Annotated in this window: 49 protein-coding genes (2 of these 49 running past the window's edge); 17 read left to right on the top strand and 32 right to left on the bottom strand. The window is 67.9% G+C overall.

The window, feature by feature from the left end; genetic code table 11:
* Positions 1 to 219, top strand: the final stretch of a protein-coding gene (locus tag NQ204_RS06335; protein ID WP_256643367.1) for a DUF4349 domain-containing protein. The gene continues 594 nt to the left of window position 1, outside the view; 219 of the gene's 813 nt are visible here — the last part of the coding sequence; its start codon lies off the left edge, out of view; its stop codon occupies positions 217 to 219.
* Positions 220 to 299: 80 nt separating this feature from the next.
* Here NQ204_RS06335 and NQ204_RS06330 read toward each other — a convergent pair whose 3' ends face one another.
* Entirely contained in the window at positions 300 to 593 is a 294-nt protein-coding gene (locus NQ204_RS06330) for a hypothetical protein (protein ID WP_005408721.1), read from the bottom strand.
* 68 nt (positions 594 to 661) lie between these two features.
* Complete coding sequence (locus tag NQ204_RS06325) at positions 662 to 1606, bottom strand: LysR substrate-binding domain-containing protein (protein WP_256643366.1); 945 nt, start codon at positions 1604 to 1606, stop codon at positions 662 to 664.
* Between the two features lie 115 nt (positions 1607 to 1721).
* Between NQ204_RS06325 and NQ204_RS06320 the strand changes: the two genes are divergently transcribed.
* Complete coding sequence (locus NQ204_RS06320) at positions 1722 to 2594, top strand: DMT family transporter (RefSeq protein ID WP_256643365.1); 873 nt, start codon at positions 1722 to 1724, stop codon at positions 2592 to 2594.
* Positions 2595 to 2920: 326 nt separating this feature from the next.
* Here NQ204_RS06320 and NQ204_RS06315 read toward each other — a convergent pair whose 3' ends face one another.
* Positions 2921 to 3823 (bottom strand): peptidylprolyl isomerase, encoded by a 903-nt coding sequence (locus NQ204_RS06315; RefSeq protein WP_256643364.1) that lies wholly within the window; start codon positions 3821 to 3823, stop codon positions 2921 to 2923.
* A 136-nt stretch (positions 3824 to 3959) separates the two neighbouring features.
* Here NQ204_RS06315 and NQ204_RS06310 point away from each other — a divergent pair, with 136 nt between their 5' ends.
* Positions 3960 to 4325, top strand: coding sequence for a PadR family transcriptional regulator (locus NQ204_RS06310; RefSeq protein WP_116864361.1), 366 nt, complete (start codon positions 3960 to 3962; stop codon positions 4323 to 4325).
* A complete protein-coding gene (locus NQ204_RS06305) occupies positions 4322 to 5299 on the top strand; it encodes a sensor domain-containing protein (protein ID WP_116864360.1) in 978 nt (325 codons plus the stop codon). Before NQ204_RS06310 ends, NQ204_RS06305 begins: the two co-directional genes overlap by 4 nt.
* A 78-nt stretch (positions 5300 to 5377) precedes the next feature.
* Here NQ204_RS06305 and NQ204_RS06300 read toward each other — a convergent pair whose 3' ends face one another.
* Together NQ204_RS06300 and NQ204_RS06295 are read right to left on the bottom strand one after the other, a co-directional pair.
* Positions 5378 to 6685, bottom strand: a complete 1308-nt coding sequence (locus NQ204_RS06300) for a polyhydroxyalkanoate depolymerase (protein WP_116864359.1) — start codon at positions 6683 to 6685, stop codon at positions 5378 to 5380.
* Positions 6686 to 6778: 93 nt separating this feature from the next.
* Positions 6779 to 7369 (bottom strand): class I SAM-dependent DNA methyltransferase, encoded by a 591-nt coding sequence (locus NQ204_RS06295; RefSeq protein ID WP_256643363.1) that lies wholly within the window; start codon positions 7367 to 7369, stop codon positions 6779 to 6781.
* A 143-nt stretch (positions 7370 to 7512) separates the two neighbouring features.
* Here NQ204_RS06295 and NQ204_RS06290 point away from each other — a divergent pair, with 143 nt between their 5' ends.
* On the top strand, positions 7513 to 7968 hold the full coding sequence (locus tag NQ204_RS06290) for a CopD family protein (RefSeq protein WP_108764551.1): 456 nt from the start codon (positions 7513 to 7515) through the stop codon (positions 7966 to 7968).
* A gap of 104 nt (positions 7969 to 8072) precedes the next feature.
* On the opposite strand, the gene NQ204_RS06285 is transcribed toward NQ204_RS06290, so the two are convergent.
* The 24 genes from NQ204_RS06285 to NQ204_RS06170 form a co-directional block, all read right to left on the bottom strand.
* The gene (locus tag NQ204_RS06285) at positions 8073 to 9032 is read right to left on the bottom strand and encodes an acetyl-CoA carboxylase carboxyltransferase subunit alpha (RefSeq protein ID WP_256643362.1); all 960 of its coding nucleotides are present in this window, start codon (positions 9030 to 9032) and stop codon (positions 8073 to 8075) included.
* A 114-nt stretch (positions 9033 to 9146) separates the two neighbouring features.
* Positions 9147 to 10010, bottom strand: a complete 864-nt coding sequence (locus tag NQ204_RS06280) for a hypothetical protein (RefSeq protein ID WP_488192346.1) — start codon at positions 10008 to 10010, stop codon at positions 9147 to 9149.
* A gap of 55 nt (positions 10011 to 10065) precedes the next feature.
* Complete coding sequence (gene dnaE, locus NQ204_RS06275) at positions 10066 to 13665, bottom strand: DNA polymerase III subunit alpha (protein ID WP_116864355.1); 3600 nt, start codon at positions 13663 to 13665, stop codon at positions 10066 to 10068.
* Between the two features lie 238 nt (positions 13666 to 13903).
* On the bottom strand, positions 13904 to 14566 hold the full coding sequence (gene rnhB / locus NQ204_RS06270; RefSeq protein WP_256643361.1) for a ribonuclease HII: 663 nt from the start codon (positions 14564 to 14566) through the stop codon (positions 13904 to 13906).
* Positions 14563 to 15765 carry a lipid-A-disaccharide synthase gene (gene lpxB, locus NQ204_RS06265; protein ID WP_243402787.1) on the bottom strand — a complete coding sequence of 401 codons (1203 nt, stop codon included), beginning with the start codon at positions 15763 to 15765 and terminating at the stop codon, positions 14563 to 14565. The genes rnhB and lpxB overlap by 4 nt, the downstream gene beginning before the upstream one ends.
* Before the next feature lie 53 nt (positions 15766 to 15818).
* Positions 15819 to 16610: an acyl-ACP--UDP-N-acetylglucosamine O-acyltransferase gene (lpxA, locus tag NQ204_RS06260; protein ID WP_200732349.1), complete on the bottom strand. Its 792-nt coding sequence runs from the start codon at positions 16608 to 16610 to the stop codon at positions 15819 to 15821.
* Between the two features lie 19 nt (positions 16611 to 16629).
* Positions 16630 to 17085, bottom strand: coding sequence for a 3-hydroxyacyl-ACP dehydratase FabZ (gene fabZ, locus NQ204_RS06255; protein WP_116865394.1), 456 nt, complete (start codon positions 17083 to 17085; stop codon positions 16630 to 16632).
* A complete protein-coding gene (gene lpxD / locus NQ204_RS06250) occupies positions 17082 to 18104 on the bottom strand; it encodes a UDP-3-O-(3-hydroxymyristoyl)glucosamine N-acyltransferase (protein ID WP_116865393.1) in 1023 nt (340 codons plus the stop codon). Before lpxD ends, fabZ begins: the two co-directional genes overlap by 4 nt.
* A 494-nt stretch (positions 18105 to 18598) precedes the next feature.
* Positions 18599 to 21019, bottom strand: a complete 2421-nt coding sequence (gene bamA / locus NQ204_RS06245; RefSeq protein WP_116863048.1) for an outer membrane protein assembly factor BamA — start codon at positions 21017 to 21019, stop codon at positions 18599 to 18601.
* Between the two features lie 74 nt (positions 21020 to 21093).
* Positions 21094 to 22452 carry an RIP metalloprotease RseP gene (rseP, locus tag NQ204_RS06240; protein ID WP_116863047.1) on the bottom strand — a complete coding sequence of 453 codons (1359 nt, stop codon included), beginning with the start codon at positions 22450 to 22452 and terminating at the stop codon, positions 21094 to 21096.
* A gap of 55 nt (positions 22453 to 22507) precedes the next feature.
* A complete protein-coding gene (locus NQ204_RS06235) occupies positions 22508 to 23698 on the bottom strand; it encodes a 1-deoxy-D-xylulose-5-phosphate reductoisomerase (protein ID WP_256643360.1) in 1191 nt (396 codons plus the stop codon).
* Positions 23699 to 23700: 2 nt separating this feature from the next.
* Positions 23701 to 24537, bottom strand: a complete 837-nt coding sequence (locus tag NQ204_RS06230) for a phosphatidate cytidylyltransferase (RefSeq protein WP_256643359.1) — start codon at positions 24535 to 24537, stop codon at positions 23701 to 23703.
* Complete coding sequence (uppS, locus tag NQ204_RS06225; RefSeq protein ID WP_116863044.1) at positions 24534 to 25301, bottom strand: polyprenyl diphosphate synthase; 768 nt, start codon at positions 25299 to 25301, stop codon at positions 24534 to 24536. Before uppS ends, NQ204_RS06230 begins: the two co-directional genes overlap by 4 nt.
* Positions 25302 to 25306: 5 nt before the next feature.
* Positions 25307 to 25861, bottom strand: coding sequence for a ribosome recycling factor (frr, locus tag NQ204_RS06220; RefSeq protein WP_108768305.1), 555 nt, complete (start codon positions 25859 to 25861; stop codon positions 25307 to 25309).
* Between the two features lie 97 nt (positions 25862 to 25958).
* Entirely contained in the window at positions 25959 to 26687 is a 729-nt protein-coding gene (pyrH, locus tag NQ204_RS06215) for a UMP kinase (RefSeq protein ID WP_079221256.1), read from the bottom strand.
* 118 nt (positions 26688 to 26805) lie between these two features.
* Positions 26806 to 28344, bottom strand: a complete 1539-nt coding sequence (locus NQ204_RS06210; RefSeq protein ID WP_256643358.1) for a sensor domain-containing diguanylate cyclase — start codon at positions 28342 to 28344, stop codon at positions 26806 to 26808.
* A 305-nt stretch (positions 28345 to 28649) separates the two neighbouring features.
* Positions 28650 to 29525 (bottom strand): translation elongation factor Ts, encoded by an 876-nt coding sequence (gene tsf, locus NQ204_RS06205; protein ID WP_108768307.1) that lies wholly within the window; start codon positions 29523 to 29525, stop codon positions 28650 to 28652.
* Positions 29526 to 29650: 125 nt separating this feature from the next.
* On the bottom strand, positions 29651 to 30457 hold the full coding sequence (rpsB, locus tag NQ204_RS06200; protein ID WP_116863041.1) for a 30S ribosomal protein S2: 807 nt from the start codon (positions 30455 to 30457) through the stop codon (positions 29651 to 29653).
* 219 nt (positions 30458 to 30676) lie between these two features.
* Entirely contained in the window at positions 30677 to 31381 is a 705-nt protein-coding gene (locus NQ204_RS06195; protein WP_256643357.1) for a fimbrial biogenesis chaperone, read from the bottom strand.
* Entirely contained in the window at positions 31381 to 31620 is a 240-nt protein-coding gene (locus NQ204_RS06190) for a hypothetical protein (protein ID WP_256643356.1), read from the bottom strand. Before NQ204_RS06190 ends, NQ204_RS06195 begins: the two co-directional genes overlap by 1 nt.
* A gap of 238 nt (positions 31621 to 31858) precedes the next feature.
* Positions 31859 to 32899: a Csu type fimbrial protein gene (locus NQ204_RS06185; protein WP_256643355.1), complete on the bottom strand. Its 1041-nt coding sequence runs from the start codon at positions 32897 to 32899 to the stop codon at positions 31859 to 31861.
* Positions 32896 to 35298, bottom strand: a complete 2403-nt coding sequence (locus tag NQ204_RS06180) for a fimbria/pilus outer membrane usher protein (protein ID WP_305888304.1) — start codon at positions 35296 to 35298, stop codon at positions 32896 to 32898. Before NQ204_RS06180 ends, NQ204_RS06185 begins: the two co-directional genes overlap by 4 nt.
* Complete coding sequence (locus tag NQ204_RS06175; protein ID WP_488192345.1) at positions 35252 to 35989, bottom strand: fimbrial biogenesis chaperone; 738 nt, start codon at positions 35987 to 35989, stop codon at positions 35252 to 35254. Before NQ204_RS06175 ends, NQ204_RS06180 begins: the two co-directional genes overlap by 47 nt.
* Positions 35990 to 36003: 14 nt before the next feature.
* Entirely contained in the window at positions 36004 to 36531 is a 528-nt protein-coding gene (locus NQ204_RS06170; RefSeq protein WP_116863035.1) for a Csu type fimbrial protein, read from the bottom strand.
* 238 nt (positions 36532 to 36769) lie between these two features.
* On the opposite strand from NQ204_RS06170, the gene map reads away from it, so the two are divergent.
* From map to NQ204_RS06135, 7 genes are all read left to right on the top strand, one after another.
* The gene (gene map / locus NQ204_RS06165) at positions 36770 to 37546 is read left to right on the top strand and encodes a type I methionyl aminopeptidase (RefSeq protein WP_207776460.1); all 777 of its coding nucleotides are present in this window, start codon (positions 36770 to 36772) and stop codon (positions 37544 to 37546) included.
* A 2-nt stretch (positions 37547 to 37548) separates the two neighbouring features.
* The gene (locus tag NQ204_RS06160; protein WP_116863034.1) at positions 37549 to 40176 is read left to right on the top strand and encodes a [protein-PII] uridylyltransferase; all 2628 of its coding nucleotides are present in this window, start codon (positions 37549 to 37551) and stop codon (positions 40174 to 40176) included.
* Positions 40176 to 41225: a 2,3,4,5-tetrahydropyridine-2,6-dicarboxylate N-succinyltransferase gene (dapD, locus tag NQ204_RS06155; protein WP_256643352.1), complete on the top strand. Its 1050-nt coding sequence runs from the start codon at positions 40176 to 40178 to the stop codon at positions 41223 to 41225. Before NQ204_RS06160 ends, dapD begins: the two co-directional genes overlap by 1 nt.
* A 146-nt stretch (positions 41226 to 41371) precedes the next feature.
* Positions 41372 to 41743, top strand: coding sequence for an arsenate reductase (locus NQ204_RS06150; protein ID WP_256643351.1), 372 nt, complete (start codon positions 41372 to 41374; stop codon positions 41741 to 41743).
* Complete coding sequence (dapE, locus tag NQ204_RS06145; protein ID WP_116863032.1) at positions 41740 to 42867, top strand: succinyl-diaminopimelate desuccinylase; 1128 nt, start codon at positions 41740 to 41742, stop codon at positions 42865 to 42867. Before NQ204_RS06150 ends, dapE begins: the two co-directional genes overlap by 4 nt.
* A gap of 391 nt (positions 42868 to 43258) precedes the next feature.
* Positions 43259 to 44950 carry an asparagine synthase B gene (gene asnB, locus NQ204_RS06140; protein WP_256643350.1) on the top strand — a complete coding sequence of 564 codons (1692 nt, stop codon included), beginning with the start codon at positions 43259 to 43261 and terminating at the stop codon, positions 44948 to 44950.
* A gap of 141 nt (positions 44951 to 45091) precedes the next feature.
* A complete protein-coding gene (locus NQ204_RS06135) occupies positions 45092 to 46480 on the top strand; it encodes a cation:proton antiporter domain-containing protein (RefSeq protein ID WP_256643349.1) in 1389 nt (462 codons plus the stop codon).
* 152 nt (positions 46481 to 46632) lie between these two features.
* Here NQ204_RS06135 and NQ204_RS06130 read toward each other — a convergent pair whose 3' ends face one another.
* Positions 46633 to 48978 (bottom strand): penicillin acylase family protein, encoded by a 2346-nt coding sequence (locus NQ204_RS06130; RefSeq protein WP_256643348.1) that lies wholly within the window; start codon positions 48976 to 48978, stop codon positions 46633 to 46635.
* A 123-nt stretch (positions 48979 to 49101) separates the two neighbouring features.
* Between NQ204_RS06130 and bfr the strand changes: the two genes are divergently transcribed.
* Positions 49102 to 49590 (top strand): bacterioferritin, encoded by a 489-nt coding sequence (gene bfr, locus NQ204_RS06125; protein WP_116863027.1) that lies wholly within the window; start codon positions 49102 to 49104, stop codon positions 49588 to 49590.
* A 329-nt stretch (positions 49591 to 49919) separates the two neighbouring features.
* Here the strand turns inward: bfr and parC are convergent, their stop codons facing one another.
* Positions 49920 to 52163: a DNA topoisomerase IV subunit A gene (gene parC / locus NQ204_RS06120; RefSeq protein WP_116863026.1), complete on the bottom strand. Its 2244-nt coding sequence runs from the start codon at positions 52161 to 52163 to the stop codon at positions 49920 to 49922.
* Positions 52164 to 52222: 59 nt separating this feature from the next.
* Positions 52223 to 53131, bottom strand: coding sequence for a helix-turn-helix domain-containing protein (locus NQ204_RS06115; RefSeq protein WP_488192344.1), 909 nt, complete (start codon positions 53129 to 53131; stop codon positions 52223 to 52225).
* Between the two features lie 144 nt (positions 53132 to 53275).
* Between NQ204_RS06115 and NQ204_RS06110 the strand changes: the two genes are divergently transcribed.
* The 4 genes in view from NQ204_RS06110 to emrB are tightly spaced (at most 11 nt apart) and all read left to right on the top strand, a layout consistent with a single transcriptional unit that may run on beyond the window.
* On the top strand, positions 53276 to 53719 hold the full coding sequence (locus tag NQ204_RS06110) for a MarR family winged helix-turn-helix transcriptional regulator (protein WP_256643347.1): 444 nt from the start codon (positions 53276 to 53278) through the stop codon (positions 53717 to 53719).
* Positions 53716 to 55209, top strand: a complete 1494-nt coding sequence (gene emrC / locus NQ204_RS06105) for a multidrug efflux transporter outer membrane subunit EmrC (RefSeq protein WP_116863023.1) — start codon at positions 53716 to 53718, stop codon at positions 55207 to 55209. Before NQ204_RS06110 ends, emrC begins: the two co-directional genes overlap by 4 nt.
* Before the next feature lie 11 nt (positions 55210 to 55220).
* Positions 55221 to 56399, top strand: coding sequence for a multidrug efflux MFS transporter periplasmic adaptor subunit EmrA (gene emrA / locus NQ204_RS06100; RefSeq protein WP_256643346.1), 1179 nt, complete (start codon positions 55221 to 55223; stop codon positions 56397 to 56399).
* Positions 56400 to 56406: 7 nt separating this feature from the next.
* Positions 56407 to 56727, top strand: the 5' end (the start) of a protein-coding gene (emrB, locus tag NQ204_RS06095) for a multidrug efflux MFS transporter permease subunit EmrB (RefSeq protein WP_256643345.1). Its footprint extends 1266 nt past the window's final position; 321 of the gene's 1587 nt are visible here — the first part of the coding sequence; the start codon lies at positions 56407 to 56409; its stop codon lies beyond the right edge, outside the window.

The raw sequence follows: 56727 nt of genomic DNA, 5'->3' as shown, positions 1-56727 counted from the left end.
ATCGATACCCAGCTGGTGACGCTGCACTTCGATACGACTTCGGGCCAGCGCAGCCGCAGTGAGATCGGTGAAGCGCTGAGTGAATCGGGCAGCATCCTCAGCACCAGCATCGCGTTCCTGATCCGCGCGGCGGCGGCCCTGCTGCCGGTCGCCATCGTGGCGCTGCTGGCCGGCTGGGGCATCCGCGCATGGCTGCGCAGGCGCCGTCGCAAGGCGTGATCGAACGCAGGGGGGTAACGCCGGGCCATGCCCGGCGAATCTCAGTGCAGTGGTAACGCCGGGCCATGCCCGGCGAACCCTCAGCCTTCGTCGGTCTCGTACTCGACGAACACATCCAGCTCCAACGCCAGCTCCTGCACCGCATCGCGCACCTTCTGCGCGGTGCTTTCGTTGCCGACTTCCACTTCCAGTTCGTGGATGCCCGGGCCGATGTCATCGGACAGCCCGGCCGAACTGGAATCGTCGTCATCCATGTGCGGCATCAGGTCGTCGGTTTCCTCGACGTGTTCGATGCCTTCCAGGCCCAGCAGCAGATCGCTGATGGCGCGGGCGTCGTCTTCGGTTCCGGTGATGCGCAGTCGCAGCATTGCCATGGCAGGTACACGGTGTGGGGTTGCGTGCAGCCTAGCCAGCGGCGGGCAAAGACCGGGTGACGGTGCAGTCAGCCGGTCGTGGGCGGGCGGCCGAGCAGGCTGTCGGGCAGAGCGGGGATGGGCGTGCGTTCGTCCTGCGCCTGGGGCAGCAGCCAGTCGATGAACAATCGCGCGGCCGGGCTGGGCGGCTGCGCCTCGGCATGCACCACGTAGTAGGCATAGCGCGCCTTCAGTGCCGGGCCAGGCAGACGCACTACTTCATAGCGCTGCAGGTAGGGCTGGGCCACATGCGTGCGCGCCAGCACCGCGCCCATGCCGTACACCGCCGCGCGCATCGCATCGGTGCTGTCGGCGAACGTGTGCATGGGCGGCAAGGGTGAGGGCGGTCGCACGCCGGCATGGCGGAACCAGTCACGCCAGCCCTGTGGTGAAAGGTCGGTCAGCAGCGGCAGCTCGGCGATCCGCGCCGGGTCCTGCAGCGCCTCCACGCCGGGCAGGGCCGGCGAGGCCACCGGGAACAGGCTGTCGTCCATCAGGTGCTGCGCATGCAGGCCGGGCCACTGGCCCAGGCCGTAGCGGATGCCGACCTCCGGCCCGTTCTCGTCGTAGCGGTCCAGGCCGCTACCGGTGTGCAGTTCGATGCGGATGTGCGGATGGGCCTGGGTGAAGCGCGGCAGGCGTGGCAGCAGCCAGCAGTAGGACAGCGAGCGCAGCGTGGCGATCCGCAGCGGCACGCTGTCCGCATCCGGCTGCAGGTGGTGGGCCACGGCGGCGACATCGGTGAACGCAGCGCTGGCGGCGTCGGCCAGCTGACGGCCCTCCGCGGTCAGGCGCACGCCGCGGGCGTGGCGCAGGAACAGGCGCACCTCCAGCACCTCCTCCAGGCGGCGCACGTGGTGGCTGACCGCGCTGGCGGTCAGGTGCAGCTCCAGCGCGGCCTGGGCGAAGCTCTGGTGGCGCGCGGCCACCGCGAACACGGCCAGCGCAGGGAGCAGGGAAGGGCGTAGCTGCATGTCGAGCCTCAAACCATATTTGTGGCTGGCAGCGATACTACGCGCTTGTGCGGCAGGCGTCTGCGGATGATCCTGTTGGCCCAGACACAGCGCAGGCGCAGGACGGAGGCAGGGCATGAACGCGGTACCGCAGGTGGCAGAACGCGATTGGCGCACCCCCTTGGAATTGACCCTGCTGGGCGCGATCTGGGGCTGCTCGTTCCTGTTCATGCGCGTGGCCGTGCCTTCGTTCGGCCCGTTCGCGCTGGTCGAAGTCCGTCTGGTGCTGGGCGCGCTGGTGCTGATGCCGTTCCTGTGGCGCGCCCGCGCCCAGTTCCCGTCGCGCCGCTGGCTGTGGCTGGCCCCGATCGGCCTGATCAACTCGGCACTGCCTTTCGTGCTGTTCGCCTATTCGGCCGAGCACGCACCGGCGGCCATCGGCGCGATCTGCAACGCGATGACCGTGCTGTTCGCTGCGCTGATCGCCTTCCTGTTCTTCGGCGAGAAGATCGGCGTGCGTCGCGCCAGTGCACTGCTGGTCGGCTTTGCCGGCGTGGTGGTGCTGGCCACGGCCAAGGTGTCGGGCCTGAGCATCGGTATGGCCGTGCTGGCCGGCGCTGCGGCCTCACTGCTGTACGGGCTGGGCGTGAACCTGGTGAAGCGGCACATGACCGGCCTGCCATCGGCCGCTGCCGCTGCAGCGACGCTGGGCTGCGCCTCGCTGTGGATGCTGCCGATGGCGGTGACCCACTGGCCGCAGGCGGCGATCCCGGGCAAGGCCTGGGGCGCAGCGATCGCACTGGGCGTGGCCTGCACCGGCCTGGCGTTCCTGATGTTCTACCGCCTGATCGGCCGCATCGGCCCCTCGCGCGCGTCGACGGTGACCTATCTGATTCCGTTGTTCGGCGCGGCGTTCGCGTGGTTGTTCCTCGGCGAGCCGGTGACCCTGCAGATGCTGATTGCCGGCGGCCTGATCCTCGGCAGCGTGGCCGTCAGCCAGAAGGGCTGACGGCGCCCACAGACGGGTGGTGCCGGGCGCTGCCCAGCGGCGTCATCGATGCTTGCGCGCGCGGCTGTGGATCTTGATCTGGGTCCGCCTTGGAGCGAGCCGAGCACCGCAGGTCCGGCGAGGGCGAAGAGGCGCGGGTGTCTGAGCGCAGCGAGTTCCGCGCCGTCCCTCGACGGGCCGAGGAGCGCAGGGAACCGGCGCGCAGCGCCGGCTCGCCGACGGCGGCGCGTTTCTTTTGGTTACTTTTCTTTGCGCGGGCAAAGAAAAGTGACGCCCATGAACGAGGAATCGCCTTCAGCACGTGTCAACTGAGAAAAGTCGATGTGCTACCGCACCGGCACCGGAACATTGCACAGGTCGATATGCCCGGCCGGGCGCTTGTAGAAGTCATCCACGCGGTTGCGCCGCGCTTCCACCGTATCGGCGAAGGTCTTCGAATCGGTGCGCAGCACCTGGATCGGCGTGCGCTCGGCCTCCGGCACGTCGCTGGCGCGGCGGATCGAGACGATCGGCGTGCGCAGCTTCGGGTCTTCATAGAAGCCCATCGGCGCCGGCCCGCGCGGAATCGCGCTGAGCAGCTCCATGCCCTTCAGCACGCGGCCAACCACGGTGATGTTGCGGTCCAGCTGGCGCGGTGACTGCCCGGTCACCACGTACAGTTCGGCGCCGATGCTGCTGTCTTCCTCGTTGCTGCGGCCGGCACCGAGCATGCCGTAGCAGTGCGCCAGCCAGGCCTTGCCGGCCTGCGGGTCCTGGCCCACCGGGAAGCCATCGACGAACCCGGTCTGCGCGGCCCAGCCATCGCGGTCGGGCAGCACGCTCACCTTCAGGCCGGCGCTGGCACGTTCGAATTCGGCCGGCAGCTTGCGCGCGGCACTGCCGAACGGTTTGGCCTTGGCCGCGTCATCAGCGTCGGCATCGCCGAACTGCACCACGAAGTTGTCCTGCGAACGGTAGATGCTGGTGCCGTCCCAGAAGTGCTCATGGGCGAAGGTCTGGATGTTGGCGACATGGCGCGGGGCGAACTGCGGCGCCAGCTCGATGATCACCCGTCCGGCCGGCAGATCCATGTACAGCAGGTTGGCCGGGTCCGGGGTGCGCCAGTCGCCTGCGGCCGATGCATCGAGGATCTGCTGCGGGCTGCGGTAGGGCGTGGCGGCGCTGGCCAGGGCCGGCAGCAGGCAGGCGAGGGCAAGGGTGGTCAGGGCAAGGCGACGATGGTGCGACATGGAAACCCCGGAACATGAACGAGCTTCCGATTCTGCGCGACAGGCTCGCCCACGCCAACCTGCACGGTGACTAACGACACATTCGCTATAGCGCACTTCACACTACTGTTGACTCCAACATAGTGGAGGGCCGGTCATGAGCGAGGACGACGTCCACCTGAAGAAGTTCCAGAAGGAGCTCAGCGCCGGAACCGTGTCGCTGGCTCTGCTGGCGGTGTTGGCCCGGGCCGGGGAGCCGCTGTACGGCTACCTGATCGCCAAGGAGCTGGAGCGCGTGGGCGAGGGCGTGCTGAGCGGCAAGCAGAGCGCGCTGTACCCGGTGCTGCGCAACCTGGAGGGCGCCGGCCTGCTGGAAAGCCATGTCGAGCCGTCCAGCAGTGGCCCGCCGCGCCGCTACTACCGCATCAATGAACGTGGCCACGAGGTGCTGGCGCAGTGGCGCCAGGCCTGGCAGGCCACCCGCGATTCCGTCGATTCCGTGTTGGAGGGGGTACCGCAATGAACGAGCAGAACCTGGCAGGCACTGGCCTGCCCACCACGATCGCGCAGTACCTGGCACAGCTGCGCGCGGCCCTGCAGGGTGCCGATCCGGCGATGGTGCAGGACGCCCTGTACGACGCCGAGGAGTACCTGCGCTCCGAACTGGCCGCGCAGCCGGGCCGCAGCGAGGCCGACGTCATCGCCGACGTGGCCGGCAGCTACGGCGCGCCGGAGGAAGTGGCGGAGATCTATCGCGAGACCGAGGTGACCGTGAACCGTGCGCTGCGTACGCCGCGTGCCGATACCAGCCCGGTGCTGCGCGCCGCCGCCGAGGCCAGTGGCGTGGCACCGGCCGCGCCGACCCCTGCGCCGGTGCAGCGCTCGCTGATGGCGCGCTTCTTCGGCGTCGTGCTGGACCCGCACACCTATGGCGCGCTGTTCTACATGCTGCTGTCGCTGGCCACGGGTACCTTCTTCTTCACCTGGGTGGTGACCGGGCTGTCGCTGTCGCTGGGCCTGATGATCCTGATCATCGGCATACCGCTGACGGTGCTGTTCTTCGGTTCGGTGCGCGGGCTGGCGCTGCTGGAAGGGCGGCTGGTGGAAGCGCTGCTGGGCGAGCGCATGCCGCGCCGGCCGCAGTACACCGACCGCAGCCGCACCTGGCTGCAGCGCATCGGCGACATGTTCACTGATGGGCGCACCTGGCTGACGCTGCTGTACTTTCTGCTGATGCTGCCGCTGGGCATCGTCTACTTCACCATCGCGGTGACCCTGCTGGCGGTGTCGCTGGCCTTCATCTGGTCGCCGGTGGCGGCGCTGTTCGACTCGACCGCACCTAGCATCTACATCGATGGCACCAACGTGCTGCCGCTGGAGTTCACCCCGGTGCTGGCGGTGGTGGGCGCGCTGCTGCTGCTGGTGACGATGCACCTGGCACGCGGCATCGGCAAGCTGCATGGGCTGCTGGCCAAGAACCTGCTGGTGCGGCTGTAACGGCAGAGGGGTGGGATCCGATCGTGCCGGGGTCAGAGCCCTTTCCGCAGGAAAGGCATCCGACCCCTCGGCGGGGATTTACCCCGCCTTGCGCCGCAACGGGGTGACGTTGCTCTTCTTCTTCGTGGCCTTGGCGGCCGGTGCTTCGGCATGGGCGGCGAAGAAATCGCGTACCTTCGGGTACACCACTTCGCGCCAGCGGCGGCCGCTGAAGATGCCGTAGTGGCCGGCGCCTTCAACGATGAAGTGCTCGCGGCGGTCGGCCGCGATGCCGGTGCACAGCGCCTGCGCCGCTTCGGTCTGGCCGAGGCCGGCGATGTCATCCAGCTCGCCTTCGATGCTCAGCAGGGCAGTATCGCGGATGGCCGACGGGTCGACCTTCTCGCCGTTGACCACCCACTCGCCACGCGGCAGCAGGAAGTCCTGGAACACCACCGAAATGGTATCCAGGTAGTACTTGGCCGGCATGTCCAGCACGGCGTTGTACTCGTCGTAGAAATTGCGATGCGCGTCGGCGTCTTCCAGATCGCCCTTGACCAGGTCGGTGTAGAAATCCCAGTGCGAACTGAAGTGGCGGCTGGGGTTCATCGACAGGAAGCCGGCGTGCTGCAGGAAGCCCGGGTACACGCGGCGGCCGGCGCCTGGGTAGCTGGCCGGCACGGTGTGGATGACGTTGTTCTCGAACCACGACAGCGGGTTCTGCGTGGCCAGGTTGTTCACTGCGGTGGGGCTGCAGCGCGCATCGATCGGGCCACCCATCATCACCAGCGTGCGCGGGGTCGGCTCGCCACGGCTGGCCATCAGCGAAACCGCAGCCAATACCGGCACTGTCGGCTGGCACACGCTCACCACGTGCAGGCGTTCGACGCCCAGGTGGCGGATGAACTCCTGGATGTAGGCGATGTAATCGTCCAAGCCGAACTCACCTTCGCTGGCCGGCACCATGCGCGCGTCCACCCAGTCGGTGACGTACACGCGGTGGTCGCGCAGCAGCGTGCGCACGGTATCGCGCAGCAGCGTGGCGTGGTGGCCCGACAGCGGCGCCACCACCAGCACGAACGGCTGGTTGAGCATGGTGTGCAGCTGGTCGGCTTCGTTGCTGTGGCGCTTGAAGCGCAGCAGCTTGCAGAACGGCTTGCTCACTTCCTCGTGCACGACGATCGGCACGCGCTCGCCTTCGACCTCGATTTCGTTGATGCCCCATTCGGGCTTCTCGTAATCCTTGCCGATGCGATGGAAGAGTTCATTGACCGCCGCCAGGCGATCAGCGCCCGGCATCTGCGACCACCAGTGGCCCTGGTTGGCGAAGAATCTGGCGTTGGCCTGGGCCTGGTGCACCCAGGGGGCGAGCAGGTTGCGGGTCAGTTCGTGTAGTTGATAGAGCATGACGACCGAATATGTATGGTCATATGTTGCCGCGCAGCATATCCCATCAGGGCGTCCCACGGGTTAAGTCTGCTAAAAATAATGAATCCGGATTCACATCTTTTCCAGCGCGGCGGCCTCCTCGGCCAGGCCGGGGCCCAGCCACAGGTGTGAACCAACGGCCTGCAGGCCCTGGCGGGCCAGCTCGCGGCGGTACCAGCGTGCCGGCCGGGCCTGGAAGCCCTCATGATCGCCGTCGAACTCATCCTCGGCGGCAAAGGTCTCCAGGAACGCCACGCCGGCGGTCAGCTCGGCCACGCCGGCCAGGCCGGCCCGCAGCTCGCGGTCGGGCACGTAGTGCATCACGTCCGAACACACCAGCAGGTCGACCGGGGCGCAGGGCCGCAGCCAGGCGAAATCGCCGAAGCTGGCCATGTGCAGGTTGCGGGTACGTCCGTAACGGCGCACAGCGTACTCGCTGCTGTCGAAGCCTAGGTAGTGGACCTTCGGACGCAGCTTCAGCAGCGGCGCGCGCCAGGCGCCTTCGCCGCAGCCGATGTCGAGCACGCTGCGCACCGGTCGTTCCAGGTAGTACTCGGCGGTGGCCACGGCCAGAGCGACCTTGCGCGCCAGGCGAGCACTGCCGCCGATCTCGGCACGGCGGTACCAGCGTTGGAAATAGGCGGCGTCGTAGGTCTTGTCCATGGGGCAGGGCACGTAGAGGGTGAAAACGGCGCCTATCGTACGGCGTCGCGGCCGTGGTGCGGCAATTGGCCGCGGCAGCCACCCATGGGGTGGCTCTACTGCGACAATGGCCACCCATCCCCGCCAGCCGCTGGAGCGAGCACATGCAGAGCTATTACTGGGTCAAGACCTTCCACATCGTGTTCGTGGTGGCCTGGATGGCAACGGTGTTCTACCTGCCGCGCATCCTGGTGAACCTGGCCGAGACCGCGGGCCAGCCGGCGGTGGGCGAGCGCCTGCAGCTGATGGGCCTGCGCCTGTACCGCTTCGGCCATTCGATGTTCGGCCTGGCCTTCGTGCTGGGCCTGGTGCTGTGGCTGGGCTACAAGGTCATCCCCGATTTCCCGACCATGGTCGCGCCCGGTGGCGCCGGCTGGCTGCACGCCAAGCTGGGCCTGGTGGTGCTGCTGCTGGTGTACTTCATCTGGACCGGGCGCCTGCTGAAGGGCGTGGCCAAGGGCCGTGCGCTGCCGTCCTCGCGCGCGCTGCGCTGGATCAACGAGATCCCGCTGCTGGCCTTCATTCCGATTGTCTGGCTGGTGCTGGCCAAGCCGTTCTGAGGCGTGGATGCCGTCAACGCGCAAACGAGAAGAGCCGGGCATCTGCCCGGCTCTTTCGCTTCTGCAACCCTGCATGTTGCCGGCCAGCGGCCGGCACTACCGGCTTATGCGGCTTCGTAGGTGCCGTAGCTGCGCAGGCGGGTGTAGCGCTGTTCCAGCAGCTGTTCGGTGGACAGCTTGTCCAGCGCTTCCAGTTCGTTCAGCAGCACGGCCTTCAGGCGCTTTGCCATCTGGGTCGGGTTGCGGTGGGCGCCACCGGTCGGCTCGCGCACGACCTTGTCGACCAGGCCCAGGTCCTTCAGGCGCGGGGCGGTCAGGCCCAGCTGTTCGGCGGCGTCCTTGGCCTTGCCCGCGTCCTTCCACAGGATCGAGGCGCAGCCTTCCGGGGTGATGGTCGAGTACACCGCGTATTCCAGCATCACGGTGCGGTCGCCCACGCCCAGCGCCAGCGCGCCGCCGGAACCGCCTTCACCGATGACGGTGCAGATGATCGGCACCTTCAGCTCGGCCATTTCCATCAGGTTGCGCGCGATCGCTTCGGACTGGCCGCGCGATTCGGCGTCGATGCCCGGCCAGGCGCCGGCGGTGTCGATCAGGGTCAGCACCGGCAGGCCGAAGCGCTCGGCCATCTTCATCAGGCGCAGCGCCTTGCGGTAGCCCTCCGGCTTGGGCATGCCGAAGTTGCGCTTGATCTTTTCCTTGGTGTCGCGGCCCTTCTGGTGGCCGATCACCATCACCGAGCGGCCGTTGATGCGGGCCAGGCCGCCCATGATGGCCTTGTCGTCGGCGAAGGCGCGGTCACCGGCCAGTTCCTGGAACTCATCGAAGATGATGCGCAGGTAATCGGCGGTGTACGGGCGCGACGGGTGGCGGGCCAGCTGCAGCACCTGCCACGAGGTCAGGTTGCGGAAGATCTGCGCGGTGCGCAGGCGCAGCTTGTCCTGCAGGGCGTGAACCTCGGCCTCGACATTGACCGCCGGTCCGGCACTGGCGTTGCGCAGCTCCTGGATCTTTGCTTCCAGGTCGGCGATGGGTTGCTCGAAGTCGAGGTAGTTCGGATTCATCGGAAGCCGTCGTGTAAAGAAGGGGGGAATTCTAGCCGAATGCGCAGCAATGGCCCGTACGCCTTCGTCTGGAAGGCGACGGTACCCCAGCCGGGCAGGGGGGCGCCAGTCAGCTCAGGGCATGACCACGGCGCTGCGGGCCATTTCGGTGCTGCGGAGAGCGACGAAGTCGTTGTAGGCCTGGTTGGCGGCCACCGGCAGCTTCGAGCCCAGCGTCGCGGTGGCCTGGGTGAACGCCATGCTCGCCTGGAAGTCTTCCTTGCGCAGGGCCTTCTGCTCGGCCGCGGTGCTGGCCTTCAGCCAACGCGCGTAGAGATCGCGCAGCGGGCCGGCGTGGGCCTCGAAGGCCGGATCCAGCGCGGGCAGGCTGGCCGGGGCCGGTTCCAGGGTGTAGACCGGGGCCACGTAGCCGGCCGGATGCTCGCGCTTGAACGCGCCCGGTTCGCCCATGCCTTCCTCGACATAGGTGATGAAGTCGGGCGCGGTGAAGATCTTGGTGCTGATCTTGCCGCCAGAGGAATCGACGTGGGCGACGATCTGTTCCTGCGGGAACGGCTCGCGCACGCCGAAGTTCCAGGTCTTGTCGATGAACAGGCCGTGGAACTTGTCGAACGGACCCTTGAACGCCACGCCGCCGATCTCGATGCCCAGGCCGCTGGCGCCGAAGTTCTTCAGCCTGTCTTCGCCGGTCACGTAGATCTCGCGCGCGGTGACGTACTCGCTGAGGGTCGGGTTGATCAGGCCGCCGCGGCTGTCGACGTAGACATTGAAGCGCACATCGCCCAGGCGCTCGGTGTGCAGCGTGTGCTCGCCCGGCGCGAGGCTGACCGGGCGCGAGGCGTTGGGCGCCACCGGCAGGTCCTTGCCATCGATGCTGATGGCCAGCGGCGTCGCGGTCGGGTTGTCGATCTCGAAATCGACCTTGGACGAACAGGCGGCCAGCACCAGGGCAGCGAAGCAGGGGAACAGCAGTTTCACGAAGGTCTATCGTCCTTGATGGCAACAGCGGAATAACGCAACGCGTGGGCCAGCCTCAGTTGGCCCACGGCGGGCTGTAGCGCACTTTCAGCGTGCGCACGGCCGGATCGGCGCGCAGCGCCTCCATCAGCTTGGAGTCGATGCGCACCGCGCTCTGCCCGGATACGTCGAGCATGCCTGCCACGCCGCCCTGCGGGCCCTTCAGCAGCAGGTCCAGGCGCAGCGGTGTGCGCCCGGGGCGATGGCGGTCGAGCAGGGCATTGACGCGTTCCCAGACCGGGCGCTGCTGGCGCAGGTCCAAGCGCAGCGACAGGCGCGTGGCGTAGTTGGCGCAGACCTCATCGAAGTCCCAGCACTGGCGGATGCGCAGCGCGTAGCCACCGTTGAACTCGTCCTCGCGCAGGCCACCCTTGACCACCAGGATGCGGTCCTTGGTCATCAGGTGGCCGAACTCGGCCATGGCATCGGAGAACGCGCTGCACTCGACGCGGCCGCGGCCATCCTCGAGCTGGATGAAGATCTGGCTTTCGCCCTTGCGGCGCACGCCGACCACCTGGCCGGCCAGCACGGTCGGCACTTCCGGGCGCCAGCGCTTCTCGCCGCCGTTGCCACCACCACCACCGCTGTTGCTGGAACTCCAGATCTTCTCCACCGAGCCCAGGTCGTTGCCGACCAGGTCGCGCACATCATCGCGCCACGGATCGAACGGGTGGCCGCTGAGGTAGAAGCCCAGCGTGTCGCGCTCGCCATTCAGGCGCTGCAGCAGCGGCCATTCCTCGGCTTCGACCAGGTCCAGCTGGATGGTCACCGTGCTCGGATCGGGACCGCCGAACAGCGAGTTCTGGCCCGAGGCACGCTCGCGCGCCATCTGCTCGGTGGCCTTGAGCACCTCCGGCAGCTGCAGCATCAGCGAGGCACGGTTGTGGCCCAGCTCGTCCAGCGCGCCGCAGTTGATCATCGCCTCCAGCGTGCGACGGTTGAGCTTGGCCGAACCGACGCGGGTACAGAAGTCGAGCAGGTCCTTGTAGTCGCCGCCCTTCAGGCGCTCGTCCACCACCGCTTCGCAGGCACCCTGGCCGACGCCCTTGATCGCGCCCAGGCCGTACTGGATGGTGTCCGGGGTGACGGCTTCGAACATGAACGCAGAGTGGTTCACCTTCGGCGGCAGCACGGTCAGGCCGAGATTACGCACCTCGTCCAGGAAGCCGACCACCTTTTCGGTGTTGTCCAGGTCCGAGGACAGCGTGGCCGCCATGAACTCGGCCGGGTAATGGCGCTTGAGCCAGGCGGTCTGGTAGCTGACCAGCGCGTAGGCGGCGGCGTGCGACTTGTTGAAGCCGTAGCCGGCGAACTTCTCCATCAGGTCGAAGATCGCATCGGCCTTGGCTTCGTCGACGCCGTCCTTGGCCGCACCCTCGCGGAAGATCTCGCGGTGCTTGGCCATTTCGGCCGGCACCTTCTTGCCCATTGCACGGCGCAGCAGGTCGGCGCCGCCCAGCGAGTAGCCGCCGACGATCTGCGCCATCTGCATCACCTGCTCCTGGTACACCATGATGCCGTAGGTGTCCTTCAGGATCGCTTCGGTGCGCGGATCGGGATAGATGATTTCTTCCTGGCCGTGCTTACGCGCGTTGAAGGAAGGAATCAGGTCCATCGGGCCGGGTCGGTACAGCGACACCAGCGCGATGAGGTCTTCGAAGCGGTCGGGGCGCGCGTCCTTCAGCAGGCGGCGCATGCCCGAGGATTCGAACTGGAACACCGCACCGGTGTTGCCGTTGGCGAAGATGTCCTTGTAGGTGGGCGCATCGTCCAGCGGGATCGCGGCGATATCCACCGGCGGGATGCCGGCGCGCTCGTGGCGCTTGTTGATCGCCTTCACCGCCCAGTCGATGATCGTCAGCGTGCGCAGGCCGAGGAAGTCGAACTTCACCAGGCCGACTTCTTCCACGTCGTTCTTGTCGAACTGGGTGACCGGGTTCTTGCCCAGGCCGTTCTCATCGTGTTCGGCGTACAGCGGGCAGAACTCACTCAGCGGCTCGGGCCCGATCACCACGCCACCGGCGTGCTTGCCGGCGTTGCGGGTCAGGTCTTCCAGCTGCAGCGCCAGGTCGATCAGGTCGCGGACGTCGTCTTCGGTTTCGTAGCGCTGGATCAGTTCGGCCGACGCCATTTCCGAGCTCGGGCCTTCCTTGCCCTTGCCCAGCGCATCCTTCAGGTGGATGCCGAGGATGTTCGGGATCAGCTTGGAAACGCCGTCCACCAGGCCGTACGGGAAGCCCAGCACGCGCCCGGAGTCGCGCACCACTGCCTTGGCGGCCATGGTGCCGTAAGTGATGATCTGGCTGACGCGTTCGCGGCCGTACTTGCGCGCGACGTAGTCGATCACCTCGTCGCGGCGGTCCATGCAGAAGTCGATGTCGAAGTCGGGCATCGACACGCGTTCCGGGTTCAGGAATCGCTCGAACAGCAGGTTGTACGGCAGCGGGTCCAGATCGGTGATCTTCAGCGCCCACGCCACCAGCGAACCGGCACCCGAACCACGGCCGGGGCCGATCGGGATGCCCTGGTTCTTGCCCCACTGGATGAAGTCGGCAACGATCAGGAAGTAGCCCGGGAAGCCCATCTTGATGATGGTGTTGAGCTCGAACTCCAGGCGTTCGAAATACTCTTCGCGGGTCTTGCCGGGCGCGAGCGGGTTCTTCTGCAGGCGCTCTTCCAGGCCGTCGCGCGACATCTTCTGGATCCAGGTGTCCAGGGTCTCGTCGTCGGGCACCGGGTAGTTGGGCAGGAAGTAGGTGCCCAGCCGCATCTCGATGTTGCAGCGCTCGGCAAGCGCCAGCGTGTTGTCGATCGCATCGGGAATGTCGGCGAACAGCGCGCACATCTCCTCGGCAGACTTCAGGTACTGCTGGTCGCTGTACTCGCGGGGGCGCTTGGGATCGTCCAGCACGCGGCCGGTGGAAATGCACACGCGCGCTTCGTGCGCGCTGAAATCGGTCGGCGCCAGGAAGCGCACGTCGTTGCTGGCCACCACCGGCAGGCCGCGCTGGCCGGCGGCCATCAGCGCGAAGCGGTTGAAGGTTTCCTCGCCATCGCGGCCGGTGCGGGTCAGCTCCAGGTGCAGGCCATCGCCGAACGCGCGCTGCCAGTCGGCCAGCTGCTGCTCGGCCAGGTCATGCTTGCCGTCCAGCGCCAGGCGGCCGGCCAGGCTGTCACGGCCGGCCAGGGCGAACAGGTTGGCATTGCCCGCCTTCAGCCAGTCCGGGTGGATGGCGACGCCGCCTTCGGGGCGGTGGCCTTCCATCCAGGCACGGGTCAGCAGCCGTGACAGGCTGAGGTAGCCCTCGCGGTCGCGGCACAGCAGGGTCATCCGCCACGGGTCCTGGCCTTCCTCGGTGATCATCACGTCGGCGCCGGCAATGGGCTTGATGCCCACGCCTTCGGCGGCCTTGTAGAACTTGACCAGGGCGAACAGGTTGTTCAGGTCAGTTACCGCCAGCGCGGGCATGCCGAGTTCGACCGAGCGCGACAGCAGGTTGGCCTGCTTGGCCTTTTTCGGGTCCGCCTGGTCCGGTTTGGCCGGCACGCGGATGGTCGAGTCCGCCAGCGAGAACTCGGTGTGGACGTGGAGATGTACGAAGCGGGAGTTGGACATGCCGGACCAGGTTGGAGCGCGCGGGCCCCGGGTGCTGACGGGGAAATCGTCGCCGGGGTCGGGAAGCGCTGGAGTGCCCGGTCAGGGTAGCGAGGGCAGGGGGTGGCGACAAGCTCTTGACATGCCCGGGAAGACGGCCGGGTTCAGGCGTGCTGGAGGTTGCTTTCTGTAGAGCCGAGCCCATGCTCGGCTGTCCACAGCAGCCGAGCATGGGCTCGGCTCTACAACTCCAGCAGGCTCAGGCGATGGCCGCCACAACCTGCGGCACTTCCAGGCATTCGCGCACCGGGGCGAAGCTGCGGCGGTGTTCATCGCAGGGCCCGTGCGCGCGCAGTGCGGCCAGGTGCGCCGGGGTGCCGTAGCCCTTGTGCTGGTCGAAGCCGTACTGAGGGTGCCGCACGTGCAGGTCCTGCATGTAGCGGTCGCGCGAGACCTTGGCCAGGATCGAGGCGGCCATGATCGCGCGGTCGATGCCATCACCGCCGACCAGCGCCTGCGCCGGCAGCACCAGGCCCTTGGGCACGACGTTGCCATCGATGCGGGCGAAGCCGGCCACGTGGGCCACGGCCGCCACCACATCGCGCATGCCCTGCAGGGTGGCCTGGTAGATGTTCAGGCGGTCGATGGCGTTCACGTCCACCAGCACCACCTTCCAGGCCAGCGCCCGTTCGATGATGCGGTCGTGCAGCTGTTCGCGGCGCGCCGCGGTCAGCTGCTTGGAATCGTCCAGGCCGTTGATGCGCGGCCGCGCCGGGTCGAACACCACGGCGGCCACGGCCACCGGGCCGGCCAAGGGCCCGCGACCGGCTTCGTCGACGCCGGCCACCAGACGCCCGGGCTCGACCACCGCCGCGCCGTCGAACAGGACCAGGCTGGCCGCAGCGGCAGCGCGACGGCTCATGCGGGTTCCTGGTTGCGCACCAGCAGCTCGCCCACCGCGTCGGCGGCACGGGCGGAGGCATTGCGGCGCAGGCGCTCGTGCAGGCGCTCGTAGGTGTCCTGCAGGTCAGCGGTGCGCTGCGGGTGGTCGAACCACTGCTGGATGGCCGCGGCCAGCTTGTCCGGCGTGCAGTCGTGCTGCATCAGTTCCGGAGCAAGATCCTGCGCGGCGAGGATGTTGGGCAGGGCGAAGCGGTCGACCTTGATCAGCCCCAGCGCTTTCACCAGGCGGTAGGTCAGTTCGTTCACCCGATAGCCGACCACCATCGGCCGCTTCACCAGCATCGCCTCCAGGGTGGCCGTGCCGGAAGCCAGCACCACCACGTCGGCGGCGATCATCGCCGTGCGTGCCTGGCCATCGAGCACATGTGAGTACGCCACCGGCAGCGCCGAGCGCGACAGCTGTTCCTCGATCAGGCGGCGGCAGGCGGCGTTGGCCGCCGGCACCACCACGTGCAGGCCGGGGATGCGTTCGGAGACCTGCCAGGCCGCTTCGAAGAACGGTTCGCCAAGGCGCGAGATCTCGCCCAGGCGGCTGCCCGGCAGCACCGCCAGCACCTTCGCCGAAGCGGGCAGGCCGAGCGCGGCGCGGGCTGCGTCGCGGTCACCGTGCAGCGGAATGTCATCGGCCATCGGGTGGCCGACAAAACGCGCATCGATGCCGTGCTTCGCATAGATGGGCGGTTCCATCGGGAACAGGCACAGCACCAGGTCGGCACTGCTGCCGATCTTCTCCGCGCGCTTCTCGCGCCAGGCCCAGACCGAGGGGCTGACGTAGTGCACGGTGGGAATGCCGCGCTGCTTCAGCCAGCGCTCGATGCCCAGGTTGAAATCCGGGGCGTCGATGCCGATGAACACATCCGGCTGCCATTCCAGCGCACGCTCGCGGAATGCCGAGCGCAGCTTGAGCAGGCGCGGCAGGTGGCGCAGCACTTCGGTCAGGCCCATCACCGCCAACTCGCTGGCGTCGTGCCAGGTCTGGCAGCCGGCGGTGCGCATGGCATCGCCGCCGATGCCGGCGAATTCGGCATGCGGGAAGCGGGCCTTCAGCTCACGCACCAGGCCTGCACCGAGCAGGTCGCCGGACGCTTCGCCCGCCACGAGCGCGATCCGCAACGGGCGCTCGCTGAGCACCCGCTGCGCCGGCACGCTGCCGGCCATCGAGGCCAGCGGGATGACGGCAGCGCCGGCCGGCGCCTGGCCGGTCGTGCTGCTCATCGCAGCAGGTGCCTCTCGGTGTGCTCGATGAAGTCCAGCATGGAGCGGACGTCATCGCTGGCCTGTGCCTGCTCGGCCAGCTGCTGCTTGGCTTCGGCCAGCGGCAGGCCGGCCACGTACAGGGTGCGGTAGGCGCGCTTGATGGCGGTGATGCGCTCGGCATCGAAGCCGCGGCGCTTGAGGCCTTCGCTGTTGATACCACGCGGGCGGCCCAGCGAATCGGTGCCGACCATGGTGAACGGCGGCACATCGCCGTTGGTCAGCGCACCCATGCCGAGGAAGGCGTGGGCACCGATGCGGCAGAACTGGTGGGCACCGGCGAAGCCGCTGATGATCACGTAGTCGCCGACGGTGACATGCCCGGCCAGGGTGGTGTTGTTGGAGAACACGCAGAAGTTGCCGACGTGGCAGTCGTGGGCCACGTGCGTGTATGCCAGCATCCAGTTGTCATTGCCGATGGTGGTGATGCCACCGCCGCCGCCGGTGCCGCGGTTGAGGGTGACGAACTCGCGGAACACGTTGCGGTCGCCGATCACCAGTTCGGTGCGTTCACCGGCGAACTTCTTGTCCTGCGGCTCGCCGCCGACCGCGACGTGGCCGATGAAACGGTTGTCGCGGCCGATCCGGGTCGGGCCGTGGATGCTGCAGTGCGGACCGACCTCGGTGCCGGCGCCGATCTCGACGTCGGGACCGATGATCGTGAACGCGCCCACGCGGACGTCGTCGGCCAGTCGAGCCGACGGATCGATCACCGCGGTGGGATGGATCAGGGGAGCGCTATCGGTCATCTCGTTCCTCCGTACAGGGTCAATCGCGGGTGCCGGCGCACAGCACCTCGGCGCAGGCGACGACTTCACCGTCGACCTTGGCCACGCAGTCATACACGGCCATGTTGCGGATCACGCGCTTGATCTCGACGTGCATTTCCAGCACGTCGCCCGGCACCACCTGCTTGGTGAAGCGGGCCTTGTCGACCTTGACCATGTAGAACAGCTTGGACTGCGAATCGCGGCCCAGGGTGAGCTGGGTCAGCACGCCGCCAGCCTGGGCCATGGCTTCGATGATCAGCACGCCCGGCATGATCGGCTGGTTGGGGAAATGGCCCTGGAAGAACGGCTCGTTGATGCTGACGTTCTTGGTGGCGACGATCCTGCGGGCTTCGTAGTCGATCGACAGCACTTTGTCGACCAGCAGGAACGGGTAGCGGTGCGGCAGAAGCGTCTGGATCTGTGCCATGTCCGGCAGGGTCTGGGGCTGGCTCATTCTTTCTCCTTGCTCACAGACAGGATGCGACGGGCCAGTGCATCAAGCTGCTTGAAGCGCGCGGCGTTCTTGCGCCACGTGCGGTTGTCGGTCAGGGGCGTTCCGGACGAGTACTCGCCCGGCTCGGTGATGGAGTTGCGGACCACCGATTTACCAGTGATCACGACCTTGTCGCAGATTTCCAGGTGGCCGACGACGCCAACGGCGCCGCCGAGCAGGCAGTAACGGCCGATCTTGGCGCTGCCGGCGATGCCGGTGCAGCCGGCGATGGCCGAGTGGGCGCCGATCTGCACGTTGTGCGCGATCTGCACCAGGTTGTCCAGGCGCACGTCTTCGGCGAGCACGGTGTCTTCCAGCGCACCGCGGTCGACGCAGGTATTGGCGCCGATCTCGCAGTCGTCGCCGATGCGCACGCCACCCAGCTGCGGCACCTTGATCCACTTGCCGGCGTCCATCGCCAGGCCGAAGCCATCGGCGCCGAGCACGGCGCCGGGATGGATGCGCACGCGCTTGCCGAGCTTCACGCGGGTGACCAGGGTGACGCGGGCGATCAGTTCGCAGCCGCTGTCGAGGATGCAGTCTTCGCCGATGATGCTGCCGGCGCCGATGATGCAGTTCTCGCCGACCACGCTGCGCGCACCGATGGTGACGAACGGGCCGATGTGGGCGCTGGCGGCCACCTGGGCCTGCGGATCGATGACCGCGCTGGGATGGATGCCCGGCTCACGCACCGGCGCGACGTCGAACAGCGCGGCGATCTTGGCGAAGGTGGTGTAGGGATCCTTGGCGACGAGCGCGGCGCCGGGGGCGGCCTCGGCGTCTTCGGCACGCAGGACCACCAGCGAGGCCTGGCTGTCGGCCAGCTGCGCGCGGTAGCGCGGGTTGGCAAGGAAGGTCAGCTGGCCGGCACCGGCATGGGCGAGGGTGGCCACGCCACGGATGGCGGTGGCGGGGTCGCCATGGACCTGCAGGCCGAACTGATCGGCGAGTTGCTGGGCGGTGTAGGTAGGAGTATTCACGGCGGGAGTTTAACGTGTGGAGCCAGTCCGGTCATGCGGCGCGGTTCCACGGCGCCTTCCTGCTACCGGGTGGAGGCGGCGGGTGGCCTTGGTCAGGACACGCAAAATCCCCTCCATGGTGCTCGATGGCGCCTTGCTCGTGTGCGCTGTCCTGCGCACACGGCAAGACCGGGGTTGGGCGTCCTGCCCAACCCGCCCGAGGCATGCCTCGGGCCCATGGCGCCAACGGTCCTGCCCAGGGCCACCCGCCGCCTCTGGACACGTCCCGGCAGGCGGCCAGCATTCGAAGCCTGTGTAGAGCAAGGCCATGCTCGGCTCACCGTGTGTGAACGCGGCAACGAAAACAAAAACGCCGGGCAGAGCCCGGCGCTTCGTAACCCGCCTGGTGAAGTGCCCCCCTTCTGTTAAGGGGGGCGCGCCAACGGCGCGGGGGATAGGGAGCAGGATAGGCCCCGCGGTTTGCATCGCAAACCGTGGGAACGTTTGGTGGCCAGTTAGAACTGGCCACCAAACGTAAATTGCAGGCGCTCGATTTCGTCGCCGTCCTTCTTCTTCAGCGGGAACGCGTAGCTGATCGAGATCGGGCCGACCGGGGCGCGCCACAGCAGGGCCACACCGGTGGACACGCGCAGTTCGTTGGCCTTGACGTTGCTGGTGCCGTTGTAGACGTTGCCGAAGTCGACGAAGGCCGACACACGTGCCGACGGGCTGTCGAACAGGCGCGGGAAGTACGCTTCCACCGAACCGACGGTCTTCACCGAGCCGCCCAGCGGCTGGCCGTTCGGGTAACCCGAGGTCGCCTCGCGCGGGCCCAGGGTGTTGTCTTCGAAGCCGCGCACCGAGTTGGTGCCGCCGGCGTAGAAGTTCTCGTAGAACGGCAGGCCCGTGGCGGTCACCGTCTTCACGTAGTCCGACGAAGCCGGGGTGCAGTCCACGGTCTGGGTCGGGTTCGGATTGTCGGTGGTAGACGGCGTGTAGCAGATGTTGCGGGTGTAGTCCTTGCCGTAGCTGTCACCGTAGCCGATTTCGGCGCGGGTGTTGATCACCAGCGACGGCATGATCGGCCAGTACTTGCTGATCTGGTAGTTCAGCTTGAAGTACTCGACAGTCGAACCCGGCAGCGTGGTTTCCAGGCCGATGCGCTGGTAGGTACCGCGGGTCGGCATGAAGTAGTCGTTGCGCGAATCGCGCGCCCAGCCCAGCTCCGTGCGCCAGGCATGGAAGGTCTTGCTGCCGATGGCGTTGATGTAGTCGATGATCGACTCGGGGGTGGAACCCGGGTACGTCGTGATCTGGTTGCTGTCGATGCCGAACATCAGCGAAACGCTGTCGGTCTCGGTCAGCGGCACGCCGAACACCACCTGTGCCGAACCATTGGTGCTGTTGTACTGCGCGGTGTTGAAGTCGGAGTAGTCCAGTTCGCGCCAGGACAGGTTGTAGCCCAGCGACACGCCGTCATCGGTGAAGTACGGGTTGGTGTAGCTGAAGCCGTAACGCTGCAGGTAGCTGCTGCGCGAGGCTTCCACCGACACGCGGTTGCCGCCGCCGAGGAAGTTGTTCTGCGACAGCTGCACCGAGGTGGTCATGCCATAGGACTGCGAGTAGCCCAGGCCGAACACGAAGCTGCCCGAGGTGGTTTCCTTGACGTTGTAGACCACGTCGACCTGGTCGTTGCTGCCACTGACCGGCGGGGTTTCAACGTCCACCGACTCGAAGTAGCCCAGGCGCTGCAGGCGGATCTTGGAGCGGTCGATCGCGGCCTGCGAGTACCAGCTGTTCTCGAACTGGCGCATTTCGCGACGCATCACTTCGTCGGAGGTGCGGGTGTTGCCCTTGAAGATGATCCGACGCACCGACACGCGCGGGCCGGGGACGACCTGCATGTTCACCGCGACGGTCTGCTCGGCACGGTTGGTGGTCGGGATCGGGTTCACCTTGGCGAACGCGTAGCCGATGTTGGACAGCGAATTGGTGATCGCGTCGGAGCTGAACTCCAGCAGCGCACGCGAGAACGTGTCGCCGGCGCGCTGCACGACCATGCGCTCGACATCTTCCTGCGGCAGGACGGTATCACCGCTGACCTTGATCTCGGAGATCTTGTACTGGTTGCCTTCGGTCACGCCGGCCGTCACGAACATGTCGCGCTTGTCCGGGCTGATCGAGACTTGGGTCGAGTCGATGCTGAAGTCGACGTAGCCGCGGTCCAGGTACCACGAGTTCAGCTTTTCCAGGTCGCCGGACAGCTTTTCCTTGGAGTACTGGTCATCGCGGCGGTACCACGACGCCCAGTTGTGCTCCTTGGATTCCCAGGTTTCCAGGATGTCCTGGCTGTCGTATTTCTCGGTACCGACCAGGTTGACGTGCTGGATCTTGGCGGCCTTGCCTTCCTTGATCGCGATGGCGATGTCCACGCGGTTGCGGTCCAGCGGGCTCACCGTCGGGGTGATCTCGACGTTGTACTTGCCACGGTCGTTGTACTGGCGGCGCAGTTCCTGCGTCACGCGGTCCAGGCTCAGGCGGTCGAAGGTGCCGCCCTCGGTCAGGCCGATGTCGGACAGGCCCTTGAGCAGCTGGTCGGACTTGATGTCCTTGTTGCCGGTCACGGTCAGCTTGTTGATCGCCGGGCGTTCCTTGACGGTCACGACCAGGATGTTGCCCTGGCGATCCAGCTGCACGTCTTCGAAGAAGCCGGTCTTGTAGAGGGCGCGGATGGTCTCGCCGACCTTGCTGTCGGTGACCGTCTCGCCACGTTCCACCGGCAGGTAGGTGAACACCGTACCCGAACTGATGCGCTGCAGGCCGTCGACGCGGATGTCGCTGACAGTGAAGGGCTCGGCTGCCTGGGCCAGGGCGGGAGCGCCGGTGACGGCGGCGAGGGCGAGGGCCAGCAGGCGGCGATTGGGGAGTCGCGTCATGTCACGTCCGGTAGGAAGGTCGATTTCATTGGTACGGGATGCCGGCGCTGTAGACGCCAAAAACGTGGAAAAGTTCATCGCGGGACCAGGCCGAGGATGTCGTTGTAGAACGCCAGACCCATCAGCCCGGCCAGCAACGCCAGGCCGATGTACTGACCTGCGGCGATGGCACGCTCGCTCAGCGGGCTGCCCTTGACCAACTCGATAAGGTAATACAGCAGGTGCCCGCCGTCCAAGATGGGAATCGGCAGCAGGTTGATGATGCACAGGCTCAGCGACAGCAGGGCAAGGAACTGCAGAAACCAATCGAGGCCGCGTTTGGCCGAAACATTGGCCACGCGGGCAATGGTGACCGGGCCGGAAACGTTCTGCAGCGAGGCTTTGCCGGTGACGATGCGGGCCATCATGCCCAGCGAATCGGAGGCCAGGCGGCCGGTTTCGCGCACGGCCACGGTCACCGCATCGAGCGGCCCGTAGCGCATCAGGGTGTCGTAGGCGGGGCTGAAGGCGCCCGAGAAGCCCACGCCGATCTGCCAGACCGGCCTGCCCTGGCCGTCCTTGCCCGCGCGCGGGGTCACTTCCAGCGCCAGGCGCTCGCCACCGCGCAGCACTTCGATCATGCCCGGGCCGCCACGGCGGCCCAGTTCCTGGATCTGCGCGCTGACCTGGTCGGCGCCATCGATGCGCTGGCCGTCGATGGCTACGATCAGGTCACCCGGCTGCAGCAGGCCGGCCACGGCCGAATCGGCGGTAAGGCTGTCCACCTGCGCCGGCTGCAGCGATGCCTGCCACTGCAGGCCGGCCAGGCTCGGCACGCGGCGTTCATCGAAGCCGGCCGGCAGCTGCGACAGCGGCAGCGTGCGCTTGCGCACCTGGTCGCTGCCGTCCAGTACCTCCAGGGTCACGTCACGCCGGTCCATCGCCGCCGCGGTCAGGGCCATGCTGGCATCGCCGAGGGTGACCACGTCGCGGTCGTCCACGCGCAGCACGCGGTCGCCGCTGGCCAGGCCGGCGCTGGCGGCGATGCCGGTGGTGCGGCCGATGGTGGCCGAATAATCCTGCTTGCCGATCACGAACATCGCCCACAGCAGCAGGATGCACAGCAGCAGGTTGGCGATGGGGCCTGCGGCGACGATCGCGATGCGCTGCCAGACGGTCTTGTGGTTGAAGGCCTGCCCGCGCTCATGCGGGTGGACCTCGACCTCGCGCTCGTCGAGGAACTTCACATAGCCGCCCAGCGGCAGGGCAGCGATGGCGAACTCGGTGCCGTGCTTGTCGCGGCGCGACCACAGCGGGCGGCCGAAGCCGACCGAGAAGCGCAGCACCTTCACCCCACAGAGGCGGCCCACCGCGTAGTGCCCGAATTCGTGGAAGGTGACCAGCAGCCCGAGGCTGACGATCATCCACCAGACCGATCCGATGAAGTCAGTCATGCAGGCTCACGGTGGCGGTCAATGGCAGCGGCGTCATGCGGTATGGGCGTGGCGTTCAGGCGGCGTCGATGGCGTTCAGGGTCAACTGGCGGGCCCGCTGGTCGGCGGACAACAGGCCGTCCAGTGTATCGGCTGCTTCGGTCGGCAGTGTTGAAAGAGCGTTAGCAACCAGCGCGGGAATGCTCAGGAAACCGATCCGGCCCTGAAGAAACGCTGAAACAGCCTCTTCATTGGCCGCGTTCAGCACCGCCGGAGCAGTGCCGCCGGCCTGCATCGCCTGCCAGGCCAGGGCCAGGCAGGGGAAGGCCTCGGTGTCCGGGGCTTCGAAATCGAGCCGGCCCTGGGCCAGCAGGTCCAGCCCGGACACGCCCGATTCGATGCGCTGCGGCCAGCCCAGGCCCACGGCCAGGGTGGTGCGCATGTCCGGCAGGCCCAGCTGGGCCAGAGTCGAGCCGTCGACGAACTCGACCAGCGAATGGACCAAGCTCTGCGGGTGGACCAGCACCTCGATGCGTTCGCCGGGCACCTTGAACAGGTGGTGCGCCTCGATCACTTCCAGACCTTTGTTCATCAACGTCGCCGAATCGACCGAGATCTTCGGGCCCATGGACCACTTCGGGTGGGCAACGGCCTGGGCCGGGGTCACCTGCTCCAGTTCGGCGCGGCTGCGGCCACGGAACGGACCGCCCGAGGCGGTCAGCAGGATCCGGCGCACGCCGGCCCCGTCCAGGCTGGCATCGCGCGAGCGCAGGCACTGGAAGATCGCGCTGTGCTCGCTGTCGATCGGGATGATTTCGGCGCCGGCACGCTCGGCGGTGCGGGTCAGCAGCTCGCCGGCAAGCACCAGCGATTCCTTGTTGGCCAGCAGGATGCGCTTGCCGGCGGCGGCGGCCGCCAGGGTCGAGGACAGCCCGGCCGCACCGACGATGGCGGCCACCACGGTGTCGCAGGCATCGCTGGCGGCCAGCTGGTCCAATGCGGCAGCGCCGGCGTGCGCCTCGGTGGCCAGGCCGGCGTCGCGCAGGCCGTCACGCAGCTCGGCGTACAGGCTCTCGTCGGCGATGACCGCATGCGCGGGGCGGTGCTGGCGGCACAGCGCCAACAGCGCCTGCACTTGGCGGCCGGCGGCGAGCACGGTGGCCTGGTAGCGTTGCGGGTGGCGGGCGATCACGTCCAGCGTGGAGGCGCCAATCGAGCCGGTGGCGCCGAATACGGCGACCCGGCGCAGGTCTGCAACAGCATCCATGGTCAGAATCCGAAGATTTCCTTGCCCAGCGCGAACACCGGCAGGGCAGCCAGCACACCGTCGACGCGGTCCAGCACGCCGCCGTGGCCAGGAATGAGGTGACCCGAATCCTTGGCGCCGGCATGGCGCTTGATCAGGCTTTCGTACAGGTCGCCCAGCACCGAGGCGAACACGGCCACCACCGAGGTGACCAGCAGGCCCGGCAGGTGCGCGACGTCCACGCCGGCCAGCCAGCCCAGGCCGACGGCCACGGCGACACCGGCCAGCAGGCCGCCGAACAGGCCTTCCCAGGTCTTGTTGGGGCTGATGCGCGGGGCCAGCTTGTGCCTGCCGAAGTGGCGGCCGGCGAAATAGGCGCCCGAATCGGCGGCCCAGACCAGCGCCAGCGCAGCCAGCAGCCACAGGTGGCCGTTGTGCCCCGGTGGATCGCCGCCGGCATGGATCAGCACCAGCGAGGCCCAGGCCGGGACGATGGCGAGGGTGCCGGCCAGCAGCTTGAGGATGCGGGCCGGGCTGCCCGGCTGCGCGCCGAAGGTGAAGAAGCGCAGCCAGACCAGGGCCGCCAGCCACCAGGCCACGCCAACCAGGGTCGCCAGCTGGAACAGCACCAGCGAACTGCCATCGGCCCAGACCATCAGCACCATCAGCAGCAGGTTCAGCACCAGCAGCACGGTACGGGCCAGGGTGTCTTCGATGCCGGCCAGCTTCAGCCATTCCCACAGGCCGATCAGGAACACGGCGGCGGCGGCGGCAGCCAGCCACTGGGTGGGCAGCAGCAGGATCGCGGCAATGGCCACCGGCGCCATGATCAGCGCGGCGAGAACTCGGGTTTTGGTCATGGGCTGGGCGTCTCGGTGGCCAGGGCGGCGATCTGGGCGCTGGTCAGGCCGAAGCGGCGTTCACGGCTGGCGTAGGCGTCCAGCGCCTGCTGCAGCTGCCCGGAATCAAAGTCCGGCCACAGTGCCTCGGTGAACCACAGTTCGGTGTACGCCAGCTGCCACAGCAGGAAGTTGCTGATGCGGGTATCGCCACCGGTGCGGATGAACAGGTCCGGCGGCGGCAGGTCGGCCAGGGCGACCTGGCGGCCCAGCAGCGATTCGTCGATCTGCTCGGGCAGCAGGCGGCCGGCAGCCACTTCCGCGGCCAGCGCACGGGCGGCGCGGGCGATGTCCTGGCGGCCACCATAGCTGGCGGCGATCGACAGGGTCAGCGTGGTGTTGTCGGCGGTGCGCTGTTCGGCCAGCTGCATGCGGCTGACCAGCCCGGCACCGAAGCGCTCGCGCTCGCCGATGAAGCGCACGCGTACGCCACGGCGATGCAGTTCGTCCACTTCACGGTCGAGGGCGCCGAGGAACAGCTTCATCAGGGCATCGACTTCTTCCTGCGGGCGGCCCCAGTTCTCGCTGGAGAACGCGAACAGGGTCAGCGCCGGAATGCCCAGTTCAAGGCAACGGTCGATGGTACGGTTGACCGCGCGCGCGCCGGCACGGTGGCCGATCACGCGCGGGCGGCGGCGCTGCTGTGCCCAGCGCCCGTTGCCATCCATGATGATGGCGACGTGGCGGGGCAGGGCGGCCGGCAACGGAGGCGGGACTGAAGGCATCGACTTCAGACCGACAACAGTTCCTTTTCCTTGTCGGCGACGACCTTGTCGACGTCCTTGATGCTGCTGTCAGTCAGCTTCTGGATGTCGTCTTCGCCGCGCTTCTTCTCGTCTTCGCTGATCGCCTTGTCCTTGACCAGCTTGGCCACTTCCTTGTTGGCGTCCTGGCGGATGTTGCGGATGGCGATCTTGGCGCCCTCGCCTTCCTTCTGCACCTGCTTGGCCAGCTCCTTGCGGCGCTCTTCGGTCGGCGGCGGCATGTTGATGCGGATGGCCGCGCCCAGCGTGTTCGGGGTGAACTCGTGGTTGTACAGGCCCTTCTCGATTTCCTTGATCATGCTCTTGTCGAAGGGCGTGACCAGCAGCGAGTGGGCATCGGCGTTCGAGATCGACGCGACCTGGTTCAGCGGGGTGCTGGCGTTGCCGTAGGCATTGACCGTGACGCGGTCCAGCAGGGCGGGAGTGGCACGCCCGGTGCGGATCGAGGTGAGGGTGTGCTTCAGAGCGTCGATGCTCTTGGCCATGCGCGTCTGCGCGTTGTTCTTGATGTCGTTGAGCATCGCCCGGGTCCTGGATGTAACTGGAATCGGGCGATTATAGGCGAATACGGGACGCTGACGGGCCTGGATCGGCCCGCAGCACGCCTGCCGCTCAGGCTCAGGCCGGATCGCGGCCCTGGACCAGGGTGCCGATGTTGGCGCCGCCGAGGATCTTCAGCAGCTCGCCCGGCTGGCCCATGTCGAACACGCGCATCGGCAGGTCGCTGTCACGGGCCAGGGCGAAGGCCGCGGTATCCATGACTTCCAGGCCGCGGCGGATCACTTCGTCGTAGCTCAGGCTGTCGAAGCGGACCGCATCGCTGTGCTTGTTCGGGTCCTTGTCGTACACGCCATCGACCTTGGTGGCCTTCAGCAGCAGGTCCGCGCCGATCTCGATCGCGCGCAGGGCGGCGCCCGAGTCGGTGGTGAAGAACGGGCTGCCGACGCCGGCGGCGAAGATCACCAGGCGGCCCTTTTCCAGGTGGCGGATGGCGCGGCGGCGGATGTAGTCTTCGCACACGTCGTTGATCTTGATGGCGCTCATCACGCGGGCCTTGGCGCCGAGCTTCTCCAGCGCGTCCTGCATGGCCAGGGCGTTGATGACCGTGGCCAGCATGCCCATCTGGTCGCCGGTGACGCGGTCCATGCCGCCTGCGGCCAGGCCGGCGCCGCGGAAGATGTTGCCGCCGCCGATCACCAGCGCCACTTCGGCGCCCGCCTGCTGGGCCTCGATCACTTCACGGGCCAAGCGGTTGATGATCTTCGGGTCGATGCCGTAGTCCTCATCTCCCATCAGCGCCTCCCCGGACAGTTTCAGAAGGATGCGGCGATAGGCGAGCTTGGACATAGGGACCTCGTGAGCGTGGAAATCGCGGGGATTCTACGCGCATGCGGCGCGCGGCCAAAGTATTTTGTGCACTGCGGCGCAGAAGGTCGCACTGCCCCGTTCAGCCGGAGCAGCGGGTTCAGCCCAGTTCGGCGCCTGCGGTGGCAGACAGCTCATCATGCCCCAGTTCGCCGGGCGAGCGCGCGATGACGCGGTTACGGCCCAGGTTCTTGGAGCGGTACAGCACGTCATCGGCCGCCCGCAGCAGGTCCTGCACGCCGGCAAAGCGCTCGTAACCGCCCTGGGTGGCCACGCCGGCGGAGAAGGTCACGAACAGCGGCCCGCCCTCGAGCTCGACCATCGGGGTGGAGACGATGCTGGCCAGGACGCGGCGGATGACGTCCAGGGCCACCGCTTCGCTGGTGTTGGGCAGCAGCGCGACGAATTCTTCGCCGCCGAAGCGGGCCACGGTGTCGCTGTTGCGCAGCTGGCCCTGCAGCTTGCTGGCGAACACGCGCAGCACCTCGTCACCGGTCAGGTGGCCGTGGGCATCGTTGATCTTCTTGAAATCGTCCAGGTCGATGAAGGCCACCGACAGCGGCCAGCCCTGCCGGCCGGCGCGCTGGAACTCCTGGTCGAGCACGGTTTCCAGCTGGCGGCGGTTGAGTACGCCGGTGAGGGCGTCACGGTGGGCCTGGTCGGCCAAGCGCTTGGCCCGCGCCTCGAATTCGTCGGCGCGGCGGCGCGCCTGCTCGGCATCCTGCATTTCGCGCAGGTTGCGCAGCGTGGTCAGTTCCTGTGCGTGGTCGATCAGCTCGCGCACGCGGGAGGGCGAGCTGAGGCCGGTCTCGAACAGGCTGGCGATGTCCGGCAGCGCGTCGCTGATGCGCGCCAGCATCTGGTCGAAGCGCGCGCTGTCCAGCTGCAGGCGCTCGTGGACCTCGTGCAGGGCGCGTTCGCGCGCGCCGTCGGCATCCTCGTCCAGCCAGATGTCGGCGACCGCGCCTGAGAGCTGTACGCAGGCCTGGAACGTGTTGTCGGTGGCGGGCTCGGACTCGCTCAGGCGGATGCTGTCCACCAGGTAGCGCGGCAGGCCCCACTGTTCGGCCACCCAGGCGCCGACGTCGGCGTGGGTGCAGCCCAGTTCCTCGCGCTCGCGGGCGAGCAGGTCCAGGTTGCCGCCGGCTTCGCGCAGCAGGGGCAGGTAGCGCTCGGATTCGGCCTGGGCCAGGCACAGTACGCCCATGTCCTGCAGCAGGCCGGCCAGCATCAGCTCTTCCAGCCGGCGCAGGCCGCGGGCCTGGCCCAGCTGGCTGGCGGCCAGGGCGCTGAGGATGCTGCGCTTCCAGGCGCGCTGGCGCAGGTCGTGGTCGGCGCCGCTGCCGCCGGTCAGGCCCTGGGTGACGGTGAAGCCCAGCGCCAGGCTGATGGTGGCGTTGAGGCCGAGCATGGTCAGTGCCTGGCCGAGGTTCTCGATGCGACGCCGGCTGGCATACAGCGGCGAGTTGGCGATGCGCAGCATGCGAGCGCTCAGCGCCATGTCGATGGCGATGATGTCGGCGGCGGTGGCGATGTCCGCTTCCGGGTCCTGGGCCAGTTCGATGATGCGCAGGGCAATACCGGGAGGCGAGGGCAGGTTGCGGCACAGCGCCAGGGCAGCAGTCAGCTCAGGAGGCATGTCGGATCGTTCAATTCCATTAGGACAAGAATACCTAGGGATACATCACAGTCTGCGACTTTTGTTCCTGTTATGCGATTGCGTATTCCCCTGTGTCGAGTATCGGCTTGAATGGCGGATAACGCAAAGATCCTTGTCCTGGATGTGCGCACCAGCGGTGCGCACCCATAGATGAGAGGGGTGTGCGCACTAACAGTGCGCACCCACAGGTCTGAAGGCCTCGGGTCCACGGGCCCACAGGCATAAAAAAAGAGCCGCGGTTTCCCGCGGCTCCTTCTGGTCGTTTCGCAGCCGGTGGGCTGGAATCAGACCTGCATCGCCTTGGCAACTTCGGCGGCGTAGTCTTCAACCACCTTCTCGATGCCTTCGCCCACGACCAGCAGCTGGAAGCCAGCCACGTCGGCGCCGGCGGCCTTGACCACCTGCTCGACGGTGGTGTCGCCCAGCACGTAGGTCTGGCCGTACAGGGTCACTTCGCTGACGATCTTGTTGATCTTGCCGGCGATGATCTTTTCCAGGATGTCGGCCGGCTTGGACTTGTCCTTCTCGGACATCTTGGCCAGTTCGATTTCCTTTTCCTTTTCCACGAACTCGGCCGGCACATCGGCAGCCTTGTTGTGCGGCGGCTTCAGCGCAGCCACGTGCATGGCCAGGCCGCGTGCCAGCTCGACGTCGCCGCCGATCAGGTCAACCAGCACGCCGACCTTGCCGTTGGTGTGGACGTAGGCGCCGACGTTGCCGGTGGTGTCGACCTTGACCAGGCGACGGATCTGGATGTTTTCACCCAGCTTCTGGATCGCGGTGGCGCGGGCTTCTTCGACGGTTTCGCCGGAGGCCAGCTTGGCGGTCTTCAGGGCTTCGGCGTCAACGGCGCCCGATGCCAGAGCGGCAGCGGCGACGGAATCGACGAAGTTCTTGAAGTTGACGTCGTTGGCAACGAAGTCGGTTTCCGAGTTGATCTCGACCAGCACGGCCTTGCCGCCGTCCTGGGCCAGGCCCAGACGGCCTTCGGCGGCCACGCGGTCAGCCTTCTTGTCGGCCTTGGCGGCGCCCGACTTGCGCAGGGCTTCAGCAGCGGCGTTGATGTCGCCGCCGGCTTCGGTCAGCGCCTTCTTGCATTCCATCATGCCGGCGCCGGTGCGCTCGCGCAGTTCCTTGACCAGGGAAGCAGTGATTTCCACGGGATTACCTCACGAAAGAAAGGGGTTGGGCCGGCATGGTGGCCGGCCCGTGTGACAGTGTCCGGTCGCCGCGCCAGTGGCAGCGGTCAGGACAGGTGGGCGCAGGGCGCCCACCGGGGCCTGGATCAGGCCTGGGCTTCGCCCTTGTCAGCAGCAGCCTTCTTGGCCGGTGCGCGACGGGCCGGCTTGCCTTCTTCGGCGGCAGCGGCTTCGGCGAACTCTTCTTCACGCACCGAAGCAGCGTGCGGAGCAGCAGCCTTGCCTTCCAGCACGGCGTCGGCAGCGGCGCGGGCGTACAGCTGCACAGCGCGGATGGCGTCGTCGTTGCCCGGGATCGCGTAGTCGACCAGTTCCGGGTTGTAGTTGGTGTCGACCACGGCGATGACCGGGATGCCCAGCTTCTTGGCTTCCTTGATCGCGATGTCTTCGTGGCCGATGTCGATCACGAAGATGGCGTCCGGCAGACGGTTCATGTCCTTGATGCCGCCCAGCGAGGCCTCCAGCTTGTCGCGCTCGCGACGCAGGCCCAGCACTTCATGCTTGACCAGCTTCTCGAAGGTGCCGTCGGATTCACCGGCTTCCAGTTCCTTCAGGCGGGCAACCGACTGCTTTACGGTACGGAAGTTGGTCAGGGTGCCGCCCAGCCAACGCTGGTTCATGAACGGCATGCCGCAACGCTCGGCTTCTTCACGGATGGTTTCGCGCGCGCTGCGCTTGGTGCCCAGGAACAGGACGGTGCCGCGCTTCTGGGCAACCGACGAGATGAAGTTCATCGCGTCGTTGAACAGCGGGACGGTCTTTTCCAGGTTGATGATGTGGATCTTGCCGCGGGCGCCGAAGATGTACGGAGCCATCTTGGGGTTCCAGTAGCGGGTCTGGTGGCCGAAGTGGACGCCGGCTTCCAGCATCTGACGCATGGTGACCTGGGGCATTGCAATACTCCTGATGGGGAACCGGCGATTCCGCCCGCGGGGTAGGTATGCGGGACGCGTGGAAGCGCTGATGGTTCCGGGGTTGGGCTTCCCTGTTGCCTCCGTGGCCGAACTCCTTGCGGAGCACCCCGGCACGGATGGGGGCAACAAGTGTGGATTCGCCGATGACGTACGGCGTGGACGGTGTCCCGCGCACAGGGCGGCAGGACATCCGGGGAATTATAGCCCGGAGGCGGCGTCCACTGCAATTGCGGGTTCCGGTGCGGGCAGGATCAGCGCCTGCCCATCCTGCAGTTGGGCCCGGAAACGGCCGCCGCGGTAGCCGTCGGCACGGGCCGGCAGCTGCCAATGGCGCTCCCGGGCTGCCAGCACATACCCGGCGAGACCCGGCAGCAGCACGTGCGGCTGGCCCTGTGCGTCCTCGTACACGAGGTCGCTGAGGCGGGCGTGGCGGAGCCCCTCATTATGCAGTCTCAGCTCGGGCTGCGCCGCATCGCCGGCCCTCTCCACCCAGAGGCGAGCCCGCGCGCGGGCGGGATCACCGCCGCGGAACAGCGGCAGGGAATAGCGGGGCTGCCGGCGGTCATCGGGGGTCAGCAGCACCCGGTAGGCCTGTTCGGCGGCGACCGGTGCGGGCGTGCGTGGCAGCAGCCAGACCCGCTGGCGGGCGCCGGCGGGCAGGTCGATCAGGGTGGGGCTGGCCAGGACCTGCTCGCTGCGCTGCAGCCGTTCGGCACCGGTCTGCTGGTCCCAGGCCCAGATCTGCAGGCGCCCGCGCCAGGGCGCCGGGCCGGGGTTGTGCAGCCACAGTTCGGTACGGCCGCCGGCCGCGGGCAGCTGCAGGGTGGTCGGCACCAGCTCCAGTGCCGCCGCCGGCAGGGCCAGCAGCAGGGCCAGCAGGCCGGGCAGCCAGCGCCTGGGCATCAGTAGTAGACCGTCGGTGGTTCGGGCAGCGCGGGGTCGCCTTCGTCCCCGGTCGGCGGTGCGAGCTCGCGGACCTGTGCGGGCAGGGCAGGGGCCTCGCTGTACTGTGCGGGGACCGGGCAGGGGTCGGTCGTGCCGGGCGTGGTGGCGCAGCCCTCGACCACCACCAGGCGGATCTGCAGGGCGGTGGTCGCCGGCTCGGCGCGGGCGGTCATGCTGGCTGCCAGCATGGCTGTCATCGATAGCGCACGTACCACCGGCTGTCTGCCCTGCTGGAAATCCCTGAGCGCGGTATCGGCTGCGATCGGCGGATCTGTAGCGTCAGCTTGCTCGACTTCCGCGCAGTCGAGCATGGCTCGACTCTACAAAAGGTGCAGTCGAGCATGGCTCGACTCTACAAAAGGCGCAGTCGAGCATGGCTCGACTCTACAAAAGGCGCAGTCGAGCATGGCTCGACTCTACAAGGTGCGCGGGGATTCAATAGGTGATGGTCACCGTGATCCGGTCGTTGTAGGTACCGGCCGGCGGCTGCCCGGTAACCGGCGGCACGCGGCCGTAGATGGTCAGCTGCTGCGCCGTGCCGGTGCCGGTGCCGCTGGCAGTGTCCACGGTGAGGGTGTTGCCCCAGCGCTGGCTGCGCGCGGCATCGCGGTACAGCTCGTAGCCCAGGTAGTACCTGCTGCCACCGATGGTCGTGCTCATCCGCCGGGTGCTGGTGGCGGCGGGGTTGTTCTGGCCGTTGTCGAGGCTGACCTGGTAGGCGGTGTTCTTCAGGCAGGTCAGGGTCAGGGTGGCGGTCTGGTCGATGTTGGCGGGGATGCCGCCGGTGACGTTGCCGAAGTTCATGTCGGTGGTGACGTAGCTGCCACACAGCGGCAGCACGTTGGCGGTGGCGGTGAAGCTGAAGGCCGCGCTGGCCGTGGCGTTGCCTGTGGCGCCGCCGTTGCACGTGGCCGGCACCGTCGCGGTGCCGAGCAGGACTTCGTTCCAGGCCCAGGTGAGCACCACGCTGGCACCGCTGAAGGTGCTGCTGTAGCCACCGGAGGCCAGCACCTGGTTGGCCGGGATCTGAGCCGTCAGGCTGGTGCTCTGTGCGCCGCTGCCGCCGGTCAGCAGTGGCACGTTGTAGCTCATGGTCAGTTCCTGCGCCGGCGGTGTCCCGCGCGGCACCAGGCCGGTGACCTCGCTGAGGCTCGGGGTGTTGTAGAGCTGGAAATTCATGGTGTCGGCGGTACCGGTGGTCATCGTCCGCCAGGCGGAGTTGCTGCCGCCGGTGCCGGGGCCAATGCCCACGCAGACCCGCACGCCGGTGGTGGCCAGCAGGCTCAGCGCGGCGGTGTTGCAGGTGACGGTGATGTTCAGCGTGGCGGTGGTGGGGCCAGCCGCGAGGCTGTTGATGGTGTTGAAAGGCAGGGTCGGGTTGGCGGTCGCCACGCAGGTCGCGGTGGCGCGGGCCGGCGCCGCCAACGCCAAGCCGGCCAGCAGCAGCAGGACCAGCAGCAAGTCTCGGGCGGTCATCGCGCGGTCTCCGGGATGCATTGCAGGGCGGCCGGGCGCGGCTGCGCGCCGCTGGCCACGACCTGCTGCTGCTCCGGTACGCGGGAACGGCACTGGCCGCTGCTGGTAGTGACGTACAGCGTCGTGCCGGGGCTGACGTCCTCCAGGTACAGCAGGCCGTCGTAACCCACCGTGGCCTGGCGGCCATCCGGCAACCGGACCTCGCTGCCGGGTTCCAGCGGTTGGCCCTGCAGGTCCTGCAGGATCAGGGTCACCGACGGCCTTGCGCGCAGCTTGAAGGTCACCCCGGTACCGGCACGCTGGCGCGGCGTGACCCAGTCCTCGATGCGGTCGGCACGCATGTTGGCCGGCAGGTCCAGGGTGTCGATCGAGACGCGGTTGCGCTGCCAGGACAGCAGTGGGCTGACCAGCAGCAGGCCGCGGTCGTCGGTCACGCCGATCAGCCGGTTTTCCAGCCGCACCGGCACGCCGCCGACGCCGCCGGTGCTGACCACCGCGAAGGCATCGGAAACTTCGCGCGTGGCGAAGGTATGCCCGTCCATCCACACCAGGCTGCCACTGGCGCTGGCATAGGCGAAGTTCAGTCCGCCCTGGCGCGATGCGCCGAATGAGTAGCGGCCGACGTCGTTGAGGATCCCGACCTCGGCCAGGCCGCCGGTGCCGTCGTCGCCCTGGCGGACCTGGGCGCGCCAGCCGATGCCGCTGGCGCTGCCATCGCCCGGCACCGGCTGGGTGACATCGGCCACCCAGCTCTGGGTACCGCCGTTGCGCTGGCTGGACACGCTGGCCTGGCGGTTGTTGCCCAGGCTGGCGGTCAGTGACAGGTAGATGCTGCGGTCCTCGGATCTGTCCAGATTCTGGTTGATCGACAGGTAGGCCGACCAGCGCGCACTCCAGCTGCGTGACCAGAACAGGCTGGCATAGCGGTTGTCGTCGCCGTCGGGGTAGCGCAGCCGCAGGTAGCTGGCGCTGAGCGTGCCCAGTTTCAGCAGGTCCACGCCGACGGTGGCCTGCTCGCTGATGCTGGGTGGCAGATTGTCCTGCAGTGCGCCCAGATCGCGGAAATCGCCGTGGCTGCGCACGCTGCGCAGGTTGAAGTTGAAACGGCGGTTGTTCCAGCTGTAGCCCACCGCCCATTGCCCGCCCTGCAGGCCCTGATAGCGGCTGTGCGCGTAGGCCAGGTTGACCACGCCGGCGCTGCCCAGCTGCCACCAGCCGCCCAGGCCGGCCTCGGCCAGGCCGGCGCCGCCCTCGGCATGGGCCTCGCCGGTGAAACGGTCGCTGATGCCGCCGCGCCAGGTGGCGCTGGCCACGGTACGGTCGTCGTAGGCGAAGGAGCGCTCGCCGAACTGCTCGCGCAGCCGGCCCACGCCCAGCGACCAGTCCGACAGGCCCTTGGCCAGCAGCTGCTGGGTGCCATAGAAACTGAAGTCCAGGGTCTGCATGCGGCCGAACGCATCGGTCACCACCACCTGGGCGCTGCCGGTGCCGCTGATCCCCGGCTGCGCAGCCAGCTGGAACGGACCGATCGGGACCTGGCCGCTGTATTGGCGCAGGCCGTCCACGTAGAGCTCGACGGTGGAGGGCACCACGGCCTGGCCGAGGAACGACGGGGTCGGGGTCAGCACGCGGTAGGGCTGCAGCCCATAGTTGCGGCCGATCTGGATGCCGCCCAGGCGCACCGGTCGTGACCAGTCGACGTAGCCGCTGTAGAAATCACCCACTTCCAGGGTCAGCGCCTGCTCCGGAAAATCCTGCGTCCAGCGCGTGTCCAGGCGCACGCTCTCGCTGCGCCAGTGGCGATCCTCGGCCTGCTGGTAGCGGCGGCTGATGGCGGTGTTCTCGAACGTGCCGTCGCCGAGCCCGAAGATGCGCAGTTCCGAGGCCACGCTCAGGTTGGCCAGGTCGTCGACGCGGCTGCCGTACACGTCGTAGTTGAACAGCACGCCGGGCGAGGCCTTGCCGCTGGGCGCATTCACCTGCGGGCGGCTGAGCACGGTGGTCGGCAGGGTCAGCTGGTCCAGTGGCACGTCCAGCGCGAGGGTCTGCAGGCCGGCGTCATAGCGCACCACCACGCCGTTGAGCTGGTCCAGGAAAACCGGCGCCTGGCCGGTAGCGTTGAAGCCGAGCTGGCGCAGCACCTCGGGGCTGGCCTGCAGGCGGCCACGGTCTTCGACGAAGGGCAGCAGCCCGCGCGGCGTGCTGTTCAGCAGCACGTCCAGGTACAGGGTCTGGGTGGCGGTGAGCGGGGTCGGTGCCGGCAGGATGGCATCGGCCGACACCCCGGAAACATCGGCGGCAAGCGTTGCCGCGGGAGCCAGGGCCGCACCCAGCAGCGCGCTCACCAGGGCCTCAGCGAGCCGCTGGGGGCGATAGCGGTGTCTGCGCGGACTCGCCATTGAGCTTGGCCGTGATCTCGTCGTTGTCGCGGTCGATCGCCGTGCGTTCCAGCGGCCAGCGCATTACCTGCCCGGGCAGCACGTAGCCGAGCAGCCCGGGGTAGATAATGCGCGGCCGCTTCGCGCTGCCCAGCGCCAGGTCGGCGATCTGCGCATAGCTGTTGCCGCTGTTGCGGATTTCCACGCCGTTGCGGCCATCGTCCAGCCGCACCAGCTGCGCCTGCAGCTGCGGGGCCACCGTGCCGCCACCGCCGGGCTGGATGAACACCGGGATGGAATAACGGAGGACGAACTGCATGCCTTCGGCGCGGGTGGCCAGGTCCGGCACCTCGTCGACGATCAGGCGGTAGAACTGCTGGCTGGCAGGTGGCTGCGGATCGGTGCGCATTACCCGGATCAGCTGCTGCTGGCCGGCCGCCATTTCGTGCATCGGCGGGGTGGCCATCAGGTCGGTGGTGGGCAGCAGCTGCTCCTCGCCGTCCTGCTGACTCCAGCGGAACACCCGCACCTGTACCTTCACCGGTGACGCGCCACTGTTGGTCAGCCACAGTTCGGCGGCGCGCTGGCGCGGGTCCATCTGCAGGCTGGTGGGCGCCACCTGCATGCTGGTGGCCGCCGCCGCGGTGGCCGCCACGGCGAGGCCGAGCAGCAGCGCCACCCCGATGGCGAGCCACGGGCGGGGAAGGGCCATCCGATGCCACCCCATCAATAGGTGATCGTTGCGGTGACAGTGTCCAGGTAATTACCGGCCGCGGCGTTGTTGGTGCTCAGGTTGGTGATCTGGCCATACACCTGGTAGGGCACCGCCAGACCCGTGCCGATACCGGCCTGGGTGTTGGTGCCCGAAGTGGCGCCCCACACGAGGGTGTGCGCGGCGTCCTGGTAGAGCTGGTAGCCGACGAAATTGTTCGCCGTGACCGCCGCATTGGTGTTTTTCATCCGCCGGGTAGTCACGTCGTTCGCGGTGCCGGCATTGGCGCCCGCGTTGAGCGAGATCGTGTAGGGGGTCAGTGCCGAGCACTGTGCGGTGACCGTGCCCTGGCCGACCGTGGGGGTGGCGGTGGTCGACGCGGCCGTGCCGAAGTCGACGTTGGTGGCGGCAGCTGCGGTGATCGTGCACGCCTTGGTGACGACCAGGGTGACGTTGAAGGTGGTGGTATCGGCGGCGGCGGCAGGGCCGGCCAGAAGCAGGGCCACGGCCCAGATGATGGGGGAACGGACTACAGATCGCATGTACAACCTCCCTGACCCGAGGGTCTGTTGAACAGGACGGTGCGGCACGTTCTGGACCGCATTTGTGACTGTCTGGTTCAGCCTGGGCGGGTAAGTGTCTGTATTCAGTGATATTTGCGTTGAACAAAGCGTGGGGTGGGTCACGTTTTCACGGTCCTTGCCGGATCCGTGCATCGTCAGTATCCCCAGTTGGGTGGCGTTCGTTCAGATTGCGGCCGGATCGGCGATAATGGGTGCCATGAGCGTGAATCTGAAAACCCCGCAGGAAATCGAGGCGATGCGCATCGCCGGCCGCCTGGCCAGCGAAGTGCTCGACATCGTCACCCCCCACGTCAAGCCCGGTGTCACCACCGAGGAGCTGGACCGCATCTGCCACGACCACATCGTGAACGTGCAGGGCGCCACGCCGGCCAACGTCGGCTACCGCGGCTTCCCCAAGAGCGTGTGCACCTCGGTCAACAATGTCATCTGCCATGGCATCCCCAGCGAAGGGAAGGTGCTCAAGGACGGCGACATCATCAACATCGACGTCACCGTCATCAAGGACGGCTGGCACGGCGATACCAGCCGCATGTACTTCGTCGGCACGCCGTCGGTGATGGCCCGCCGCCTGGTCGAAGCCACCTACGAAGCGATGTGGCGCGGCATCCGCGCGGTCCGTCCGGGCGCGACCCTGGGCGACATCGGCCATGCCATCCAGAGCTATGCCGAAAGCGAGCGTTTCAGCGTGGTACGCGAGTACTGCGGCCACGGCATTGGCAAGGTCTACCACGATGAGCCGCAGGTGGTGCATTACGGCCGCCCGGGCCAGGGCCTGGTGCTGCAGCCGGGCATGACCTTCACCATCGAGCCGATGATCAACGAGGGCACCCGCTACAACAAGGTGCTGCCGGACGGCTGGACCGTGGTGACCAAGGACCGCAAGCTGTCGGCACAGTGGGAGCACATGATCGCGGTCACCGAGACCGGCGTGGACGTGCTGACCCTGTCGCCGGGCGAATCGCAGGTCTCCTGACGATGCTGCCGGCGGGTTCACTGCTGGACGCGCCGGCCGATTCGCTCGAGGATCCCGAATGGGCGTCTGCCGCACGGCAGGCGCTGCAGCAGGCCGATGCGCGCCTGTACCGCCGCTTCGACCAGGGCGACAACATCGAGCGCCTGATCGCGCTGCGCGCGCGCGCCGCCGACCACCTGATCCGCCTGGCCTGGCAGCGTTGCGTGCCGGCCGGCAGCGGGTTGTCGGTGTTCGCGGTGGGGGGCTACGGCCGCGGTGAGCTGTTCCCGCGCTCGGATATCGACCTGCTGGTGTTCGGCGATGCGCCTGCGCAGCTGGCCCATGAGGCTGGGCTGTCGCGACTGTTCGCACTGCTGTGGGACTGCGGCCTGGCGGTCAGCCATGCCGTGCGCTCGGCGGCGCAGTGCCGTGAGGCTGCCGCCGACCAGACCGTACTGACCGCACTGATCGAAGCCCGTCCGATCGTCGCCGACGAGGCGGCCCGGCGCGCGCTGCGCGGGGCCATCGACGACCGCGAACTGTGGCCGGCACGCACGTTCTTCCTGGCCAAGCTGGAAGAGCTGCGCAACCGCCACGAGCGCTTCGGTGATACCGCTGACAACCTGGAGCCGGACCTGAAGGACGGCCCCGGTGGCCTGCGCGATCTCAACACCCTGGGCTGGATGGCCCTGCGTGCGTTCGGCGTGCGTGACCTGGAAGCGCTGGTCGGCCTGGGCCACCTGGGCGCCGATGAAGCGGCTGCGCTGAAGCGCGAGCGCGCGGTGCTGGCACGCCTGCGTTTCGGCCTGCACCTGGTGGCGCGCCGCCCGGAAGAGCGCCTGCGCTTTGATTACCAGAAGACCCTGGCCGCGCGCCTGGGCTTCGAAGACGACGCCGAGAACCTGGGCGTCGAGAAGATGATGCAGGGCTTCTACCGCGCCGCCCTGGTGGTGCGCCGGATCAGCGACCGCCTGCTACAGCGCTTCGAGGAGCAGTTCGACGGCGAGGCGCAGCCGGAACCGTTGACCGTGGGCTTTTCGCTGCGCCGCGGCTACCTGGCCGCCAATGATGCCGAGTGGCCGTGCGGTGACGTCGGCCAGGTTTTCGCCCTGTTCGCAAGCTGGGCCAACAACCCGCAGATTCGCGGCCTGCATTCGCTGACCGCGCGCGCGCTGGCCGAGGCGCTGCCGCTGCTGCCGGCCTACGACCGCGCCGACGCCAATGCGCGCGAGCAGTTCATGGCCCTGCTGCGTGGCCAGCGCCCGGTCGACACGCTGTCGCGCATGGCGCGGCTGGGCGTGCTCGGGCAGTGGATTCCCGCCTTCGCTCAGGTCAGCGGGCGCATGCAGTTCGACCTGTTCCATGTCTACACGGTCGACCAGCACACGCTGATGGTCCTGCGCAACATCGGCCTGTTCGCCAGCAGCCGTGCCGACGAACGTTTTTCCATTGCCCACGAAGTCTGGCCGCGCCTGCGCAAGCCCGAGCTGTTGCTGCTGGCCGGCCTGTTCCATGACATCGCCAAGGGCCGCGGCGGCGACCATTCCGAACTGGGGGCGGTGGACGCACGCGCGTTCTGCCACGCCCACGCACTGAGCGGCAGCGATACCGAACTGGTGGCCTGGCTGGTGGAGCAGCACCTGCGCATGTCGGTGACCGCGCAGAAGCAGGACATCGCCGATCCGGTGGTGATCCATCGCTTCGCCACCCTGGTCGGCAGCCGCGACCGCCTGGACTACCTGTACCTGCTGACCTGCGCCGACATCGCCGGCACCAGCCCCAAGCTGTGGAACGCGTGGAAGGACCGGCTGCTGGCCGACCTGTACTTCGCCACCCGGCGTGCGCTGCGCGATGGGCTGGAGCACCCGATGCCGGCCGCCGAACGCGTGGCCGAGGCGCGCGACAGCGTGCGCGCGCTGGTGCGCGAGCAGGGCTACGACGATGCCACCATCGACCGCCAGTTCGCGGTGATGCCCGACGAGGGTTTCATGCGCCTGCGCCCGGAACAGCTGGCCTGGCAGGCCTCGGCGCTGGTGCCGATCAAACAGGGCCACACTTTGGTGAAGGTGCGCCGGATCAGCGTGGACGACCCCGCGCTGGAAGTGTTCGTGCACTCGCCCGACCGCGATGGCCTGTTCGCTGCGATCGTGATGACCCTGGACCGCAAGGGCTACGGCATCCACCGCGCACGCGTGCTGGATGGCCCGTCGGACACCATTTTCGATACCTTCGAAGTGAGCCCGGCCGACACCTTCGCCGACGGCAGCAGCGCCAACCTGGAGGCCGCGCTGCGCGAAGCGCTGGGTGGCGACCTGACCCTGCTGCGCCCCTCGCGGCGTGTGGTGCCCCGCCAGCTGCGCCACTTCCGTTTCGCTCCGCGCATCGAGTTCCGCGATGAACCCGGCGCGACCCGATTCGCCCTGGTCGCCCCCGACCGCCCCGGCCTGCTGGCCGACGTGGCGTTCGTGCTGCGCAACCAGGGCCTGCGCGTGCATGACGCGCGCATTGCCACGTTCGGCGAACGCGCCGAAGACACCTTCGTGATCAGTGACGAACACGACCTCCCCCTGACCGAACCCGCCCGGCAGCAGCTGCATGACGCAATGCTGTCCTGCCTGGACCCTGATCGAAACGCCGGAGACCCCACCTGATGGCCACCAAGCCCGTGAAAAAGACTGCTGCGACCGCCAAGAGCGCAGCAGCGAAGAAGACTGCCGCACCGAAGAAGGCCGCCCCGGCCAAGGCTCCGGTGAAGAAGGCCGCTGTTGCGAAGAAGCCGGTTGCGAAGAAGGTCCCCGCCAAGAGCGCCGAAGCCGCACGCGCCGAAACCATCGCCCGCAAGTCGCTGCGCAAGCCGCCGGTGCCGGGCGTGGAAGAACTGAAGTTCGGCATCGAAAGCGCCTTCGAGCGCCGTGCCACGCTGACCCTGCACGAGCTGGAAGGGTCCACCCGCCCGCTGGTCAACCGCGTGATCGATGGCCTGGAAACCGGCGAATTCCGCGTTGCCGAGCCGGACGGCCACGGTGGCTGGAAGGTCAACGAGTGGCTGAAGAAGGCCGTGCTGCTGTACTTCCGCGTCAACGACATGGCTGTGGTCGACGCGCGCCCGGCGCCGTTCTGGGACAAGGTCGAGTCGCGCTTCGCCGGCTATGACGAAGCGAAGTTCCGTCGTGCTGGCGTGCGCGTGGTGCCGGGTGCGATCGCCCGTCGCGGCACGTACTTCGGCAAGGACGTGGTGCTGATGCCGAGCTTCACCAACATCGGCGCCTACGTCGGCGAAGGCACCATGGTCGATACCTGGGCCACCGTCGGTTCCTGCGCGCAGATCGGCCAGCACTGCCACCTGTCCGGCGGCGCCGGCATCGGCGGCGTGCTCGAGCCGCTGCAGGCCAGCCCGACCATCATCGAAGACCACTGCTTCATCGGTGCGCGTTCGGAAGTGGTGGAAGGCGTGGTCGTCGGCCACCACAGCGTGATCGGCATGGGCGTGTTCCTCAGCCAGAGCACCCGCATCTACAACCGCGCCACCGGCGAGATCACCTACGGCTACATCCCGCCGTACAGCGTGGTGGTGTCCGGCTCGCTGCCGAGCAAGGACGGCACCCATTCGCTGTACTGCGCGGTGATCGTCAAGCAGGTCGATGCCAAGACCCGCAGCAAGACCAGCGTGAACGACCTGCTGCGTGGCCTGGCCGACTGAAGGTGACTGCGCCGGAGGACCTGGCGCCGTCGGCGATCTACCGGCATCCGTCCGACAGCCTGTTCGGAGGGGTGCTGCCGCGCCGTTGCGGGTCGTGTCCGAGCGCCTGTTGTGAGATTCTGACCCTCTGTTTTCCTGCATCACAGATGGCCATGAGCACCACTGTCTACGGTTTGAAGAACTGCGATACCTGCAAGAAGGCGACCAAGTGGCTGGACCGCTTCGGCGTGCCGTACACCTTCGTCGACTACCGCGACAACAAGCCCAGCCGGGAAACCCTGCTGGAATGGGCCGCGCAGCTGGGCGGGCTGGGCGCGATGGTCAACAAATCGTCCACCACCTGGCGACAGCTGCCGGACAACCGCAAGGCCGCTGATTCGGATGCCGAGTGGAAGCTGCTGCTGCGCGAGTATCCGCAGCTCATCAAGCGCCCGGTGGTGGTCACCGCCGACGGCACGGTGAGCCAGGGCTTCAGTGACAACGGCTTCAAGGCGCGCTTCGGCGTGGGTGGCGCGTGAGCGCCGTCCTCGACCTGGCCTGCGAGCTGATCGCGCGGCCGTCGGTGACGCCCGACGATGCGGGCTGCCAGGCGTTGCTGTCCGCGCGCCTGCAGCAGGCCGGTTTCCAGTGCGAACACCTGCGCCTGGGCGAGGTCGACAATCTGTGGGCGACCCACGGCAGCGGCGCACCGGTGCTGGTGCTGCTGGGCCACACCGACGTGGTGCCGCCGGGGCCGCGCGAAGCGTGGCAGAGCGATCCGTTCACTCCGCAGATCCGCGACGGCGTGCTGTATGGCCGTGGTACTGCGGACATGAAGGGCAGCGTGGCGGCCTTCATCATTGCCGCCGAGCAGTTCGTGGCCGCGCATCCTGACCATGCCGGCACGCTGGCCGTGCTGCTCACCAGCGACGAGGAAGGCGATGCCATCGACGGCGTGCGCCATGTCGCGCGCCTGTTCTCCGAGCGTGGCCAGCGTATCGACTGGTGCATCACCGGCGAGCCCTCATCGACGGCGACGCTGGGCGACCTGCTGCGCGTCGGCCGCCGCGGCAGCCTGTCGGCCAAGCTGCGCGTGCAGGGCGTGCAGGGCCACGTGGCCTATCCGGACAAGGCACGCAACCCCATCCACCAGGCGGCGCCGGCCCTGGCCGAACTGAGTGCGCGGCGCTGGGACGAGGGCTATGAAAGCTTCCCGCCGACCAGCCTGCAGATCTCCAACATCCACGCCGGTACCGGTGCCAACAACGTGATTCCCGGCGAGCTGGAGGTGGATTTCAACATCCGCTACAACCCGCACTGGGATGCACCGAAGCTGGAAGCGGAGATCAGCGCGCTGCTGGACCGGCACGGCCTGCAGTACACGCTGAAGTGGCACCGCAGCGGCGAGCCGTTCTACACCCCGGAAGGCCCGCTGCGTGCGGCCGCGCGCGCGGTGCTGGCCGAACACATCGGCCGTGCCCCGGAAGAGAGCACTGGCGGTGGCACCTCCGATGCGCGCTTCATCGCACCGCTGGGTGCGCAGTGCATCGAAGTGGGGCCGGTCAACGCCAGCATCCACCAGGTTGACGAGAACGTACGCGTGGACGAGCTGGAGGCCCTGCCGGGCCTGTACCAGCGGCTGGTGGAGCGCCTGCTGGCGTAACCCCGCAATCCCGCCCGGGTGGGTGCCGACCGATGGTCGGCAGAGTGGCGACCCCGCAGTTGGTGGGTGCCGACCGTTGGTCGGCACGGCTCCTGTGGTTGCCAACGCAACTGTTGCACGGCCCCAGAAACCGCGATACGGTCAGTGCCATGTCGATCCACCTGGCCACCGCCGTCAACAATAGCAACCGCAATAATCTGCGCGCGAATAATCGTGCCCGGCCGATGCGGGACTGCGCCCTGGGTAGATAGACAGCAACATACGCCCGGACACCAGAAAACCCGCATCGGCCGATGCGGGTTTTTTTGTGCCCGGGCGCAGCCCTCCCGGGTCTGGTTGGCCGGTCGAACACCTTCCCCCCGTGTAATCCCCCACAACAGGAGCGCCACCCATGTGTTCGATCTTCGGAATCTTCGGCCTGCAGGCCGGTGACGATCTTCCCGCCCTGCGTCGCCACGCGCTGGAACTGTCGCAGCGCCAGCGCCACCGCGGCCCGGACTGGAGCGGCGTGTACCTGGACGAAGGCGCGCTGCTGGTGCACGAGCGCTTGGCCATCGTCGACCCGGCCGGCGGCTCGCAGCCGCTGCTGTCGGCCGACGGCCAGCTGGCCCTGGCGGTCAACGGCGAGATCTACAACCACCAGGCCCTGAAGGCCGCGCTGACCACCGCGTATGACTTCCAGACCGGTTCGGACTGCGAGGTGATCAACGCGCTGTACCGCCAGGGCGGCTCGCCGGCGCAGTGGCTGGAACAGCTCAACGGCATCTTCGCCTTCGCGCTGTGGGACCGCGATGCCGGCCGCGTGCTGGTGGCCCGCGACCCGGTCGGCGTGGTGCCGCTGTACTGGGGCCACGATGCGCAGGGGCGCCTGCGCGTGGCCTCGGAAATGAAGGCGCTGGTAGATTCCTGCGCCGACGTCGCGCAGTTCCCGCCGGGCCACTACTACGACAGCGCCAGCGGTGAACTGGTGCGCTACTACCAGCAGCCGTGGCGCGAGTATGCCGACGTGGAAGGCCGCCAGGCCGACCTGGCCGAACTGCGCCAAGCCTTCGAACAGGCGGTCGAGCGCCAGCTGATGAGCGACGTGCCGTACGGAGTGCTGCTGTCCGGTGGCCTGGATTCCTCGCTGGTGGCCGCCGTGGCCGCGCGTTATGCACGCCGCCGCATCGAGGATGGCGGCCAGAGCGAAGCCTGGTGGCCGCGCCTGCACTCGTTCGCGATCGGGCTGAAGGGGTCGCCGGACCTGGCCGCTGCCGCCATCGCTGCCGAAGCGCTGGGCACCGTCCATCACGGTTTCGAATACAGCTTCGAGGAAGGCCTGGACGTGCTGCCGGAAGTGATCCGCCACATCGAGACCTACGACGTCACCACCATCCGTGCCTCCACGCCGATGTTCCTGCTGGCGCGCCGGATCAAGGCGATAGGGGTGAAGATGGTGCTGTCCGGCGAGGGCAGCGACGAGATCTTCGGTGGCTACCTGTACTTCCACAAGGCGCCGGATGCTCGCGAATTCCACCAGGAACTGGTGCGCAAGCTCGATGCCCTGCACAACTACGACTGCCTGCGCGCCAACAAGTCGATGATGGCCTGGGGCGTGGAGCCGCGCGTGCCGTTCCTCGACCGTGAGTTCCTCGATGTAGCGATGCGCTTCGATGCCGCGCACAAGATGGTCGGTGCCGGCTTTGGCGGCCGCCGCATCGAAAAGGCGGTTCTGCGCGAGGCGTTCGATGGCTACCTGCCGGACAGCATCCTCTGGCGACAGAAGGAGCAGTTCAGCGATGGCGTTGGCTATGGCTGGATCGATGGGCTGAAGGCGCACGCCGAGGCGCAGGTGAGTGACCGCGTGCTGGCAGCGGCCGACAAGCGCTTCCCGCATAACCCGCCGCAGACCAAGGAGGCGTACTACTACCGCCACCTGTTCGAGCAGTTCTTCCCGAGCCGTGCCGCGGCCGAAACCGTGCCGGGCGGCAAGTCGATCGCCTGTTCGTCGCCGGCCGCGATTGCCTGGGATGCGAGCTTTGCTGCAGCCGCTGACCCGTCCGGCCGTGCCATCGCCGGCGTCCACGAGCAGGCCCTGGCCTGATCTTTCCGCCGGGCATGGCCCGGCGCCACCGAAGAATGATTCCGCCGGACACGGGCTGGCGCTACCTTCCCCGGTAGCGCCGGGCCATGCCCGGCGGGCGCGCGAAGAAGGACGTATCATCGGGCCCCTGCACATTGGGGAATGTTCATGGACGTACAGACCGGAGGCAGCGCGACGCCGATGAAGTGGGGATGGCGCTACCTGGCCTGGGCGGCGGTTCCGCTGGCGATCGGCCTGGTGCTGGCGCACTACGCGGGGCCGGGCGCTCCGTCGGTGGCGGCCAAGGCCGAGGCCGTGGTCGGCAGTGACTGGGCCCACCACCTGGCATCGCCGCTGGGCCTGTTCCTGCTGCAGCTGCTGGTACTGCTGCTGGTGGCCAAGGGCGCGGGCGCGCTGCTGAAGCATTTCGGCCAGCCGGCGGTGATCGGTGAGATGGCCGCTGGCCTGATGATGGGCCCGCTGGTGCTGGGCAGCCTGCTGCCGCAGCTGCACGGGGCCTTGTTCCCCGCCGCGTCGCTGGGGCCGCTGGGCATGCTCAGCCAGCTGGGCGTGCTGATGTTCCTGCTGGTGACTGGTGCCGAACTCGACCTGGGCGCGCTGCGTGGCCGCCGCACATTCGCTTTCACCGTCAGCCATGCCAGCATCGCCGTGCCCTTCGTGATGGGTGTCGGCCTGGCCATCTGGCTGTACCCCGAGCACGGCCCGCAGGGCGTGGGCTTCACTGCCTTCGCGCTGTTCGTCGGCATTTCCATGAGCATCACCGCCTTCCCGGTGCTGCTGCGCATCCTTGCCGACCGGGGCATCACGCAGACCCCGCTGGGGCAGACCTCCATCGCCTGTGCGGCGCTGGGCGACGCCACGGCGTGGTGCATGCTGGCGCTGATCGTGGCCGCCGCGCAGGCGACCGGCTGGCTGTCGGCCAGCCTCAACCTGGTCTGCGTGGTGCTGTTCATCGCGGTGATGCTGGGGGCGGTGAAGCCGTGGTTCGCCCGCCAGCAGATTGCCCCGGGGCGCGAAGGGCGCTGGCTGCTCGGCATCCTGCTGCTGTCGCTGGCCAGCGCGCTGGTGACCGAAGTGCTGGGCATCCATGCGCTGTTCGGCGCGTTCGCGGCCGGCGTGGCGGTGTCATCCAACACACAGCTGCGCGAGCTGCTGGTGGCCAAGGTCGAACCGTTCGCAGCGACCCTGCTGCTGCCGCTGTTCTTCGCGATGACCGGCCTGCGCATGCGCGCCGATGCATTGCAGACCAGCGACATCCTGCTGTGCGTGGTGGTGATCGTGGTGGCCACGGCCGGCAAGCTGCTGGGCACCTGGAGTGCCGCGCGCAGCACCGGCATGGAGAATCGCGAAGCCTGGCGCCTCGGCGTGCTGATGAACACCCGTGGCCTGATGGAGCTGATCGTGCTCAACCTGGGCTACGAGCTGGGTCTGCTGGGTGACCGCCTGTTCGCGGTGCTGGTGATCATGGCGCTGGTGACCACGGCGATGACCGGGCCGCTGTTGAACCTGATCGAACGCCGCAAGGCCTGATCCGGTAGCGCCGGGCCATGCCCGGCGAGCGCGCAGCGCGGATGGATCGCGCGTCGCCGGGCATGGCCCGGCGCTACCTCTGACCGCGCTGTAGAGCCGAGCCTGCGCTCGGCTTCACGCCAAGGCAGCTGAGCATGGGCTCGGCTCTACATTTACCGTGCCGGCACCAGCTTCAGCACGTGCTGCGCCTTGCCCGGCAGGAACGGGGTCGCGCGCCCATGCACCCAGTCCTCGTGGCCGGCGCCCCAGTACGGCGACAGCGGATGGCCACTTTGGCCGCCCGGCATGTGCACGATGCCGTCGGCTTCATGGCCCGGCGAAACCACCATGCGCTGTGAGGCACCGAAGCTCGGGCCCTGCACGCGCGGCATGTCGCGGTCGCCAGGCAGCTGGTCGGCCGGCATGCACAGCCAGCGGCGGGTGAAGGCGGGCAGGGCACGCGAGACCGGGTGGCAGATGTCGGCCACGTTGCGCTCGCCCCAGGTGCGCTGCTGCAACGGCCCCTGCTTGCCCAGGTCGGCTTCCAGCGTATGCGCGGCCTTGGCCAGCAGTGCATCCCAGCTGTCCACGCCGGGCGGCAGCAGGTTGGCCGGGCGCTGTTGCAGCATCGGCCAGACAACGCCTTCCAGCTGCGCAAGCCGCAGCGGCAGGTAGTCATCCCCCAGTCGCGCCTTGGCCGGTGCCAGCAGCGCGCTTTCGATGGCATCGAGCACCTCGCCACGGAAACCGCGCACGATGCGGTAGCTGGTTGAATTGGCCGAGGCGCGGGCGTTCCAGTGTTCGCTTGCGGCGGCCAGACGCTTCAATGACGGGTCATCGCTGTGCTCGGCGGTTTCGTGCAGCAGTACCCACCAGCGCTGCAGGAATATTGCGCGGTCGTCGAGCTGGATCGCCAGCAGGTCGCGCTCGTCGAAGCGGTCCTGGGTGGCCAGCAGGTTGCGGATCTGCTGGCCGCGTGCGCCCAGGTCGTAGCCGGCGTTGCCGACCACGGCCAGGGTGGCATCGTCGACGACGCGGCTGTTGGCGGTCCACAGGCGCTGCCCGGGCGGATCGATCAGGGCCGGCGCGGCGTCGCTGCGGATGGGCCACGGCGCGCAGTCCGTGCCGTCATCAAGCGCGCTGTCCTGCAGGGTGTTGAAGCCCTGCGGCTCGCAGCCGGGACCACGGTCCGGGCGTGCACCGACCAGGCGCCAGGCAATGCGCCCGCTGCGGTCGCCGATCACCAGGTTCTGCGCGGGAATGCCGGCGTGGTCGGCGGTCTTCAGGGCCTGGTCGAGGTCACCGGCGCGGGCCATGTCGGCGAAGTCCATGCGCACCGCGCCGGGCAGGTTGGCGACCCAGCGCAGGGCATCGCCGCTGCCATCGGCATGGGTGTGCAGGATCGGCCCCCAGGCGGTTTCGCGCACCGGGAACAGCACATCGGGCTTGCCGGCCACGGCGATGCGTTCCTCGTGCACGGTCACCGGCGCATTCGCTGGCTCGCGGCGGAAATCGGCGGTGTCGATGTAGCTGTTGGTGAAGCCCCAGGCCACGTGCCCGTTGCTGCCGACGATGACCGCCGGCACGCCCGGCAGCGAGAAGCCGCTGACATCGACCTGGCCACCCGGTGCCTGCGGATCCGGATAGCGCAGGCGCACGCGGAACCACAGGCTGGGCGCACGCAGGGCCAGGTGCATGTCGTCGGCGACGATGGCGCGGCCATCTGCAGTGAGCGCACCGGCCACGGCGAAGTTGTTGCTGCCGACCGCGTCGGCGTCGGCGGCAGGCGCGGTCGGTGCGGCGGCGAGCGTACGCAGGTCCAGCTGGGTGGCATCGGGCAGCACCGCATCGCCGCGCGGCTCGCCCTGCAGGGGCGCGTCCCAGCTGCTGCCATCGTGGGCCAGCAGCGCATGCAGGGCCGGTGGCACCACGTCGCGGATACGGCTCAGCGCCAGCTCGTTCTGGTTGCCCGGGTCCTGCAGGTCGGCGTACATGGCCAGCCCGGCCAGCACGCTGTCGCTGGCCTGCCAGGGTGCGGGCGACTGCCGCAGCAGCAGGTAGGCCCAGGGCCGCACCGACAGATCAGAGAGACCTGCGTTGACCCCTTCCACATAGGCGCGCACGGCCTGCGGGTTGTCGCCCAAGGCCGCGTCGAGGTGCGCTTCGGTGCGCGCGCGCAGCCGGTGCACGCGCATGTGCTTGTCGGCGTCGATGGCCACCGGCCCGAACAGCGCCGACAGTTCGCCTGCGGCACTGCGGCGCATCAGGTCCATCTCGAAATAGCGTTCCTGTGCATGCACATGGCCGAGGGCACGCATGGCATCGGCCTGGCTGTCGGCAGTGATGGTGACCACCCCCAGCGCGTCGCGCTCGATGCTGACCGGCGCGGCCAGCCCAGGCAGGGCCTGTTCGCCCTCCAGTTCAGCCAGGCTGCCGCACAGCAGCAGCCACAGGACCAGTGCGATGACCAGCACGATGGCGATGAGCACAGCCAGTATCCAACGCCAGGTACGTCGCATTGCAGGTCCTTCCGGCATTCGTGGGGGATTGTAGCCGCAGGCGCAACTGCGACTGATTCCGATTAGATCACCGTATTTTGAAATGCGGCACCCTATGCCGCATCGATCCACAGGAGCACCCCCATGAAAGGCAACCCGGACGTCATCGCCTGCCTGAAGGAACTGCTGCGCGGCGAGCTTGCCGCCCGCGACCAGTACTTCATCCATTCCCGCCGCTACGAGGACCAGGGCCTGTTCGCGCTGTACGAACGCCTGAACCACGAGATGGAAGAGGAAACCCAGCACGCCGACGCGCTGCTGCGCCGCATCCTGTTCCTGGGCGGCGACCCGGACATGCGCCCGCATGCCACCGAGCCGGGCAGGACCGTGGAGGAGATGCTGCAGAAGGATCTCGATACTGAATACGCAGTCCGCAACAATCTCGCCGCCGGCATGAAGCTGTGCGAGGAGAAGGGCGACTACGTGAGCCGCGACATGCTGCTGGCGCAGTTGAAGGACACCGAGGAAGATCACGCCTGGTGGCTGGAGCAGCAGCTGGGCCTGATCAAGCGCATCGGCCTGGAGCTGTACCAGCTGAGCAAGATCGACGGCAACGGCGCCCCGGCGCACTGAGCCGGCGCCGCGCCGGGGTAGAGCCGACCGTTGGTCGGCTGCCTCGTTTCATGTAGAGCCGAGCCATGCTCGGCTGCTGTTGGATCCAGGTCGAGCATGGCTCGACTCTACAAAAGTTCTGTCGCCCGCCAGCACCGGAGCATCGCGAGCCAGCCTTCGCCAGCCAGCCGCTCCACCGCCCGCCAGCCGACAAACGAAGAAGCCGGGGAATCCCCGGCTTCTTCGTGTCCGGGGTCAGATCCGTTTTCAACGAAAACGGCTCTGACCCCCCGCCATGTCGGATGGGTCAGAGCCCTTTCCCGTGGAAAGGGATCCGACCCCATTCCCCGTCATTCCACCGACAACCCTTCGACCTTCTGCCAGCCGCGCGGCAGCAGGTGGCCGCGGGTGGCGCGGGCGCCGAGGTAGGCGTCCAGCTCGTTGAACTTCAGGCCCATGGTGCGCTGGCCGCTACGCACCTGCAGGGTCTGCCCCGGGCTGATCGCCACGATCGCCACGACCCGCTCGGTGGCCAGCTTGGCCTTGGGGATCTCGATGATCTTGTTGCCCTTGCCCTTGTCCAGTTCCGGCAGGTCGTTGGCGGCGATCGCCAGCAGGTTGCCCGAGCTGGTCACCGCAACGATGCGGTCGGTCGCCACGTTGGCAACGGCCGACGGGGTCAGCACCGAGGAGCCGGACGACAGGTTCAGCATCGCCTTGCCGGCCTTGTTGCGGCCGATCAGGTTCTCGAAGCGGGTGACGAAGCCATAGCCGTGGGTCGAGGCCAGCACGAAGCGGGCATCCGGTTCGGCGCTGGCCAGGGTCACGAAGCTGGTGCCCGGTGCCGGCGAGAAGCGGCCGGTCAGCGGTTCACCGTTGCCACGCGCCGAGGGCAGGGTATGCACCGGCGTCGAGTAGGCGCGGCCTTCGCTGTCCAGGAAGGCGACCTGCTGGGTGCTGCGCGCGCGCACCGAACCCTGCAGGGCATCGCCGTCGCGGTAGGACAGGGTGGCGGCATCGATGTCGTGGCCCTTGGCCGCGCGGATCCAGCCCTTCTCCGACAGCACGACGGTCATCGGCTCGCTCGGCACCAGCTCGGTCTCGTCGATGGCCTGCGCGGCCTGGCGCTGCACCAGCGGCGAACGGCGTGCGTCGCCGAACTTCTTGGCGTCGGCGGTCAGTTCGTCGCGGATCAGCTTCTTCAGCTTGGCCTTGCTGTCGAGGATGCCGAGGATCTTCTCGCGCTCCTTGGCCAGCTCGTCCTGCTCGCCGCGGATCTTCATTTCTTCCAGGCGGGCCAGCTGCTTCAGCTTGGTTTCCAGGATGTACTCGGCCTGTTCTTCGGACAGGCCGAAGCGCGCGATCAGCGCTGCCTTCGGTTCGTCCTCGGTACGGATGATGTGGATCACCTCGTCCAGATTGAGGAACGCCACCAGCAGGCCTTCCAACAGGTGCAGGCGGCGCTCGACTTTCTGCAGGCGGTGCTGCAGGCGGCGGGTGACGGTGGTGCTGCGGAACGCCAGCCATTCGCTGAGCAGCATCTTCAGGTTCTTTACCTGCGGACGGCCGTCCAGCCCGATCACGTTGAGGTTGACGCGGTAGCTGCGCTCCATGTCCGTGGTCGCGAACAGGTGGCCCATCAGCTGGTCGGCGTCGACGCGGTTGGAGCGCGGCACCAGTACCACGCGCACCGGGTTGGCGTGGTCGGACTCATCGCGCACGTCTTCCAGCCACGGCAGCTTCTTGGCGCGCATCTGCGCGGCGATCTGCTCGATCACCTTCGACGGCGACACCTGGAACGGCAGCGCGGTGACCACCACGTTGTTCGCTTCCTTGGTGAAGGTCGCACGCGCACGCACGCTGCCGTTGCCGGTCTCGTACATCGTGCGCAGATCGTTGGCCGGGGTGATGATCTCGGCGGTCGACGGGTAGTCCGGGCCCTTCACGTGCTCGCACAGGTCGCGCACGCTGGCATCGGGATCATCCAGCAGGTGCAGCAGCGCGCTGACGATCTCGTTGAGGTTGTGCGGTGGCACGTCGGTGGCCATGCCCACGGCGATGCCGGTGGTGCCGTTCAGCAGCAGATGCGGCAGGCGCGCCGGCATCCAAGTCGGTTCCTGCAGGGTGCCGTCGAAGTTCGGTGCCCAGTCGGTGGTGCCCTGGCCCAGCTCGCCCAGCAGTACTTCGGCGATCGGGGTCAGCTTGGATTCGGTGTAGCGCATGGCGGCGAACGACTTCGGGTCGTCGCTTGAGCCGAAGTTGCCCTGGCCCTCGATCAGCGGGTAGCGGTAGGAGAACGGCTGCGCCATCAGCACCAGCGCTTCGTAGCACGCGCTGTCGCCATGCGGGTGGTACTTGCCGATCACGTCACCGACGGTGCGCGCCGACTTCTTCGGCTTGGACGCGGCATTCAGGCCCAGCTCGCTCATCGAATAGATGATGCGGCGCTGCACCGGCTTCAGGCCGTCGCCGATGAACGGCAGGGCACGGTCGAGCACCACGTACATCGAATAGTCGAGATAGGCGCGTTCGGCGTACTCGCGCAGCGGTAGTTGTTCGAAACCGTGGAATACGGGGCGGGCAGGTTCGGTCATGCGGCGTTGTTACCTATGTCGGGAGGCGAAGACGGCGGTCGGCGCTCTCAATGCACTGATTATCCGGATGCGGCGGGGGATGCCAAGCCACGTGCGGGATCCAGCCCCGGTTCCAGGCCATGGCCGACCCGCGCCAGGTAGCGCCCGGGTGGCAGGCCGAAGTGGCGGCGGAACACGGTGACGAAGGCGCTGGCGCTGCTGAAGCCCAGCGCATGGGCGATATCGGCCACGCTTCGGCCCTCGCTGAGCTGGCGCAGGGCCTCGGCCAGCCGCGCCTGCTGCCGCCACTGGGCGAAGCTGAGGGTGGTCTCGTCGCGGAAGTGGCGGGTCAGGCTGCGCGGCGACAGGCCGGCCCAGTGCGCCCATTCGGCCAGGCTGCGCTCGTCGGAGGGCTCGGCCAGCAGCTGCGAGGCGATCTTCAGCAGGCGGCGGTCGCGCGGCATCGGCAGGTGCATGCGCTGGCGCGGCGCGGTGCGGATCTCGTCGCGCATGACGCTGAGGATGTGCTCGCGGTCGTCGCTGAGGACGTAGTCCAGCGGCCATTCGCAGATGCGCTCGGCCACTGCCTGGGCCAGCTTGGACAGGCCCAGCACGCAGGGGTCGGAGGGCAGCCCGGCGCAGGCCGGCGCGGCCAGGGCCATGCCCCAGCCACGCATCGGGCCATCCAGGCTGACCGTGTGCGGTTCCAGCGGCGGCATCCAGCCGGCCGAGCCCGGTGCCAGCGACCAGGTGCCGTGCGAGGTGCGGGTGGTTAACAGGCCGCGTTCGACGTAAATCAGCTGGGCGCGGGCGTGGTGGTGCCAGTCCACTTCACGGGCCAGGCCCTGCGGGCTTTCGAAGCGGAAACCGATGACCGGCGGGCCATCGTTGCGCTCGAACCAGTCCATGGCCACCTCGCGGAGCAGGGTGGGCGGGCCCGGTTCACCTGCCGCTATGACCGGCGGGGGTGGCTGGAATGTGACATTCATTGGCTGGATTGTACTACCGGGCCAGTTCCAGGGGCCATTAAGGTAGCGCCTTCACTGATCGAGCCCGTTGCTGCAACACAGCATTCGATGCCAGATCGAATATTTCCATTGAGAAATATTTTTTTTGGAAGAAAATGCTCCCCCATGATCTGTCCGTCCTCCAACCCCCCCAGCTTCGGCCTGCTGCTACGCCAGGTGCGCGACGGCCTGGTCCGCCAGCTCGATGCGTCCATGGCCGAAGAAGACCTCGGCATCGGCTTCACCCATTACATCGGCCTGAAGCTGCTGGCCCGCATGGCCCCGTGCACCGCCAACGAACTGGCCCAGGCCATCGACCAGGTGCCCAGTGCGGTCACCCGCCTGCTGGACAAACTGGAAGCCCTGGGCTGCGTGCGCCGCGAGCCGCACAGCCAGGACCGGCGGGCCCTGCAGATCGTTCTGACCGATGAAGGCCGTGCCCTCTGGGCGCGGCTGCAGAAGCGCGGCGACGCGGTGATGGATTTCGCCCTGCGCGAGCTGTCCGCCGACGAACGCGCGCTGCTGCTGTCCCTCCTGACCCGAATCCGCGATTCCCTGACGACCCCATGAACCCGATCCCGCATCCCACTCTCCGCCGGTCCGGGCGCGCGCTGCTGGTTTCAGCGCTGGCCCTGGCCCTGGCCGCCTGCGCCAGCAGCCGTGGCCTGAACCCGCAGGGCCACGTGCTCGACGTGGACAGCCTGCACAGCGAGCGCACGCTGGCCGACAGCGACCTGAGCGCCACCGGTTTCCCGGCCCAGGACTGGTGGAAGGCGCTGGGCGATCCCCAGCTCGACGCCCTCATCAGCGAAGGCCTGGCCGGCCATCCCAGCCTGGACGCCGCCGATGCGCGCCTGCGCCAGGCCCAGTCGCAGGTCGGCACCAGCCGTGCCGAGCGCCTGCCCAGCCTGTCGGTGTCTGGTGGCTACACCGGCCTGCGCCTGCCCGAATCCATGCTCGGTGACGAGCTGGGCGGCCGCTACGGCGGCAGCAGCCAGGTCGCCTTCAACTTCAGCTACGGCGTTGACCTGTGGGGCGGCAAGCGCGCTGCCTGGGAAGCCGCCGTTGACGGCGCCCATGCCGCCACCGTGGATGCGCAGGCCGCACGCCTGAACCTGTCCGCCGGCATTGCCCAGGCCTACACCGATCTGGCCTATGCCTGGCAGCTCAACGACGTGGCCGAGCAGGAACTGACGCGCTCGCAGAAGTCGCTGGAGCTGACCCGCCAGCGCCGCAGCGCCGGCATCGACAGCGACCTGCAGGTGCGCCAGGCCGAGGCCCGCGTGCCGGCCGCGCAGCAGCAGCTGCTGGCCGCGCAGCAGCGCATCGACGCCGCCCGCACCGCGCTGGCCGCGCTGGTCGGCAAGGGCCCGGACCGTGGCCTGTCGATCGAACGCCCGCAGGCGCTGAACCCGCTTGCCCTGCAGCTGCCGGGCGTACTGCCCAGCGAACTGCTCGGGCGTCGCCCCGACATCGTCGCCGCACGGTGGCGCGTGGAAGCGGCGGAAAAGCAGATCAAGGTCGCCAAGACCAAGTTCTACCCGAGCTTCAACCTGACCGCGCTGGCCGGCGTGGTCGCCCCGAACGTGGGCGACCTGCTGAAGAGCAGCTCTACCTTCGCCTACATCGGCCCGGCGCTGAGCCTGCCGATCTTCGAAGGCGGCAAGCTGCGCGCCAACCTGGACAACACCGACGCGCAGTACGACCTGGCGGTGGCCAACTACAACCAGTCCGTGCTGGACGCGCTGCGCGACGTGGCCGACCAGGTCAACGCGGTGCGTTCGCTGGCCCAGCAGGCGCAGGCGCAGCAGCAGGCGGTGGACACCGCCCACGCGGCCTTCGACCTGGCCCAGCAGCGTTACCGCGCCGGCATCGGCAGCTACCTGGACGTGCTCAGCGCGCAGTCCATCCTGCTGCAGTCGCAGCAGCAGCTGGCCGGCCTGCAGTCGCAGCAGGTGCAGACCTCGGTGCGCCTGAGCAAGGCATTGGGCGGTGGTTTCCAGCCCAGTGACGCCGACGCCGCACCGATCGCCTCCCATTCCGATTCCTCGCATTCCTGAAGACCCACGCCATGAGCCAGACCCAAGACACCGCGGCCCCGGCCGCTCCCAACCGCCGCGGCAAGCTGCTGCGCGGCCTGTTCGTCATCGTCCTGCTGCTGCTTGCCGCACTGGCGCTGTGGTACTTCATGTTCGGCCGTTGGTTCGAAGAAACCGACGATGCCTACGTGCAGGGCAACCAGGTGCAGATCACCCCGCTGGTGGCCGGCACCGTGGTCGCCATCAACGTCGATGACGGCATGCGCGTCGAGCGTGGCCAGCTGCTGGTGCAGCTGGACCCGGCCGACACCTCCGTCGCCCTGCAGCAGGCCGAAGCCAACCTGGCCAAGACCGTGCGCCAGACCCGCGGCCTGTACCGCAGCGTGGAGGGCGCGCAGGCTGACCTGAACGCCCGCCAGGTCAGTCTGAAGCGCGTGCGCGAAGACTTCGCCCGCCGCAAGGACCTGGCCGCCACCGGCGCCATCTCCAACGAAGAACTGGCCCATGCCCGCGACGAGCTGGCCGCAGCCGAAGCCGCCGTGGCCGGTTCGCGCGAGACCGTCGAGCGCAACCGCGCGCTGGTCGATGACACCGTCATCGCCACCCAGCCGGACGTGCTGGCCGCCGCCGCACAGCTGCGCCAGGCCTTCCTCAACAATGCCCGCGCCGGCATCGTCGCGCCGGTCACCGGTTACGTCGCCCGTCGTTCGGTGCAGGTTGGCCAGCGCGTGCAGCCGGGCAATGCCCTGATGGCCGTGGTGCCGACCGAGCAGATGTGGGTGGAAGCCAACTTCAAGGAAACCCAGCTGCGCCACATGCGCTTGGGCCAGGAAGTGGAGCTGAAGTCGGACCTGTACGCCGGTGACGTGAAGTACAAGGGGCGCATCCAGAGCCTGGGCCTGGGCACCGGTTCGGCGTTCTCGCTGCTGCCGGCGCAGAACGCCAGCGGCAACTGGATCAAGATCGTGCAGCGCGTGCCGGTGCGCATCGCCATCGACGCCAAGCAGCTGGCCGAACATCCGCTGCGCATCGGCCTGTCGATGAAGGCCGAAGTGAGCCTGCGCGACCAGAAGGGTGAAGTGCTGCCGACCGCCGCCGCCAAGGGCACGGTGTTCGACACCGATGTGTATGCCAAGCAGCTGCATGATGCCGATGAGGTGATCCACACGATCATCGAAGGCAACCTGCCGCAGCAGGCCAACGCGGGCTGAGGTCGACATGTCCGCACAAGCTCCAGCGGCGCCCGGCACTCCGGGCGCACCGGCGGCGCCGGGTGCGGCCTCCGGGTTCCTGCCGCCCAGCGTGGCCCTGTGCACCGTCGGCCTGGCGATGGCCTCGTTCATGCAGGTGCTCGACACCACCATCGCCAATGTCTCGCTGCCGACCATCGCAGGTAACCTCGGCGCCAGTTCGCAGCAGGCGACCTGGGTCATTACCTCGTTCGCGGTCAGCACGGCCATCGCGCTGCCGCTGACCGGCTGGCTCAGCCGTCGCTTCGGCGAGCGCAAGCTGTTCATCTGGGCCACCCTGGCCTTCGTC

It is taken from the genome of Stenotrophomonas testudinis (genome assembly GCF_024499815.1).
Classification (GTDB): domain Bacteria; phylum Pseudomonadota; class Gammaproteobacteria; order Xanthomonadales; family Xanthomonadaceae; genus Stenotrophomonas.
Note: the sequence above shows the minus strand (reverse complement) of the source record. Positions and strands in the feature narration are given on the sequence as shown.

Bases quoted from the DNA above. Each gene is read 5' to 3' on its own strand.
- NQ204_RS06330 (WP_005408721.1), bottom strand. From the start codon at position 593: ATGGCAATGCTGCGACTGCGCATCACCGGAACCGAAGACGACGCCCGC.
- NQ204_RS06325 (WP_256643366.1), bottom strand. From the start codon at position 1,606: ATGCAGCTACGCCCTTCCCTGCTCCCTGCGCTGGCCGTGTTCGCGGTG.
- NQ204_RS06320 (WP_256643365.1), top strand. From the start codon at position 1,722: ATGAACGCGGTACCGCAGGTGGCAGAACGCGATTGGCGCACCCCCTTG.
- NQ204_RS06315 (WP_256643364.1), bottom strand. From the start codon at position 3,823: ATGTCGCACCATCGTCGCCTTGCCCTGACCACCCTTGCCCTCGCCTGC.
- NQ204_RS06310 (WP_116864361.1), top strand. From the start codon at position 3,960: ATGAGCGAGGACGACGTCCACCTGAAGAAGTTCCAGAAGGAGCTCAGC.
- NQ204_RS06305 (WP_116864360.1), top strand. From the start codon at position 4,322: ATGAACGAGCAGAACCTGGCAGGCACTGGCCTGCCCACCACGATCGCG.
- NQ204_RS06300 (WP_116864359.1), bottom strand. From the start codon at position 6,685: ATGCTCTATCAACTACACGAACTGACCCGCAACCTGCTCGCCCCCTGG.
- NQ204_RS06295 (WP_256643363.1), bottom strand. From the start codon at position 7,369: ATGGACAAGACCTACGACGCCGCCTATTTCCAACGCTGGTACCGCCGT.
- NQ204_RS06290 (WP_108764551.1), top strand. From the start codon at position 7,513: ATGCAGAGCTATTACTGGGTCAAGACCTTCCACATCGTGTTCGTGGTG.
- NQ204_RS06285 (WP_256643362.1), bottom strand. From the start codon at position 9,032: ATGAATCCGAACTACCTCGACTTCGAGCAACCCATCGCCGACCTGGAA.
- dnaE (WP_116864355.1), bottom strand. From the start codon at position 13,665: ATGTCCAACTCCCGCTTCGTACATCTCCACGTCCACACCGAGTTCTCG.
- rnhB (WP_256643361.1), bottom strand. From the start codon at position 14,566: ATGAGCCGTCGCGCTGCCGCTGCGGCCAGCCTGGTCCTGTTCGACGGC.
- lpxB (WP_243402787.1), bottom strand. From the start codon at position 15,765: ATGGCCGGCAGCGTGCCGGCGCAGCGGGTGCTCAGCGAGCGCCCGTTG.
- lpxA (WP_200732349.1), bottom strand. From the start codon at position 16,610: ATGACCGATAGCGCTCCCCTGATCCATCCCACCGCGGTGATCGATCCG.
- fabZ (WP_116865394.1), bottom strand. From the start codon at position 17,085: ATGAGCCAGCCCCAGACCCTGCCGGACATGGCACAGATCCAGACGCTT.
- bamA (WP_116863048.1), bottom strand. From the start codon at position 21,019: ATGACGCGACTCCCCAATCGCCGCCTGCTGGCCCTCGCCCTCGCCGCC.
- rseP (WP_116863047.1), bottom strand. From the start codon at position 22,452: ATGACTGACTTCATCGGATCGGTCTGGTGGATGATCGTCAGCCTCGGG.
- NQ204_RS06235 (WP_256643360.1), bottom strand. From the start codon at position 23,698: ATGGATGCTGTTGCAGACCTGCGCCGGGTCGCCGTATTCGGCGCCACC.
- NQ204_RS06230 (WP_256643359.1), bottom strand. From the start codon at position 24,537: ATGACCAAAACCCGAGTTCTCGCCGCGCTGATCATGGCGCCGGTGGCC.
- uppS (WP_116863044.1), bottom strand. From the start codon at position 25,301: ATGCCTTCAGTCCCGCCTCCGTTGCCGGCCGCCCTGCCCCGCCACGTC.
- frr (WP_108768305.1), bottom strand. From the start codon at position 25,861: ATGCTCAACGACATCAAGAACAACGCGCAGACGCGCATGGCCAAGAGC.
- pyrH (WP_079221256.1), bottom strand. From the start codon at position 26,687: ATGTCCAAGCTCGCCTATCGCCGCATCCTTCTGAAACTGTCCGGGGAG.
- NQ204_RS06210 (WP_256643358.1), bottom strand. From the start codon at position 28,344: ATGCCTCCTGAGCTGACTGCTGCCCTGGCGCTGTGCCGCAACCTGCCC.
- rpsB (WP_116863041.1), bottom strand. From the start codon at position 30,457: ATGCCCCAGGTCACCATGCGTCAGATGCTGGAAGCCGGCGTCCACTTC.
- NQ204_RS06195 (WP_256643357.1), bottom strand. From the start codon at position 31,381: ATGCCCAGGCGCTGGCTGCCCGGCCTGCTGGCCCTGCTGCTGGCCCTG.
- NQ204_RS06190 (WP_256643356.1), bottom strand. From the start codon at position 31,620: ATGACAGCCATGCTGGCAGCCAGCATGACCGCCCGCGCCGAGCCGGCG.
- NQ204_RS06185 (WP_256643355.1), bottom strand. From the start codon at position 32,899: ATGACCGCCCGAGACTTGCTGCTGGTCCTGCTGCTGCTGGCCGGCTTG.
- NQ204_RS06180 (WP_305888304.1), bottom strand. From the start codon at position 35,298: ATGGCGAGTCCGCGCAGACACCGCTATCGCCCCCAGCGGCTCGCTGAG.
- NQ204_RS06175 (WP_488192345.1), bottom strand. From the start codon at position 35,989: ATGGCCCTTCCCCGCCCGTGGCTCGCCATCGGGGTGGCGCTGCTGCTC.
- NQ204_RS06170 (WP_116863035.1), bottom strand. From the start codon at position 36,531: ATGCGATCTGTAGTCCGTTCCCCCATCATCTGGGCCGTGGCCCTGCTT.
- map (WP_207776460.1), top strand. From the start codon at position 36,770: ATGAGCGTGAATCTGAAAACCCCGCAGGAAATCGAGGCGATGCGCATC.
- NQ204_RS06160 (WP_116863034.1), top strand. From the start codon at position 37,549: ATGCTGCCGGCGGGTTCACTGCTGGACGCGCCGGCCGATTCGCTCGAG.
- dapD (WP_256643352.1), top strand. From the start codon at position 40,176: ATGGCCACCAAGCCCGTGAAAAAGACTGCTGCGACCGCCAAGAGCGCA.
- NQ204_RS06150 (WP_256643351.1), top strand. From the start codon at position 41,372: ATGGCCATGAGCACCACTGTCTACGGTTTGAAGAACTGCGATACCTGC.
- asnB (WP_256643350.1), top strand. From the start codon at position 43,259: ATGTGTTCGATCTTCGGAATCTTCGGCCTGCAGGCCGGTGACGATCTT.
- NQ204_RS06135 (WP_256643349.1), top strand. From the start codon at position 45,092: ATGTTCATGGACGTACAGACCGGAGGCAGCGCGACGCCGATGAAGTGG.
- NQ204_RS06130 (WP_256643348.1), bottom strand. From the start codon at position 48,978: ATGCGACGTACCTGGCGTTGGATACTGGCTGTGCTCATCGCCATCGTG.
- bfr (WP_116863027.1), top strand. From the start codon at position 49,102: ATGAAAGGCAACCCGGACGTCATCGCCTGCCTGAAGGAACTGCTGCGC.
- parC (WP_116863026.1), bottom strand. From the start codon at position 52,163: ATGACCGAACCTGCCCGCCCCGTATTCCACGGTTTCGAACAACTACCG.
- NQ204_RS06115 (WP_488192344.1), bottom strand. From the start codon at position 53,131: ATGAATGTCACATTCCAGCCACCCCCGCCGGTCATAGCGGCAGGTGAA.
- NQ204_RS06110 (WP_256643347.1), top strand. From the start codon at position 53,276: ATGATCTGTCCGTCCTCCAACCCCCCCAGCTTCGGCCTGCTGCTACGC.
- emrC (WP_116863023.1), top strand. From the start codon at position 53,716: ATGAACCCGATCCCGCATCCCACTCTCCGCCGGTCCGGGCGCGCGCTG.
- emrA (WP_256643346.1), top strand. From the start codon at position 55,221: ATGAGCCAGACCCAAGACACCGCGGCCCCGGCCGCTCCCAACCGCCGC.